Here is a 57,671-nt window from a genome sequence, read left to right on the forward strand (position 1 = left end):
GCCGGCGTCGTCGACCCGGCCCGGGAAGTTTATGATCAGCGGCCGCCCAACCCCCTGGCTCCGCCGCCTGTCGCACAACCGGCGGCCGCGGCCGCCGGGCAGGACCCGACGCCCTTCACCGGCACCGCGCCGTTCGGGCCCCCGAAGATCCTGCCCGCCGGTGGCTCGACGGTGGGGGTCGGTCAGCCGATCATCATCAACTTCCCGGGCCGGGTCGACGACGCCGGCGCGGCCATCAACGCCGTCCACGTGTCGTCCGTCCCACCGGTCCCCGGCAAGTTCTACTGGATGACGCCAACGCAGCTACGGTGGCGCCCGCTGAGCTTCTGGCCCGCACACACCGCGGTGACCGTCGACGCGGGCGGCACGGTGTCGAGCTTCCACACCGGCGACACGCTGATCGCCACGGCCGACGACGCCACGCACCAGCTGACCGTGACCCGCAACGGCACCGTGGAGAAGACCATCCCGATGTCGATGGGCATGACGTCCGGCAACCACCAAACTCCCAACGGCACGTACTACGTGCAGGAGAAGATGCCCTCGGTGGTGATGGATTCCTCGACCTACGGGGTCCCCGTCAACTCGACGTACGGCTACAAGGTGACCGTCGAACTCGCCGTCCGATTCGACAACGTCGGCGACTTCGTGCACAGCGCCCCGTGGTCGGTGGACGACCAGGGCAAGCGCGATGTCAGCCACGGCTGCATCAACATCAGCCCGGCCAACGCGAGGTGGTTCTTCGACAACTTCGGCGCCGGTGACCCGATCATCGTGAAGAACTCGAGCGGCGGCGACTACAAAAAGAACGACGGCTCCGCCGACTGGATGAACTAACGGCTTAGCTGCTCGCGGGTTGAGCGGTCCCCCTCTGGGGGAGTGCCCCCAGCTCGCGGGGCTTCCGTTTGCCCGGCGGTTATGTATAGCATCATACATATGCGAAGCCCCCGCGAGCGGATGGTTGTCTCCGCCGCGCTGTTGATCAGGGAACGCGGCGCGCACGCCACCGCGATCTCCGACGTCCTCGAACACAGCGGGGCGCCCCGCGGCTCGGCCTATCACTACTTCCCGGGCGGGCGGACCCAACTGCTCTGCGAGGCGGTCGATCTCGCCGGCGAGCATGTCGAAGCCCTCATCAGCCAGCCGGACAGCAGCAGCGAATTGTTGGACACGCTGATCGACACGTATCGACGCCAGCTGCTCGACACCGATTTCCGCGCCGGTTGCCCGATCGTCGCCGTCTCGGTCGAAGCCGGTGACGAGCAGGACCGCGACCGCATGGCGCCGGTGGTCGAGCGCGCGGCCGCGGTGTTCGACCGCTGGAACGACCTGATCGCGGCGCGCTTCATCAGCGACGGCATCGCGCCGGACCGCGCCCGCGACCTGGCGATGACCGCGACGGCCGCGCTCGAGGGCGCGATCGTGCTGGCCCGGGTGCGGCGCGACCTGACACCCCTTGATGCCGTGCACCGCCAGTTACACCGGCTGCTCGAAGTCGAGCTCTCCGAAAGGAATTCGCAATGACGACCACCGATTGGCAGCCCACCGCATGCATTCTGTGCGAATGCAACTGCGGCATCGTTGTGCAGGTCGAGGACCGCAAACTGGCGCGCATCCGCGGCGACAAGGAGCATCCCGGGTCGCAGGGCTACACCTGCAACAAGGCGCTGCGGCTGGATCATTACCAGAACAACCGCGCTCGCCTGACCTCTCCGATGCGCCGCCGCGCCGACGGAACCTTCGAGGAGATCGACTGGGACACCGCGATTGTCGAGATCGCCGAGCGTTTCAAGCACATCCGCGACACTTATGGCGGCGACAAGATCTTCTATTACGGCGGCGGCGGGCAGGGCAACCACCTGGGCGGGGCCTACAGCGGGGCGTTCCTGAAGGCGCTGGGGTCACGCTATCGGTCAAATGCGTTGGCGCAGGAGAAGACCGGTGAAGCATGGGTAGACGCGCAGCTGTACGGCGGTCACACGCGAGGCGAGTTCGAGCACGCCGAGGTGTCGGTGTTCGTCGGCAAGAACCCCTGGATGTCGCAGAGCTTTCCCCGGGCCCGGGTCGTGCTCAACGAGATCGCCAAGGACCCGAACCGGTCGATGATCGTGATCGATCCCGTGCTCACCGACACCGCGAAGATGTCCGACTTCCACCTGCGGGTGCGGCCCGGCACCGACGCGTGGTGTCTGGCGGCCCTGGCCGGCATCCTGGTCCAGGAAAACCTTTGCGACGAAGCGTTTCTCGCTGAGCACGTTCATGGGGTAGACGCCGTGCGGGACGCGCTGCGCGAAGTACCGGTCGCCGACTACGCGCAGCGCTGCGGGGTGGACGAAGAGCTGCTCCGGGCGGCCGCGCGCCGCATCGCGGCCGCGGACAGCGTCGCGGTGTTCGAGGACCTCGGCATCCAGCAGGGGCCCAACAGCACGCTGTGCTCGTATCTGAACAAGATGCTGTGGATTCTCACCGGCAATTTCGCGAAAAAGGGTGGCCAGCACCTGCATTCGTCGTTCGCACCCCTGTTCAGCACGGTCTCCGGCCGCACTCCCGTCACCGGCGCACCCATCATCGCCGGACTGATCCCGGCGAATGCGGTGCCCGAAGAGATTTTGACCGACCACCCGGACCGGTTCCGGGCGATGATCGTCGAAAGCGGAAACCCCGCCCACTCGCTGGCCGACTCGGCCGCGTGCCGCGAGGCGTTCCAGAGCCTGGAGCTGATGGTGGTCGTCGACGTCGCGATGACCGAGACCGCCAGGCTGGCCCACTACGTGCTTCCCGCGGCCTCTCAGTTCGAAAAGCCCGAGGCCACATTCTTCAATTTCGAGTTCCCGCACAACGGCTTTCAGTTGCGCCGGCCGTTGCTCGAGCCGTTGCCGGGCACCCTGCCCGAACCCGAGATCTGGGCGCGGCTGGTGCGGGCGCTCGGCGTCGTCGACGAGGCGGACCTGCGCCCCCTGCGCGAGGCCGCGCAGCGCGGCCGCGACGCCTACACCGAGGCGTTCCTCGGCGCGATGGCCACCAACCCGACCGTCGCGAAGTTACTCCCGTATGTGCTCTACGAAACGCTCGGACCGACACTGCCGGAGGGCCTGGCCGGTGCGGCCGCCTTGTGGGGGCTGGCCCAGAAGACCGCGATGACCTATCCCGACGCGGTGCGGCGCGCCGGCCATGCCGACGGCAACGCGCTGTTCGACGCCATCATGGACAGCCCGTCGGGCGTCACGTTCACCGCCCATAACTACGAGGACGACTTCGAGCTGATCGGCCACGCCGATCACAAGATCGCCCTGGAAATCCCCGAATTGCTGGCCGATTTGGCGGCATTGGCCGCGGCACCGCCGCGGCTGACCACGCCGGAGTTTCCCATCGTGCTCTCGGTGGGCGAGCGGCGCGCCTACACCGCCAACGACATCTTCCGCGACCCGTCCTGGCGCAAACGCGACGCCGACGGGGCGCTGCGGGTCAGCGTGGAGGACGCCCAGGCCCTGGGGCTGGTCGACGGCGGCCGGGCCCGGGTCAGTACGGCCGCCGGAAACGCGGAGGCGACCATCGAAATCGCCGAGACCATGCTGCCCGGGCATGCGGCTCTGCCCAATGGTTTCGGACTCGACTACATCGACGACGACGGGCACACGGTCGTTCCCGGCGTCGCGCCCAACATGCTGACCTCCACGCGGTGGCGCGACGGCTACGCCGGCACGCCGTGGCACAAGCACGTGCCCGCCAGGATCGAGGCGCTGGCGGGGGTCAGTTCCAGATCCTGACCCGGCGCTGCGGTTCCAGGAACAACGCGTCGTCCTCGGCCACATCGAAGGCGTCGTAGAACGCGTCCACGTTGCGGATGACGCCGTTGCACCGGAACTCCGGCGGGGAGTGCGGGTCCACCGCTAGGCGCCGAATCGCTTCGGCCTCACGGGATTTGGTCCGCCACACCTGCGCCCAGCCGTAGAACACCCGCTGCACGCCGGTCAGGCCGTCGATGACCGGCGCGGGCCGGCCATTCAGCGACAACTGGTACGCCAGCAGCGCGATCGACAGCCCACCAAGGTCGCCGATGTTCTCCCCGACGGTGAACGCGCCATTCACGTGGTGGGCGCCGTCGAGACCCCTCGGCGTGTACGCCTCGTATTGCTCGATCAGCGCCTTGGTGCGGGCGCCGAACTCGGCGCGGTCGTCGTCGGTCCACCAGTCGAGGAGATTGCCGTCGCCGTCGTATTTGGCGCCCTGGTCGTCGAAACCGTGGCCGATCTCGTGCCCGATCACCGCGCCGATCCCGCCGTAGTTGGCGGCATCGTCGGCCCGGGCGTCGAAGAATGGCGGCTGCAAAATCGCTGCGGGAAATACGATTTCGTTCATACCCGGGTTGTAGTAGGCGTTGACGGTCTGCGGCGTCATGAACCATTCGTCGCGGTCCACCGGCCCGCCCAGCTTCGCCAGTTCACGGTCATGGTTGACGGCGTAGCCGCGCTGGTAGTTGCCGTAGAGGTCGTCGCGGTCGATCACCAGCTTGGAGTAGTCGCGCCACTTCGTCGGGTAGCCGACCTTGGCGGTGAACTTGTCCAGCTTGGCCAGCGCGCGTTGCCGGGTCTGCGGCGTCATCCAGTCCAGCTCGCTGATGCTGATGCGGTAGGCCTCTTGCAGGTTTTTCACCAGCTCGTCGATGCGCGCCTTCGCGTCCGGTGGGAAATGCCGTTGCACGTAAAGCTTTCCGACCGCATCGCCCATCACGCCCTCGACCAGCGACACCGCCCGCTTCCAGCGGTCCCGGATCTGTTCGGCACCGGTCAGCAGGCGGCCGTAGAAGTCGAAGTCCGCGGCGACGATGGCGTCGGTCAGCCAGGCCGCGCGGGCGCGGATCAACCGCCACCGCGCCCAGCGCTTCCAGTCGTCGAGATCTTCGCCGTGCCAGAGCGCGGCGAATGCGGTGAGGTAATCGGGTTGGCGCACAACAAGTTCCGCGAACGCCTCCGGCGCGCCGCCCAGCGCGGTCACCCAGCCGGCCCAGTCGAAGCCGGGGCCTTCGGTCCGCAGCTCGGCGAAGGTGCGCAGGTTGTAGGTGAGGTCGGCGTCGCGACGCTTGACGACATCCCAGTGCGCGGCGGCAAGTTTGGTCTCCAGCGCCACGATCCGGGCCGCGGTCTCGGCGTGGTCGGCCGCGTCACCGCCGTAAACCAGCCCGAACATCCGCGCGATGTGCCCCGGGTAGGCGGCCAGCACCGCGGCGTGCTGCTGGTCGCGGTAGTAGGACTCGTCGGGCAATCCGAGGCCGGATTGGTTGACGTGCACCAGGTATCGCGTCGAGTCCTTCGCATCGGTATCCACATACAGCCCGACGCCGCCACCGACCCCGGTGCGTTGCAGGGCGCCGAGGGTGGCCGCCAACGCCGCGGCGTCGGCGGCGTCGTCGATGGTGGCCAGCTCGTCGAGTAGTGGCTCGGTTCCCCGCCGTTCGACGGCTGCCTCGTCGAGGAAGCTGGCGTAGAGGTCGCCGATGCGTTGTGCATCAGTGCCCACCGGTGCGCCGCTTCGGCTCGCTTCGACGATCAGATCGCGCACCTGCTCCTCGGCCTGGTCGAAGAGCAGACGGAAAGCGCCGTCGGTCGCGCGGTCGGCGGGTATGTCGTGTTCGGCCAGCCAGCGGCCGTTGACGTGGCCGAACAGATCGTCCTGGGGGCGGGCATTCTCGTCGACGTAGCTCAGGTCGATGCCCGAGCGGATGGCCTCTACTGTCACCCCGCCATCCTTCCATCTCTTTTCGGGTGCAACGATCGGCCCATGTCCGACGCCGAGGAGACCGAAGCACCCGACGACGACGATCCCGTCGAGGAAGCCGCGGCGGACGGGATGTTTTCTCCGTACGGCATCGCGTCGACCGTGATCGGCCTGCTGTCGGTGGCCGCGGTGGTGCTCGGCGCGCTCATCTGGAACGCACACCGTGACGAGGTGGGCGAACGCAGCTACCTGAGCCGCGTCATGCAGACGGCCGCGGACTGGACCGGCGTGCTGATCAACATGAACACGAAGAACATCGACACCAGCCTGCAGAAGCTGCACGACGGCACGGTCGGTGAACTCAACACTGACTTCGACGCGGCGATGCAGCCCTACCGGCAGGTGGTGGAAAAGCTGCAGTCGCAAAGCAGCGGCCGGATCGAAGCCGTTGCGATCGAAACGGTGCGCCACGACCTGGATCCCCAGCCCGGTGCCCCCAAGCCGGTGGTCCCCACCAAGTTGCCGCCGTTCGCCAGCCGCGCCGACTCGGTGATGCTGGCCGCCACATCGGTCAGCGAGAACGTCGGCGCCAAACCCCAGACGGTGCACTGGAATTTGCGGCTCGAGGTCTCCGACGTGGACGGCAAGCTGCTGATCTCCGGGCTGGAGTCGATCCGGTGAGAAATCTTTGGCGGCTCTTGGCTTTCGACATCGTGGCCCCGCTGGTCGCGATTGGCGCGCTGCTGATGATCGGGGTCATCCTGGGCTGGCCGCTGTGGTGGGTGTCGGCCTGCTCGGTGCTGTTGGTGCTGATCGCCGAGGGCGTCGGCGTCAACTTCTGGCTGCTGCGCCGCGATTCGGTGAGCGTCGGCACCGACGACGACGCCCCCGGGCTGCGGCTGGCCGTCGTGTTGTTGTGCGCGGCCGCGCTGACGGCGGCCGTGCTGACCGGATACACGCACTGGACCACATCGGATCGCGAGTTCAAGAAGGACTCGCGGCAGGTGGTGCAGGTCGCCACGGGGATGGCGGAGGCGATGGCGTCGTTCACCCCGAGCGCCCCGACGAGTTCCATCGACCGGGCCGCAGCGATGATGGTGCCCGAGCAGGCCGGGGCATTCAAGGAGCAATACAAAAAGACCAGCGCCGATCTGGCCCAGCACAACGTCACCGCACAGGCCTCGACGCTGGCGGCCGGAGTCGAGGCCATCGGCCCGACGGCGGCCAGTGTGGCGGTGATCCTCCGGGTCACCCAGAACACGCCCGGCCAGCCGCCCAGCCGAGCGGCGCCCGCACTGCGGGTGGCGCTGATCAAGCGCGACGGCAATTGGCTGGTGTCCGACGTGGTGCCGGTCAACGCCCGCTGATCAGTTGGCTTCGGCGGATCGGGGCGATTTCACCTTGACGAAACGGTCCGACAAACGACGGATCCGGATCATCAGCGAGGCCGACGGGGACACGCTGCCGTCGAGATAGGCGGCCAGATCCTCGGGCTCCACCCCGATGCGGGAAGCGAATTCCTGTTCCGCCAGCCCCGACCGGTCGATCAGCAGACGCACGTGGCGGGCCACCTCGGTGCGTTCATTGGCCTCGAGGTGGGCGCGGGCGCGCTCGAGCACCTCCCACAGCGCCTTGGAGATGCCATACGGGCGGGTGCCCTCGAGGACTTCCTCGACCTGCCGGGCCGTGCGCCCATACGGGTCGCGCTTGAGCGCGCCGGCGATGCGCTTCCAGGTGTCGATGTCCCCGCCCTGCAGCGCCGAGCGGATGGCCGAGGTCGGCCAGAACTCCACCGGCTGCTCGGAATCACCCCCGGGCTTGCGCTGTTCAGGGGCCGGCCGCTCAGATGGCGGCGTGGGGCGTCGGTCGGCTGCCAACGTCACCTCGCCTCCTCCAGCATCGCGACGGCCACCGACAGACAGCGCTGCCTGACCTCTTCCCAGTCCGCCTTGGCGTCTGGTTCAGACCACTGCTCATCGAAATCGGACGGATGCGGATCTGCGAGCCGACGGACCAACTGGGTGGCAATCCATTGCTGCCTCGGTGGTTGACAACAGTAATACCTGTCGATTCCGGCCAGGACCAGCGCGGCGGTTTCGGGTTCCAATGTGTCCACCATGTCAGCAAATTCGGCGTAGTCGCGGCTGCTGTTACGGCACATGATCAGGTAGCCCTTGAGGCGCAGCGCCTCCGCGCCGGTGGGGACCAGCAACCGGTCCCCGGTGGGCAGTTGCACGTTGGTGGTCTCCACCGGGCTGCGTCGCGCGTACCTCGGTTCCTCGCCCGCGTCGGCGTCGAGGTCGGTCTCCAGCGCGTCGATGGCGACCGAAAGCCGTCCCCGCCACAGGGTGACCGGATGGACCGGCCGGTCGCCCCCGGCGATCGCCCGGGCGATGCCGTTGCGTGACGCCAGGCCGCCGACCAGCTTCTTGGTGCCCAGGGGACCATTGGTATTGCCGTTGGTGCCGTTCTTCGAATTGGCCCGGGCCATCCCCTCGGCCTCGTCGCAGATGTCGACCTGGTGGGGGATCTGTCCGGGACCCCGGCCGCGCCTGTCCTGTTCGGGACCGGGTTCCGTCGCCTTGCCGTTGCGCCCGCACCCGGTGAAGGCCAGCGGATCGGCCACGCAGATCGCGTCGGGCGCCAAGTGCTTCAGTTTTGCCGACGACTTGAGGACCATCCGCAGGTCCGCACTGGGCGCGGTCAACGCCGAGATGTCGTCGGGGATGACCACGATGTCACTCAGGTCGACCTCGGGCAGCGGCCTGTCGAAGTCCACCGACGGCAGGACGCGGGACAGCCAGCGGGGCAGCCACCAGTTCCACTGGGCGAACATCGCCATCAGCGCGGGCACCAGGACCAGCCGGACGATGGTGGCGTCCACCGCGATCGCGACGGCGCACGCCACACCGATCTCGGCCACCAGCGGCATGCCGGCGAACGCGAAGCCGATGAACACCGCGATCATGATCAGGGCGGCGCTCGTGATCGTGCGCGCGCTGGTGCTCACGCCGTATGCCACCGCGTCGCGGGTATTGCCGGTGCGCAGGAAGCGTTCCCGGATGCGGGTGAGCAGGAAGATCTCGTAGTCCATCGACAACCCGAAGGTCATCGCCAGCACCAGCGGGGGGACGGTGCTGTCGATCGAGCTGATGTGGCTGAACCCGAGATCGGACAGCCAGCCCCACTGGAACACCATCACCAGGCTGCCGTAGGCGGCGGCGACGGACAGCAGCGTCATCAGCACGCCTTTGAGCGCCAAGAACACCGAGTGGATCGAGACGAGCAGCATCACGAACGCGATGAGCGCGACGAAGAGCAGCACCAGGGGCTCGGTCGCCGAGACGCGGTCATCGAAATCTTTGATCAGCGCGGTCGGACCACCGACGTCCACCCGCGCCGCCCCCTGCTCCTTGGGCAGCTGCGCGCGCATCCAGTCGACGGTGTGCCGCGCGCTCATGTCCTCGGGATCGACCGACAACACCGCGGACAGCAACGCGCTGTTGTTGTCGTCGGCGAATTGCGGTGGCGCCACCGATATGACCTTGGGCGCCTGGGCCATTCGTTGCCGGATCGCCGCGATCGCCTGGCCGTGCTCGGGCGCGGAGGCGCTGCCGTCGGGAAATGTGACCAGCACCTGAACCGGGCCCAGGGCGCCGGGTCCGAGCGCTTCGGACGCCGCGCCGACCCCGGCGCGAATCTCGTGCGAGTAGTCGAATTGGCGCAGCAGGCTGTTGCCCAGCACCATCGATGTCGCCGGCGCCGCCATGACCAGCAGGACGGTCGAGGCCGCCAGCGCCGAGATCCACGGCCGGCGCATGACCCAGCCGACCCAGCGGTTCCAGAACCGCGATTGCGTGCTCTCCGGCCGCCGCGACCAGTGCAGCAGGGCCGAGCGCTTGGCGGCCGACCGGCCGAAGGTCGCCAGCACCGCCGGCGTCAGGGTCGCCGACGTCAGCATCGCCACCGCGACGGCCATGATCGCCCCGCTGGCCATCGACTTCAGCGCCGGGGTGTTGATCAGGTAGATGCCGGTGAGTGAGGCGATCACCGTCATCCCGGACAGCACGACCGCCAGCCCGGAGGTGGCCATCGCGGCGTCGACGGCTTCGCGCGGCTGTCGGCCGGTACGCAGCTCCTCGCGGAAGCGCATCAAAATGAACAGCGAGTAGTCGACGGCAAGCGCGATGCCGAACATGGACACCGTCGACGTCACGAACACCGACATCGTGGTGTAGGCCGACAACAGGTAGACCAGGCCCATTGTGACGACGACCGTGCAGACGCCCAGGGCTAGCGGAATCGCCGCTGCCGCAAGCGAACCGAACACCGCGAGCAAGACGATCAGAATGATCGGCAGGTTCCACTGTTCGGCCTTGGCGATGTCGTGTTTGGTGTTTGCCGCCGCCGCGGCGGACAGCGCGCCCTGCCCGATGACGTAAAGCCGGACCCGGCCGTTCGCGGTCTGGCCGGACTGGTCGCCGTTGATGCCCACCTTTTGGCGTAGCTGCTTGGCGATGTCGCTGGTGCCGGAATTGCGGGAATCCAGCCGCAGCGACAGCACATAAGGCCGGTCGGGTTGCGGTGGCCGCTGGGTGGGGTTGGGCACCTCCGTCACGCCGGGGAACTCACCGGCGATCTGCCGCAGTTGCGCCACCGCGTCGTTGATGTCTTGGTAGCTGGCGTCCGGGCGGGGGGCGGCGACCAGGGCCAGGGACGACGCGCCCTGCTCGTGATACTGCTCCTCGAGCTGATCGTGGACCGCCAGCGACTGGGAGCCGGCCACCTCGAAACCGCCGCCGGTGAGATTTCCCGACTGCGTCAGCGCCAGATAGACCGCCGGCACCAACGCCAGCAACCAGCCTGTGAAGACCAACCAGCGGTGCCTGCGCAGGCTGCGGCTTAGGCGCATCATGAACTGCTGGATTTCGGTCTCCCCGGTCTTCTCGCGTAATGCGTGAGGGCGAGAATACCGCAGGAGGCTGTGGAGTATTGCCGCTTATGTGGTTCCTGAGCTGCGCAGACATCGAAGTTGCCAAGACGCTGCGAAGCCGTTGTGAATCGGTGATCAACCGGGATATCGGTCACATCCACTGGCAGCCCCGGTACCGGGGATGGCAGGATGTCGCATGCCGCGCGGGGGTCGGGGAACTTCGCGGCGAAATCGGCCTCTCAATCGCAGCGGTTTGCGACGCGTCAGAAATCGCGAGATCTCGCAAACGCAAAGGAGTTATCCATGAGGACAGCGACCGCGACCGGACGCCGCAGGATCGTCGCCGTGGTGCTCGCCACCGCCGCGCCGTGCGCCGCGGCCGCGGTTCTGGCGGGGCCGCCGGCCACCGGTGCCAACGACCCGTGCGCGGCCAGTGAAGTCGCGCGGACGATCGGTTCGGTCTCCAAGTCGATGGGCGACTACCTGGACGCGCATCCCGAGACGAACCAGGCGATGACGACGATGCTGCAGCAGCAGGCCGGCCCGCAGTCGCTGGACTCGATGAAGTCCTACCTCCAGGCCAACCCCAAGGTCGCTCTTGATATGACGTCCATCGCGCAGCCGCTGACCAACGTCTCGACGCAGTGCAAGCTGCCGATCACGCTCCCGCAGGCGCTGGGCCTGATGCAGCAGGCCCAGGGTGCGACGGGCGGGTCACCCGCCGCGACCGGACCGGTCCCGCCGGCGCCGGGCGGCGCCCTGCTGCCGGGCGTCACGGTGGGCACCCCGAGCGGGCCGGTGGGCGTCCCGCCGCGGGCGAACAACGTCGGCTAAGGGCCGCTTTCCGGATCTCGATCGGGCGGCGGCAGCGGTCCCTGCAGGGCCGTCTCCGTCGGGTCGGCGGCGAGATCGCCCTGGTGCCGCACGACGGGCAGCGGACCGGTGATCGGTTCGTCGTCGTCCGAATCGGCGACGTTCTCGGTGCGGAACATGAAGAAGAACACCACCCAGCCGACCGCGGCGATGAGCAACCAGCTGATCAACCGGTAGATCAGCATCGCCGAGATGGCACTGGGCAGCGACATGCCGCTGGAGACCAGGCCCGGGACCAGCACCGCCTCGACGACCAGCAGCCCGCCCGGCATCAGCGGGATGGTGCCGACCGCCCGGGCCGCCGCGTAGGCGACGGTCAGGCCAGCCACCGATGCGTGGTCGCCGGCCGCGTACGCGGCGAAGCCGAGGCAGGCGACGTCGGCGATCCAGTTGAACAATGACCAGCCGAACGCCACCCCCAAGTCGCGCCGACCCAGGCTCACCGATTCGAGCTGCATGAGCGTCGCGCGCCACTTCTCCAGACCGGAGTCGGCCGGCCGCCCCCGAATCGAGTTGACCCACGACAAGACCCGGCTGCCGATGCCGTCGATCAGTTCCGGCCGCGACGCCACCGCCTGGGCGAGCAGCAGCAACGCGACGAAGCCGCCGAGCGTGAACAGCAGCGAGAACGGGTTGTTCTTCGCGCCCAGCAGGAACGCGCCGCCAAGGCCGAGCAGCGCCAGCCCCACGGCCTGCAGCACGCCCGACATCACCAGCTGCCAGGACGCTACCACCGTCGAAGCGCCCCAGAGCCGCTGCTGACGGAACAGGAAGGTGGCCGACAGCACCGGCCCGCCGGGCAGCGTGGTGCTCAGCGAGTTGGCGGCGTAGAACGCGGCCTCCGACCGCAATTGTTTGACGTGCACGCCAGCGGATTTCAGCAGCGTCCGCTGGATCTGGGCGAAGCTGTGCATCGACGCGGCGGCCGCTGCCACCGCGGCCAGCAGCCACCACCAGTTGGCCTCGTAGACGCTCGCCCAGGCTTTGGCCAGCTGGTCCCATCCCAGGGCGATCTCGACGGCCAGCACGACCGCGACGGCCGACAGCACCACCCAGCGCAGCCACCAGTACTTCCCGCGCGGCGTGTCTCCCCCGCGGGCGGGTGGTACCCCCAGCCGAGGGTTGAGTTTGTGGGCGGGTGCGTCCGGCGACACGTGCATCAGGGTAACCGTGCAGGTGGCGCCGGAATTGGGGCGAAGCTCCGACCGTGTCGTCGTCGTAACCGGATCGTGCCGCCCGGGTGGTCCGTGGCCCGACCCGCGGACACGTGCGGAGGCGTTTGGCGGCGGCCCCCGGCGGATAGGCTGGCCAAATGCCGGCAAACCCCGACGACGCCGCGGTCGAACCGCTTGTCCGCAGGGCCGCGGCCTGGTCTTGGCGCTTGCTCGTCATCCTGGCCGCGGTGGTCGCCCTGCTGTGGGTCGTGAAAAGGCTCGAAATCATCGTCGTCCCGGTGTTGCTGGCGTTGATGATCAGCGCGTTGCTGGTGCCGGCGGTCGACTGGCTGGATCGGCGGGGCCTGCCGCGCGGTGGCGCGGTGGCGCTGGTCCTGCTGGGCGGCTTCGCGATCCTGGGCGGCATCCTGTCGTTCGTCATCATCCAGTTCATCTACGGGTTGCCCGACTTGACCAAGCAGGTGGAGCACAGCATCGACTCCACCCGCAGGTGGCTGATCGAAGGGCCCGCGCATCTGCGCGGCGAGCAGATCGACAACGCGGGAAACGCCGCGATCCAGGCGCTGCACAACAACCAGTCCAAGCTGACCAGCGGCGCCCTGTCCACCGCCGCCACGGTCACCGAGCTGGTCACCGCGGCGGTGTTGGTGCTGTTCACGCTGATTTTCTTCCTCTACGGCGGCCGCAACATCTGGCAGTACGTGGTCAAGATCTTCCCGACCGACGTCCGCGAGCGGGTAATGGCCGCCGGCCGCGCCGGATATGGGTCGTTGATCGGCTACGTGCGGGCCACCTTCCTGGTGGCGCTGACGGACGCGGCCGGTGTTGGCACCGGGTTGGCGATCATGGGCATCCCGCTGGCACTGCCGCTGGCGTCGATCGTCTTCCTGGGCGCGTTCATCCCGCTGATCGGTGCGTTGGTCTCGGGTCTGCTGGCCGTGGTGGTCGCGCTGCTGGCCAAGGGCATCGTCTACGCGCTGATCACCCTGGGTTTGCTGATCGCGGTCAACCAACTCGAAGCCCATTTGCTGCAGCCGCTGGTGATGGGCCGCGCGGTGTCGATTCATCCGCTGGCGGTGGTGCTGGCCATTTCGACCGGCGGTGTGCTCGCGGGGATCGTCGGCGCTCTGCTCGCGGTTCCGACGGTCGCGTTCCTCAACAACGCGATACAGGTACTGCTCGCGCCGGATCCATCCGCCGAGGCCGAGAAGCAGACCGAGGAGGGCGACGACGGGGGCATCGTCCAGGCCGAACCGGACAGCGCAGACGAACAGTCGGCCTGAGGGTCGAGGTTCTACAAACGGCCTTCGCGGCGCAGCAGATCCTGCGCGGACAGACCACCGCCGCCGCGGCGGCGCGGCCGCGAGTTGTCGCCGTTGTCGCCGGGGTCGCCCTCTCCGCGGGCGTTGAGCTTCTCGGTGGCCGGATCCGAGTCGTCGGCCTCCGGCCGCCTGACCGGAGACCCGCCGGCCGGTTCGTTGTTCGGCGGGACCCGCATCGCCTGCGTCTGACCGGCCGACGGCGACGGGGGACGTGCGGGCGGGGCGGGCTGGGCGGGTCCGCGCCGGTCGGCCGGGCGCGGGGCGCCGGGCACCGAGAGGCGTGACGTCTTGGCCTCCGTCGCCTGCGCGCTGGGAATGCGTGTGGTGTTCGCACCGGAGGGCAGCTCCGCCGGGCGGGGCCGCGACGGCTCCGGGGGCGGGGCGGGATGGGTGGGGTCGTGCGGTTGCCGCGCGGGGGCGGCAACCAGGCTGGCCGCGGCGACCGGGGGCCGCCCAGAACGCCCTTCGACGGTGGGCCGCTTGCGCTCGTCGGGCAGGTCGATCTCGCCCAGCCCGATGCGGTTCTGCAGCTGCCGGGCCCAGCGCGGAGCCCACCAGCAGTCGTCGCCGAGCAGCTTCATCACCGACGGCACCAGGAACATCCGGACCACCGTCGCGTCCAGCAGCAGCGCTGCCGCCAAGCCGAACGCCAGGTACTTCATCATCACCAGGTCGGAGAACATGAACGACCCGGCGACCACGGCGAGCACCAGCGCGGCGGCCGTGATCAGACGCCCCGTGGTCGCGGTACCGATCCGGATCGCCTCCGCGGTCGACATGCCGCGTTCCCGCGCCTCGACCATTCGGGACACCAGGAACACCTCGTAGTCGGTGGCCAGGCCGAACCCGACTGCGACGACCAGCGCGATCAGCACCACCATCAACGGCGTCGGCGTGAAGTTCAGCAACGTCGAGAAGTGCCCGTCGACGAAGATCCAGGTCAGGATGCCCAGCGTGGACCCGAGCGTCAGCGCGCTCATCACCACCGCCTTGATTGGCAACACCACCGACCCGAACGCCAGGAACATCAACAGCGTTGTGGCGCCGAGCAATAGGACGAGCATCAGCGGCGCCTTGCTGAACAGGCTGTGGATGCTGTCCTGCTCCAGCGCCGGCGTGCCGCCGACCAGAAGAGTCAGGCCCTTCGGCGGCGATATCGCCCGCAGCTCGCTGATCTTCTTGGCGGCGTCATTGCGATTGGACAGGCCGTTCTGGATCACCCGCACCGACCCGTCCTTGGGCTGCGCAGCCCCGTTCGGCCCGCTGACACAGGGGTTGCCGGCGATCGTGGGACACGGCCGCTCCTGCCAGGTTTTGTCGGTAAACCCGGTAATCGAAGAGATCCGGTTGCGGATGTCGGCAACCTGCTGATCGGTGACCTTGCTGCCGTTATCGCTCTTGATCACCATCGTCAGTTGTTCGGTCCGGTATCCGGGAAAGAGCTTGTCGAAGTGCTCCTGCGCCAGACGGACGGAATTGTTGGGCGGCAGGTACTTCTCGCTCATGCCGCCGAACGACAGGTTGCCGAGCGGGATGACCAGCAGGATCATGCCGACGGCGATCGGGATGGCGAACGCCAGCGGCCGCTTCATCACGAAGTTGACGAGCTTGCCCCAGAACCCGGCCTCGACCTCCTCGCGGGTCTTGGTCTTCTGCAGCCGGTCGGCGAGCCAGTTGAGGTAGGCGCGCGAATACTTCCAATTGCGCAGGAACGGGACCCGGAACGCCGTCCGCACGCCCAGCGCGTCGACGTGGCGGCCGAGGATCCCCAGGCAGGCCGGCAGCAACGTGATCGAGAGCAGCGCCGCAAGCCCGACCGCGGCGAAGATCGCGTAGACCAGCGAATGCACGAAGCCCTGCGGCAACACCAGCAGGCTGGCGCTCGACGCGATGATCAGCGCCGCGGAGAACGTCACGGTGCGACCGGCCGTCATGACCGTGCGGCGCACGGCGGCGTCGGTGTCGTAGCCCTCGGCGATCTCCTCGCGGAATCGGCTCACCACGAAAAGCCCGTAGTCGATGGCGATACCGAAACCGATCAGCGAGATCACCGGTTGGGCGAAGAAGTGCACCGGGCCGAAGATGGCGACGAACCGCAGGATGCCCAGCGAGCCTGCAATGCTGAGACCGCCCACCATGACCGGCAGGCCGGCGGCGACCGCGCCGCCGAACACCAGGAACAGCACCACCGTCACTATCGGTAGCCCGATGTATTCCAGAGCCTCTTGGTCGGTGGCGATGGTGCCGGTCAGGGCGTTGGCTATCGGCTCCAGGCCGGCGAGCTGAACCGTGCCGCCGTCGAGCTTCTGCAGGTCGGGCGCGATGGCCTTGTAGTTGTTGAGGATGCTGTCGTCGTCGTCGCCCTTCAGCGGGATGGAGACGAACGTGTGCTTCCTATCCTCGGTGGCCATCCCCTTGATCAGGGAGCTCGGGCTGTCGGGCGCCGCGAGCCAGCCGGCCCAACCGACGACCTGATCGGGATGGTCGTTCTTGAACTTGTTGAGCTCGCCGACGATTCTGTCCCGCCACGCCGGGTCGTCGACCGATCCTCCGTTGGGGGCGGTGAAGGTGGCCACCACGTGGCTGGTGCGGTCGCGGCCGTAGGTCTTGTCGCCGAGTACCGACGCCTTCACCGATTGGCTGCCCTCGTCGTAGAAGCCGCTCTGTGTGACATGCTTGCCCAGGCTCATCCCGAACAGGCCGCCGAGAAGGCAAAGAGCCACCGTGACTCCGATGACGATGTACCGGTAGCGGTACACGGTTCGACCCCACCAGGCGAACACGTAAGCTCCTTACTGGATCTCTACGGACCCGCGCATTGGGTTCCCAGTCTCACACACGCGTGGTCAATAGGGCGGACAGCGGCCGGAAGGGCTGCAGCCACGCTCCATGGTCAGGCAGCGAATCTAGGCCGATTCGCGGCAATGGCTCCCGGAAAACACCCGCAATGTCTTCCAGGTCGACGAAGTCCAAGGTATCCGACGCTAACGCCCAACTCGCGTGTTCACGAAATCCGATCACCTGGACGCCAACCCCGCTGCGCGCGATTTCTTCCAGCGGTTGACGGAACGCCTGGCCGTCGGCCGAAGCCACCACCAGCGCCGCAAGGCCTTCTTGGCGCCGCTGTTCGATGTGCGCGAGCATGTCGCGGTCGACATCGCTGTCCTCGTCGATCTTCGGCTTGGCAAAGACCGCGAAGCCCACGTTACGCAGCGCGTCGACCCACGGTCGAACGACGTCGGCGCTGCCCGGGGCGATGTTGGTGAAGACGGTGGCCTCCGGTTCGACCACGACGCCCGGGCGGCCGGCGCTGACCTCCGCGGTGCGGGCCAGCAGCCAGCGACCGAGCGCGTCGAAGCGTGGACGCTCGAGGGCGGTCGGGCGCCGGCCCAGGATGGACCCGAGGCCCATGTCGAGGTTGGGGGCGTCCCACACCAGCAGTACGCGCCTCGCCGGCGCTTCGAAACTGCCCAGACCACCCGACAGGACCGCAGGTGATTCGAGCGGTTCGGGTACTGCTGCGGTCTGTTCGGTCAGGCTCATGCTCATCGCCTCTATCGTCGAAGCCAGATCAACTCGGTCACAGCGCTGCCCGCTTCTCGAGCTTTCGTCTCGTATTTGGTGGTGGGCCGGACGATCGACACCGGCAGTCGGCTGCCGGGCTCGACACGGCACAGCCGGGCTTCGGCGTCGCCGGCCTGGGCGATCTGCTCGGCATACCCGGGGTGGTCCGTCGCGGCGTGCAGGACACCACCAGGGAGTAACCGGTCAGCGATCAGGCCAATCGTGCTCGGTTGCAGGAACCGGCGTTTGTGGTGGCGTGCCTTGGGCCAGGGGTCGGGAAAGAAGACGCGGACCCCGCTCAGCGACGCGGGCGCAATGAGATAGTGCAGGACGTCGACCGCGTTGCCCCGGATCAACCGGATGTTGCCGACCCGGTCGCGGTCGATCGCGGACAGCAGCTGCGCCAGCCCCCGCCGGTAGACCTCCACCGCGATCACGTCGACGCCGGGCTCGTTCTTGGCCATCGCCAGCGTGGATGTGCCGCTGCCACAGCCGATTTCGAGCACTACCGGCGCATCGCGGCCAAACCACGCGCTGGTGTCCAGCGGTTCGGTCCGCCGGGGTATCTCCGACATGCCCAGCTGCGGCCACAGGCGTTCCCAGGTCTGGCGCTGGGCGTCGGACAGGGCGGAGCGCCGGGAACGAAAACTCGACGCCGGAAGGTAGCCGTGCTGCGGGTTGTCCGAATCGTGCGGCTCCGGTGCTGGGGTCACGTGCTGGCCAACCTCTAGTCCGGTCCTCGCCTCCACCGGTGTGTCGGGACGTGTCCCCACCCGGGGTTGCGCATGCATTTGTCCATGGTGGCCCATGAACGCCCGATGTAGCCGCCCCTGGTCCAGATTGATACCCAACAGTTGCCTTCGGCTGGTAACACCAAGGTGGCTCGCATCTCGGTGGCGCAGGTGCCACCATTCGGTGGGACTCGATCCGCCACCGGGCAAAATGGGCTGGCCGGCGGATCGGCCAACGCGATCGACCGGCAGAGGGACAGGGGCACCAGATTTTCGTCGACGAGCTGACGCGATTCGCCGCCGAGCACGCTGACCCGCGCGTGATGGCGATCGCCGAACGAGCCGCCGCGCCACTGCGCGTGGCGGTCCGCGGGCGTCGGGGCGTGGGGTGCGGCACGGTCGCGCGCGCCCTGGACCGCGCCGGCCGCGCGTCGAGGATCGCGGTGGCCCCGCCGGACCGCGCCGGCGACCGCGACGTCGACGTCGTTGTCTACGTCATTGCCGAGGTGATCAAGCCGGAGGACGCCGACGCGATCGGCGCGGCCGAGCGCCCGGTGCTGGCGGTGCTGAACAAAGCCGATCTGGCCGGCTCGCTGTCGGGCCGCGGCGACAACCCGATCGCGGCCGCGCGCGGACGCTGCGCGAAACTCGCTGCGCTCGCCGGCGTCCCGGTCGAGCCGATGATCGGCCTGCTCGCCGTCGCCGCGCTCGACGACCTGGACGCCACGGTGTGGGCCGCGCTGCGGGAGTTGGCCGCGCAGCCCGGCGGCGCTGCGTCACTCGACGGGTCCTTCGACGGATTCCTGGCGGCCGACAACCCGGTGCCCGTCGCCGCTCGGCGGCACCTGCTGCACACGCTGGATCTGTTCGGCACCGCGCTGGGGATCGCGGCGGTCCGCCAGGGCAGGACGCCGGCGCAGCTGCGCGCCCTGCTGCGCCGCACCAGCCGCCTGGACGCGGTCCTGACCAAGCTGTCGGCCCTGGGCGCCGAGGCGCGCTACCGGCGGGTCCTCGACGCCGTCGCGGAGTTGGAAGCCCTGACCGTCTCCCACAGCGAAATCGGCGAGCGGATCGGCCGATTCCTTCGCCGCGACGACACGGTGATCGCCCAGATGGCCGCCGCGGTCGACCTGGCCGAGGCGGCCGGGCTGCGGGTCGGCACCGTGTCCGCCGACGCCGATCCCGCCGCGCACCTGCCGCGGGCCGCCCTCTGGCAGCGCTACAGTCGCGGACCGGTGAGCGACCTGCACCGCGCCTGCGGGGCGGACATCGCCAGGGGATCGCTGCGGGTGTGGTCGCAGACCTGCGGATCACTTCCCGATGCCGCCGGGCAGGCATGGTGAGCGGCGAGGATCGCGACGACCCGGCCGCCCGGGTGGACGCGCTGGTGGCGGGGATCGGCCCGCGGCTGGACGCGCCCGCCGTCAATCGGCTCGACGTCGTACTGGTTACCGGCCCGTGGATGTCCGGGGTGACCGGGGTGGTCGCGGCGCTGCGGGAACGGCTGCCGCAGCACAAGTTCGTCGAGTCGACGGATCTGGGACCCGGCGATGCGCCGGCCGCGGTGGTGTTCGTGGTGTCGGCGGCCGCGCCGTTGACCGAATCCGACTGTGTGCTGCTGGACGGCGCCGCCGAACACACCGACGCGGTGATCGGCGTGGTGTCCAAGATCGACGTGCACCTCAACTGGCGCGACACGCTGAAGATCGATCGGGAGACGTTAGCCGCGCACGCACCGCGCTATGGCCAGGTGCCGTGGGTGGGCGCGGCCGCGGCCCCCGACCTCGGTGAGCCGGCCGTCGACGAGCTGGTGGACACCGTGTCGGCGCAGCTCGCCGATTCCGACATCGCGCGGCGAAATAGGCTGCGGGCGTGGGAATCTCGGCTTCAGACACTGCGACAGCGCGTCGAACGCGACGCCGAGGGCGCCGGTCGGCGGGTCCGGGTCGAGGCGTTGCGCGAAGAGCGCGGCACGGCCCTGCGCCAGCGGCGCCAGTCGAAATCCGAGCGGACGATCACGCTGCGCGGCCAGATCCAGCAGGCGCGGGTCGAGTTGTCCTACTTCGCGCGCAACCGCTGCTCGGCGCTGCGCGGTGAACTGCAGGAGGACGTCGGCGGTCTGTCCCGGCGCAAGATTCCCGAGTTCGAGGCGCACACCCGCGAGCGGCTGGACGAGATAGTCACCGAGGTGAGCGAGCACACCACCACACACCTGGCGGGCATCGCGACGGAGATGGGGGTGCCGGTCGCATTGCCGGCCGTCGACAAGCTGCCGGCGGTCGACGTGGGACCCCCGCACCTGAAATCGCGGCGGCAGGAAACCTGGCTGATGATGCTGCTGGGTGCCGGGTTCGGGCTGGGCGTCGCGCTGACGCTGAGCCGGCTGGTCGCCGGTTTGGCCCACGGCCTGAACCCCCTGGCCCAAATCGCCGGGGCCGCGGCATGCGTGGCGATCGGCCTGGCCGTCACCTTCCTGGTGGTCAATCTCCGCGGCCTGCTGCACGACCGCGCCTTGCTCGACCGCTGGGCCGGCGACGCGACGTCGTCGCTGCGTTCGGCGGTCGAGGAGTTTGTCGCCACCCGGGTGCTGGTCGCCGAGTCGGTGCTGAGCACGGCGCTCCTCGCCCGCGAGGAGGCGGAGAACGCGCGGGTGTCCGAGCAGGTCAGCGCCATCGACAGCGAACTGCGCGAGCACGCGATCGCCGCGGCGCGGGCCGCGGCGGTGCGCGATCGGGAGATGCCGACGATCGCCGCGGCGCTCGAGGCCGTCCGTGCAGAGCTGGGAGAACCGGGTATACCCCAATCCGAGCAGGAACCCGAGAACGAATCCGAGAACGAACCGGAGAACGTGGCCGAACCCGCCGGCGAGGACGAAATCGACGAAGCGGCGTCGACGGACACGGACGGCGACGATTCGTGACGGCCGGTTTCTGAATCGTTGTTGTGAGGAGGCTTATACCCGCCCGAACCATCCCCAGCAAGGTGATCACGATAACCTGTAGTTAACGCATCACCATGTCAACAGTTGTGTGGGCGAACGCATACGCACGACGAACGCCAGGAACGCAGACGAAGAATTCAGGAGAGTTCGATGACCTCAGCGACCATTCCGGGTCTGGACAACCCGCCCACCGAGCACCAGGGGCTGCTGTCGTGGGTGGAGGAGGTCGCCGAGCTCACCCAGCCGGACCGCGTGGTGTTCGCTGACGGCTCCGACGAAGAGTGGCAGCGGCTGACCGACCAGCTCGTCGAGGCGGGCACGTTCAAGCGCCTGAACCCCGAGAAGTACCCCAATTCCTTCCTGGCGCTGTCCGATCCGTCCGACGTCGCGCGCGTGGAGTCGCGGACCTTCATCTGCTCCGAGCGGGAGAGCGACGCGGGGCCCACCAACAACTGGATGGACCCGGCGGAGATGCGCTCCACCCTGAAGGACCTGTACCGGGGCTGCATGCGCGGCCGCACGATGTACGTGGTGCCGTTCTGCATGGGCCCGCTCGGGGCCGACGACCCCAAGCTGGGCGTGGAGATCACCGACTCCGAATACGTCGTCGTCTCGATGAAGGTGATGACCCGGATGGGCAAGGCCGCCCTGGAGAAGATGGGCAACGACGGATTCTTCGTCAAGGCGCTGCACTCCGTCGGGGCCCCGCTGGAGCCGGGCCAAAAGGACGTGCCGTGGCCCTGCAACGACACCAAATACATCACCCACTTCCCGGAGACCCGCGAGATCATGAGCTACGGCTCCGGCTACGGCGGCAACGCCCTGCTGGGCAAGAAGTGCTACTCGCTGCGCATCGCGTCGGCAATGGCCCACGACGAGGGCTGGCTCGCCGAGCACATGCTGATCCTCAAGCTGATCTCCCCGGAGAACAAGGCCTACTACTTCGCCGCGGCGTTCCCGTCGGCCTGCGGTAAGACCAACCTGGCCATGCTGCAGCCGACCATCCCGGGCTGGCGGGCCGAAACGCTCGGCGACGACATCGCCTGGCTGCGGTTCGGCAAGGACGGCCGGCTGTACGCGGTCAACCCCGAGTTCGGTTTCTTCGGGGTCGCACCGGGCACCAACTGGAAGTCCAACCCCAACGCCATGCGCACCATCGCCGCGGGCAACACCGTCTTCACCAACGTCGCGCTGACCGACGACGACGAGGTGTGGTGGGAAGGCCTGGAGGGCGAGCCGGATCACCTGATCGACTGGAAGGGTCAGGACTGGATCATTCGCGAGACGGAAACCAAAGCGGCCCACCCGAATTCGCGTTACTGCACGCCGATGTCGCAGTGTCCGATCCTGGCGCCGGAGTGGGACGACCCGCAGGGTGTGCCGATCTCGGGCATCCTGTTCGGCGCCCGCCGCAAGACCACGGTGCCACTGGTGACCCAGGCCCGCGACTGGCAGCACGGCGTGTTCATGGGAGCCACCATGGGCAGCGAGCAGACCGCCGCCGCCGAGGGCAAGGTCGGCACCGTGCGCCGCGACCCGATGGCCATGCTGCCGTTCCTCGGCTACCACGTCGGTGACTACTTCCAACACTGGCTGGATCTCGGCAAGAACTCCGACGAGTCCAAGCTGCCGAAGGTGTTCTTCGTCAACTGGTTCCGCCGCGGCGAGGGCGGCAAGTTCCTGTGGCCGGGCTTCGGGGAGAACAGCCGCGTGCTGAAATGGATCGTCGACCGCATCGAGCACAAGGCCGGCGGCCAGGACACCCCGATCGGCATCGTCCCCACCGCCGAGGACCTCGACTTGGACGGCCTCGACGTCACCGGCGAGGACGTGGGTCGGGCTTTGACCGTCGACGCCGACGAGTGGCGCAAGGAATTGCCGCTGATCGAGGAGTGGTTCGAGTTCGTCGGCGACAGGCTGCCCACCGGCGTCAAGGACGAGTTCGAGGCGCTCAAGCAGCGGCTGTCCGAATCGTCGTAGCACCCCGGCGCTAGCCGCCAATTGCCTGCCGTCGCAAGGACTTCGGCAGGTAGACCGCGCCCGGTCCCGCGCCCGCCGCGGTGTCACCGGGATTGGAGATGGCGCAGCGCTTCAGCGACAGACAACCGCAGCCGATGCACGAGTCCAAGTTGTCGCGAAGCGCCATCAGGCCCGCGATTTGATCGTCGAGGCGCGTGCGCCACGTTTTCGACAGCGCGGCCCAGTCGGCGCGCGTCGGGGTGCGGGCGTCCGGGAGTTTCGCCAGGGCGTCGGCGACCTCCTCCAGCCTTAGCCCGACGTTTCGGGCGGCCCGGATGAACGCCAGGCGCCGCAACATGTGCCGCTCGAACCGGCGCTGGCCGCCGGACGTCCGGGACGCCGTGATCAGGCCCTGGCTTTCGTAGAACCGGATGGCCGACGCGGCGAAGCCACTTCGCGTCGCGATCTCGCTGACGGTGAACAAATCCCGCTTATCCATACGACCTCCCTACCGGACTTGACTTAAAGTTTACTTTAACTATCAGTATGGGGCGTATGACTCAATCCGACACCCGTCCCGTCGCAATCGTCACCGGCGCCTCGCGCGGATTCGGCAAGGCGCTGACCGCCGCCCTGCTCGACCGAGGCTGGACCGTCGTGGGCGATGCCCGCCGCGACGCCGACCTGGAAACCACTGCGGCAGAGCTGAATTCGACACGACTGATCGCGTTACCCGGAGACGTCACGCAAGCGTCGCATCGTGACGCGTTGGTCGCGGCCGCGATCGACGCCGGGCCGCTTCGGCTGCTGGTCAACAACGCGAGCCGGTTGGGTCCCAGCCCCCAACCGCTGCTCGCCGACTATCCGGCGTCCGAGTTTTCGGCCGTGTACCAGACGAACCTGTTCGCCCCGCTGGCGCTGATCCAGGCGGCGCTGCCGGCTCTCACCGAGAACGGCGGGGTGGTCGTCAACCTGACCTCCGACGCCGCCGTCGAACCGTATCCCGGCTGGGGCGGCTACGGCTCGTCCAAGGCCGCCCTCGATCAGCTGTCGGCCGTGCTGGCCGCCGAGATCCCGGCCGTGCCGGTGTATGCGTTCGACCCCGGCGACATGCGCACCGAGATGCACCAGGCCGCGTTCCCGGGCGAGGACATCTCCGATCGCGCCGAGCCGGAATCCGTCGTGCCCGCGGTGTTGCGGCTCCTGGACACCCGCCCGAAGTCCGGTCGGTATCGGTCCGCGGACCTGGCGCTCTCCGGAGCGCGGCAATGACTCTCCCGAGCCTCCCGACAATCCCGACCATCCCGCCTGTCCCGCAGCCGCACACGCGCTTCCACCGGCGCCCGGGCTCCGATGCCACCGAGCCGCCCGAGGCGCGCGGCCTGGCCCGGGACGCGGTCAAGCTGCTGGTCGCCCGGCCCACCGGGATCGACCACGCGCACTTCCGCGACCTCGGTGAGTACCTGCGGCCTGGCGACCTATTGGTGGTGAACGATTCCGCCACCATGCCCGCCGCGGTCGACGGCCGCCGCGCCGGTCAGCCGATCGCGGTGCACTTCTCCACCGTGCGCACCGAGAAAGTGTGGGTGGTGGAGCTGCGGCCCGCGGCGAACGCGACCGGACACCTCACCGACGTCCGGCCCGGCGAACGCATCGACCTGCCCGGCGGCGCCGCGCTCGTCATCGAGTCGTCCTATCCGCGGCCCGGCGTCGGCGGCGCACGCTTGTGGACCGCGCGGGTGATCATCGAGGGCAACGTCGGGGCGTACCTCGGCCGGCACGGCCGGGCGATCCGCTACGCGTATGTATCGCGGCAGTGGCCACTGCGCTACTACCAAACCGTGTTCGCCCGTCGCCCCGGCAGCGCCGAAATGCCCAGCGCGGCACGTCCTTTCAGCACCGAATTGGTGACAGCTCTGGTGGCGGGCGGGGTCGCGATCGCGCCGATCACGCTGCACGCCGGGGTGTCCTCGGCGGAGGCGGGCGAGCCGCCCACACCCGAGCTTTTCCAGGTGCCACCCGCGACCGCGCGGTTGGTGAACTCGACGCGCTCGGCCGGCGGCAGGGTGATCGCGGCCGGAACCACGGTGACCCGCGCTCTGGAATCGGCCGCGGACCGCGGCGGCACGGTGCGGCCGGTGGCGGGCTGGACGGACCTGGTGCTCGGCCCATCCCGCCCGAGCCGCGTGGTCGACGGCTTGATCACCGGATGGCACGACGCCGGCGCCTCCCACCTGGTGCTGCTGGAGGCCGTCGCCGGCCCGGAGTTGGTGGCCGGCGCCTACCGCGAGGCCGTCGACCGCGCCTATTTGTGGCATGAATTCGGCGACAGCGCCCTGCTGCTGCCCACTTGACACCTGTCAACACGCGCGGCGGTACAGTCCTCGCATGCAGATTCGCCCCCACATCGGCGCCGACAAACCCGCCGTGATCCTGCACCCGTCGGGCACAGTCGTCACGTTCGACGACCTGGAAGCCCGCGCCAACCGGCTGGCCCACCGGTTCCGCGAGGCCGGCCTGCGCGAGGGTGACACCGTCGCGATCCTGATGGAGAACAACGAACACATCCACGCGGTCATGTGGGCGGCGCGGCGCAGCGGCCTGTACTACGTGCCGATCAACACGCACCTGACCCCGGCCGAGGCGGCCTACATCATCGACAACAGCAGCGCCCGGGCGATCATCGGATCGGGTGCACTGCGTGAAACCTGCGAGGGCCTGGCGCAACATTCCCCCGCATGCGGGCGGTACTCCCAGCCCGGCGGGCTACCGGCCCTGCTGATGATGGCCGACGGCGATCTCGACGGCTGGGAGCGCTACCCGGAATGCGTTGCGGGCCAACCCGACACACCGATCGACGACGAACTCGAGGGCGACCTGCTGCAGTACTCCTCGGGCACCACCGGGCGGCCCAAGGGAATCAAACGCGAGTTGCCGCACGTCCCGCCGGCGGAGGCGGCGGGCATGATGGCGGCGCTGGTGGAATTCTGGATGACGCCCGACTCGATCTATCTGAGCCCGGCCCCGCTGTATCACACGGCGCCGTCGGTGTGGTCGATGACCGCGCAGGCCGGCGGCATCACGACCGTGGTTCTGGAGAAGTTCGATCCCGAGGGCACGCTGGACGCCATCCAGCGCTACCGCGTGACCCACGGCCAGTTCGTGCCGGCCATGTTCACCCGGATGCTCAAACTGCCTCAGGCGGTTCGTGATTCGTACGACGTGTCCAGCCTGCAGCGGGTGATGCACGCCGCGGCGCCGTGTCCGGTGGAGATCAAGAAGCAGATGATCGACTGGTGGGGGCCGATCGTTGACGAGTATTACGCGTCCTCGGAGGCGATCGGGTCGACGTTGATCAGCGCCGAGGAGTGGCTGGCCCATCCCGGTTCGGTCGGCCGGCCCATGAACTGCCAGATCCACATCCTCGGCGAGGACGGCACCGAGCTGCCCGCGGGGCAGCCCGGTGAGATCTACTTCGAGGGCGGCTTCTCCTTCGAATACCTCAACGATCCGACGAAAACCGCTGCCTCACATGACAAGCACGGTTGGGCCACCGTCGGCGACGTCGGCTACCTCGACGACGAGGGCTACTTGTTCCTGACCGACAGGCGCCACCACATGATCATCTCCGGCGGGGTGAACATCTATCCACAGGAGACCGAGAACCTTCTGGTCACCCACCCCAAGGTGCTCGACGCGGCGGTGTTCGGCATTCCCGACGACGAGATGGGCCAGCGCGTGGTGGCCGCCGTGCAGACCGTCGACCCTGCTGACGCCACCGACGAATTCGCCGCCGAGCTGCTCGGCTGGCTGCGAGACCGCCTGGCGCACTACAAATGCCCGCGATCCATCGCGTTCGAGACGCAGCTGCCGCGCACCGACACCGGAAAGCTCTACAAGAACGGGCTGATCGAGAAGTATTCGGTGTGACTCTCCGGGTGGTCGACCTGTCGGGCGCGACGGACGCCGGCGTCGACGTGCCGCCGGGGGTGACCGTCGCCGTCGGCTCGGCCGCTGACATCGCGAAGTCCGAAACATGGCTCGACGCAGCGACTTTCACCCTGACGGAGGACCCCTGCACCGATCGCCGGGTGGTCACCGTCGATTCGGTGCCCGAGATGCTGGCCGAGCTGACGCGGCGCTGCCAACGCTGGCCGCATGCCAGCAGCGTCTGCGACGACGTGCTGCGCGCGGTCAGCCCCGACGGCCCGACACTGGCCGCGGTCGTGACCGAGTCGTTGGCCTACTCCACGCTGCAGGCCGGCCCGGAGTTCGCGCGCTGGCTAGACGAACGCGGCCCCGCCCGCATGCCCGACATCGAAGAACCGGTGCAGGCGCGCCGCCACGGCGACACCCTGCGCATCGCGTTCAACCGGCCGCAACGCCACAACGCGTTTTCCACCGACGCGCGCGCGGCGCTGCTCGAGGCGCTGACGGTGGCGCAATTAGACCCGTCGGTGACCGGGATCGTGTTGAGCGGCAACGGCCCATCGTTTTGCAGCGGCGGAGACCTCGCCGAATTCGGCACCTTCGCGGACCCGGCCAGTGCGCACCTGGCGCGCACCCGGTACAGCCCGGCGCTTGCGCTCGACGCGCTGACCGCCCGGCTCGGCCGGTCCTGCCGTGCCGAGGTGCACGGCCGGGTGATGGGCAGCGGACTGGAGATGGCGGCGTTCTGCGGATGGATTGAGGCGCGCGACGATTCGGTCTTCGGGCTACCCGAATTGACCCTGGGCCTGATCCCCGGCGCCGGCGGCACCGTCAGCGTTACGCGCCGAATCGGCCGCTGGCGCACGGCGTATCTCGTGCTGTCCGGACGGACCGTCGGCGCCGATACGGCGCTGGAGTGGGGCCTGGTGGACGCCATTCACGTTGGCGCCCAAGGCCTCTCCCAGTAGAAACTCAGTAACCCGAAAACGTCGTCGTAGTGGTCGACGGCAGGTTGGAAATGGCGAAGGCAAAGATGAAGAAGTACACGATCGCGGACATCAGCCCGATGACCCCGCCCGCGATCGCGGCGATGATCGCCCACTTCTTGGCGCTCTCCGAAGCGGACTGGGCCTCGGCGTACCGCCCCTGCGTCCACAGCCCAGAGACCTTGGTGGAGTAGACGATCGAGACGATTCCCAGCGGAAGACAACACAGGACCGTGGTCAGGATCGCCCAGACGAGGTAGTTGTCCGGTTCGCGCTGGGCCGGCCAGCCCGGGTGCTGGCCCGGCCAACCCGGTTGCTGACCTTGCCAACCCGGTTGCTGTCCCTGCCATTCCGGCGGTTGGCCCTGCCAACCCGGTTGCTGCTGGCCCTGCCATTCTGGGGAACCCTCGTACGGCCCTGGGGGATAACTCATGACGACTCCCTTTCCGTGTGGTTCCCTCCGGTCCAGGCTTTGCTGGCACGTGAAGTCAGGCAAATATACAGCACACATCGGCGTCGGACCGGGAGATTTCGGCTCCCTCCCTTCAGATCCCGCCCCGGGCGACGAGCTGCTCGGCGATCACGTTGCGCTGGATCTCGTTGGTGCCTTCGCCGACGATCATCAGGGGCGCGTCGCGGAAGTATCGTTCGACGTCGTATTCGGTGGAGTAGCCGTAGCCGCCGTGGATGCGCACGGCGTTGAGCGCGATCTCCATCGCGACCTCGGAGGCGAACAGCTTGGCCATCCCGGCTTCCATGTCGCAGCGCTCGCCGCTGTCGTAGCGCTCCGCGGCATACCGGGTGAGCTGACGGGCTGCGGCCAGCTTGGTCGCCATGTCGGCGAGGTAGTTGCCGACGGCCTGGTGCTTCCAGATCGGCCGGCCGAAGCTCTCCCGCTGCTGCGCGTACGCCAGCGCGTCCTCGAGCGCCGCCGTCGCCACCCCCAAGGCCCGCGCAGCTACCTGGATGCGGCCCGTCTCGAGCCCCTTCATCATTTGCGAAAAGCCCTCGCCCGGGCGGCCGCCCAAAATCGCGGTCGCCGGCAATCGGTAGTTGTCGAACGACAGCTCACAGGACTCGACGCCCTTGTAGCCGAGCTTGGGCAGGTCCCGCGACACCGACAGGCCCGCGCCGTGCTCGACGAGCGCGATCGAGATGCCCTTGTGCCGGGGCTGGGCGTTCGGGTCCGTCTTGCACAACAGGGCGATCAGCCCGGAGCGGCGCGCGTTGGAAATCCAGGTCTTGGAACCGTTGATCACCAGGTCGTCGGATCCGTCGGGCAGCGCGGTGGTAGACATGTTCTGCAGGTCGGAGCCGCCGCCGGGCTCGGTCAGCGCCATCGTGGCCCGCAGCTCGCCGCTGGCCATCGGCGGCAGATACGTCCGCTTTTGCTGCTCGGTGCCGAACAGGGTCAGCAGCTTGGCCACCACGGTGTGTCCGCCCATCGCGCCGGCCAGGCTCATCCAGCCGCGCGCCAGCTCCTGGGTGACCCGCACATAGCAGGGCATCGACACCGGCGACCCACCGTATTCCTCGGGAACGGCCAGGCCGTAGATGCCGATCCGCTTCATCTGCTCGATCCACGCATCGGGGTAGGTGTTGGCGTGCTCGACCTCCCGGACGGTCGGTTTCACGTCGCGGTCGATGAACGCCCGCACGGTGGCAACCAGCAGGTCTTCTTCGTCTTGGGAGTCGTCGCTGTGCTCTCTGCTCACCCATGCCATATTGGCCCCGTGACTTATGCCGACATACGCGAGGGTGGACCCTACTTCGACGACCTTTCGGTGGGCCAGGTGTTCGACTGGGCGCCGTCGGCGACGCTGTCGCCGGGTCTGGCCGCGGCGCATCAGGCGATCGTGGGAGACCGGCTGCGCCTGGCGCTGGACGCCGACCTGTGTGCGGCGGTCACGGGCCTGCCCGGCGCGCTGGCGCATCCCGCCCTGGTCTGCGACGTGGCGATCGGGCAGTCGACGCTGGTAACCCAGCGAGTCAAGGCCAACCTGTTCTATCGCGGTCTCACGTTTCACCACTTTCCCGCCCTCGGTGACACGATCTACACGCGCACCGAAGTCGTTGGGCTGCGGCCGAATTCGCTCAAGCCCGGACGGGCGCCCACGGGGTTGGCCGCGCTGCGGATGATCACGATCGACCAGGCCGATCAGCTGGTCCTCGACTTCTACCGCTGCGCCATGCTGCCCGCGAGCCCGGACTTTCGTCCCGACGATCGTCCCGCCGACGATCTGTCGGCCATCGGCGCCGACGCGGCCCCGCCCGCCGCCGATCCGACCGCGCACTGGGACGCCGAGGCTTTCCGGGCCAAGGTGCCCGGCCCGCATTTCGACCCCGGGATCGCGGGCGCGGTGTTGCACAGCACCGGCGACGTTGTCAGCGGCGCACCGGAATTGGCCAGGCTGACCTTGAATATCGCTGCCACACACCATGATTCGCGGGTCGGCGGGCGCCGGCTGGTGTACGGCGGGCACACCATCGGGCTGGCGCTCGCGCAGGCCAGCCGGCTGCTGCCCAATCTGGTGACGGTGCTGGGCTGGGAGTCCTGCGACCACACCGGCCCAGTGCACGAGGGCGACACCCTCTACAGCGAACTACACGTCGAGTCCGCGCAGCCGACCGAGCACGGCGGCGTGCTGAAACTTCGCTCGCTGGTCTACTCGGTGAGCGACACGGCGGGCCAGCCCGACCGGCCGGTGCTGGACTGGCGCTTCAGCGCCCTGCAGTTCTGACCCGCGGCGCGGCACGCCACGCGCACAATGGTGTCGTGAGCAGCGAGGCGGCCGACTGGGGAAACAGCGGGTTGGCCTATCTGACCGGGCCGCCCGACGGGCCGCCGGACTTCTCCCGCGCCCACGTGCTGACCCGCGCCGAGGGGGTCGCCGCGGACATCGCCCACCGAGCGGGCATTCGCGTTGCCGCCGCCCCGCTGCTGACCGGGCGGGCCGCGCTGCTCGGATTGACCCGCGGCGGGGCGGTGTCGTGCGGTGGCGCCACCCGATTGCTGGCCGCGCGGGACGGCTGGTGCGCGATCACGCTGTCGCGCCCCGACGATGTCGCCGCGGTGCCCGCGCTCGTCCACGCCGACGACGTGCCCGCCGACCCCTGGCCCACGCTGCGGCGTTGGGCCGCAACGCAACCGGTGGCGGCGATCATCGAGCGGGCGGTTCTGCTCGACCTTCCCGCGGCCGCCCTGGGCGAGGTCGCGGCCACGTCGCCGCGGATCGAACGGATGGGATTCCGGGCGGAGGCACACCGGATCGCCGGCCTGTTGGTGGCCGACCTGTCGTCGATGTGGGCGGGCCCGTTGTGCGGGCAGCTGCTGGCCCGAGCCGGGGCGACCGTCGTCAAAGTCGAGAGCCCGCGCCGCCCGGACGGCACCCGCAGCGGCAACCGCGCGTTCTTCGACTGGATGAACGGCGGAAAGCTGTCGTATTGCGTCGATTTCGACAACGCCGGCGAACTGCGCGACCTGCTCGCGGTCGCCGACGTCGTGATCGAGGGCTCCCGGCCCGCGGCGCTGGCCAGGCGCCGGCTCGGCCCGGGCGACGTTGCGCCGCGAGCGGGCCGAATCTGGTTGCAGATCACCGGGTACGACGAGCATTCACCGCGGCCGGCGTTCGGCGACGATGCCGCGGTGGCGGGCGGCCTGGTCGGCACCGGCCACGGCGAACCGGTGTTCTGCGGGGACGCCATCGCCGATCCGCTGACGGGGCTGGAGGCGGCCTGCGCGGTCACCGAATCGCTGGTCCGCGGCGGCGGCGAGTCGATCCACGTGTCGCTGGCCGCGGTCGCCGCGACCTACGCGGCGCTGCCCACCCAGCCGTCGGCCTCGGGGCACCCCGCCCCGCCGCCGACCGTGCCGGCCGCGGCCGCGCCGGCGGCCGAACTCGGCGACCACAACGAGGCGGTGCGGCGCCTGGTAGCCGAAAGGCGTTGCCTGTCATGCTGATTCGGCGGGCCACCCTGCTGGACGGGACGACCACCAGCATCCGGGTCTCCGAACGGATCGAGGAGATGGGCGACGGGCTGACCGCCCAACCGGGGGAGGGTCTGCTCGATGCCGGCGGCGGGACGGTACTGCCCGGGTTGCACGACCACCACGTGCACGTCCGCTCGGCCGCGTCCGCCCTGGACTCGTTTCTCGTCGGCCCGCCCGGCGTCACCACCAAAACCCAACTGATGCAACTGCTGTCGAATGCCACGCCGGGTCCCGACGGGTGGATTCGCGCCGTCGGCTATCACGAGTCCGTCGCCGGCGAGCTGGACCGGGCCGCCCTCGACGCGGTGGTGCCGCGCGTCCCGGTACGCGTCCAGCATCGCAGCGGCGCGCTGTGGATCCTCAACTCGGCCGCGCTTGGCCGCGTCGGCCTGGCCGAACACCCCGACGGCCGGCTGCGCAGCGCCGACCGGGGCTGGTCGGATGCGCTGGCGCGCCGGGAAACCGACCTCGCGGAGCTCAGCCGCCGAATCACCGCGACCGGCGTCACGGGTGTCACCGACGCCACTCCCGACCTCGGCGCCGACGACATGGTCTCGCTGGTGGTGGCGCAGCGCCGCGGCGAATTTCGGCCGCGGCTGCACTTCCTGTCGCCGGGCAAGAAGATCCTGCACGACGACCGCCTCGACCTCGACGCCCTGACGGACTGGATCGCCGAGCACCACGCGGCCGACCGGCCAATCGCGCTGCACTGCGTGACCGCCGCCCAACTCGTGGTCGCCATCGCCGCCCTGCGCGCCGCCGGCAGCCACCCGCGCGACCGCATCGAGCACGCGGCGGTTGTGCCGGACGACACCCTGGCCGACCTGGCCGAACTCTCCGCGTCGGGGGGCCTGACGGTGGTTACGCAGCCCAACTTCGTCGCCGAGCGCGGCGATCAGTACCTCGCCGACGTCCCAGCCGCCGAGCACGGTCAGTTGTGGCGGGTCGCGTCGTTGCTGAAAGCTCAAGTGCGCGTGGCGCTGTCGACCGACATGCCCTTCGGTCACGGCGATCCGTGGACCGCGATGCGCGCCGCGGTGTACCGCACCACACCCAGCGGCGCCGTCCTGGGCGCCGACGAATGTGTCTCGGCGCGAGAGGCTTTGACCATGTTCCTGGGCGCCGCCGAGCGACCGGACCGGGCCCGCGCCGTCGAACCCGGGCAGCCGGGCGACCTGTGCGTGCTGAACGAGCCGCCGGCGACGGCGCTGGCCGAGCTGGACGCCGGCATGGTGGCCGCCACGATCATCGGTGGCGAGCTGGTGTATTTCGCGATGTGACGGGCGATCAGCCGGCGGGGGCGAGCGCGGCGCGCAAACTGTCGCACTGAGTGTCGAAAAAACGTTGCGACACTTGGGCTTTCGGCACGAACAGGTCGAACCCGTGGAATACGCCGGGGACCACCTCGACCTCGCACGGCACCCCGGCGGCGCGCAGCCGTTCGGCGTAGGCGAGATCCTCGTCGTGGAACAGGTCGTGGGTGCCCACCCCGATCCACGCGGGTGGCAGGCCACTCAGGTCGTCGCGCCGCGCCGGCACGGCTACCGAGGGGTCGGCATCGCCGAGGTAGGCCGTCCAGCCGAAGTGGTTGCTGCGCGGGTTCCACAGCCGGTAGTGCGGCTGGTCCGCGGTGGTGGAACTGCGATCGTCGAGCATGGGGTAGACGAGTAGCTGGAACGCGGGTGCGACATCGCCGCGGTCGCGCGCCAGCAGGGCCAGGGCCGCCGCCAGCCCGCCGCCGGCGCTGGCACCGCCGATCGCGATCCGTCCCGGGTCCACACCGGGCTGCCCGGCCAGCCAGGTCAAAGCGGTATAGCAGTCCTCGAGCGGTGCGGGATAGGGATGTTCGGGGGCCAGCCGGTAATCCACCGATGCGACCGTGATCCCCAACCTGGAGCTGAACCGGCGGCACAACCGGTCGTCCTGCTGCGCGCTGCCGATCACATATCCGCCACCGTGGATCCACAGCAGCGGGGGGGGCGGCTGCGTGACGCCCGCCGGGCGGAACAGCCGGCCGCCCGCGCCGGATCCGAGGGCGACGACCTCGACGTCACCCGGTGAGCTCGGCTTACGCAGCCGCACGCGTACCCGATCCAAGGTGCGTACCACCGGCAGGGTCCGCCGGCCGACGAGCTGGTGGGGGGTGAGGCGGGCGATGCGGCGCAGATCGGGGTGAACGTCGGTGTTCGGCACCGATCCAGTATCACCGACGCGGAACGCACCTTCCCCGCCGGCACCGTGAGCCCGCGGTAGTCGTCCGGACAATCCGCGGAAATCCCCCTGCAACACACGCGCCGTAGCTTCGGTCATAGGCCGATCGGGAGGCGGTATGGGATGTCTACCCAGCGGGGCCGGCGGAGGACGCACCGGCTGCGCACCTGAGCGGTGATCGCCGATGGCGCCGGCGCCGACGAAAACGCATTGCCCCTATTGCTCGTTGCAATGCGGGATGACCCTGGACGTGTCGGGGGGAGATGTGGCGCTTGCGCCACAAGAGGACTTCCCGACCAATCGCGGCGGGCTTTGTGCGAAAGGCTGGGCGGCGGCTGACCTCCTGGCGCATCCGGAACGGCTGACCGCGCCGCTCGTTCGCGACGACCGCGATGCCCCGCTGCGACCGGCGAGCTGGAACGAGGCGCTGGAGCGAGTCGTCGCGGTGTTCCAGAAAACGCAGGCCGACCACGGTCGTGACGCGATAGGATGCTTCGGTGGCGGCGGCCTGACGAATGAAAAGGCTTATCAATTCGGCAAATTCGCGCGCGTCGCGTTGCGCACCTCCGCGATCGACTACAACGGCCGGTTCTGCATGTCATCGGCGGCTGCGGCGTCCAACCGCTCGTTCGGCATCGACCGGGGGTTACCGTTTCCGCTCGCCGACGTCGCGCGGGCCGATGTCATTCTGCTGGTCGGCGGCAACCCCGCCGAGACGATGCCGCCGGCGATGCAGTACTTCGACGAAGGACGGGCCCGCGGTGCCCGGCACATCGTCGTGGATCCGCGGCGCACGGCGACCGCCGACCACGCCGACCTTCACCTGCAGCCAGTCCCCGGAACCGACCTCGCCCTGGCCAACGGGATGCTCAACGTCATTGTCCGAGAAGGGCTTTTGGATCAGAAGTATCTAGCCGAACGAACCACGGGATTCGAGGCGGTGCGCCGCGCGGTTCGGTTGTACTGGCCCGACCGCGTGGAACGGATAACCGGCGTGCCCGAGAACGAGATCGTCGCCGCGGCGCGGATGCTGGCGAGCGCGCAACGGGCGATGATCCTGACCGCCCGCGGCGCCGAACAACACACTTCGGGCACCGACACCGTGCAGGCCTTCATCAACCTGGCCCTGGCATTGGGACTGCCGGGCCGTCCGTACAGCGGTTTCGCGACGATCACCGGTCAGGGCAACGGTCAGGGGGGCCGCGAACACGGTCAGAAATGCGACCAGCTGCCCGGCTACCGCAAACTCGACGACCCTGTCGCCCGAGCCCATGTCGCGCAGGTGTGGGGCGTCAACCCGGCCGAATTGCCGTCGTCCGGACTGTCGGCATACGAGATGCTCAGCGGCATCGGCTCACCCGGCGGTGTGCGCGCGCTGTGGGTGATGGCATCCAACGTCGCGGTCTCGGCGCCCAATGCGCTCCATGTCGCCGACAAGCTCAAGGAGCTGGAATTCCTCGTCGTCTCCGACTTTTTTCTGTCCGAGACGGCCTCGATGGCCGACGTGGTGTTGCCCACCACGCAATGGGCCGAAGAGACAGGAACCATGACCAACCTGGAGGGCCGGGTGGTCCTGCGTCGCGGCGCGGTGCGGGCGCCCGACGAGGTCCGCACCGACCTCGACGTGATGGCCGACCTGGCCAAGCGGCTAGGGGTACACGGGTTTTCGGCCGATGCCGAGGAGGTGTTCGACGAGCTGACCCGGGCAAGCGCGGGCGGTAAGGCCGACTACCGCGGCATCAGCTACCGGCGGATCGAGGCCGAACACGGGGTGTTCTGGCCCTGCCCGTCCGCCCGGTACGAGGCCACCCAACGAATGTTCGCGGAGGATTTCCCGACACAAGACCGGCGGGCCCACTTCCATCCTGTCGAGCAACCCGCGGCCGCCGAACTGCCGGACGACGAATTCCCCTACTACCTGACGACCGGCCGCACCTTGCGGCAGTACCAGTCCGGGACCCAAACGCGCAGGGTCGCAGCGCTTTCCGAGGCGGATCCGGAGCCGGTGGCCGAGATACACCCGACGCTGGGCCAACGGCTCGGCGTCCGCGGCGGCGACAAGGTCCGGCTGCGCACCCGCCGCGGCGAGGTCGTGATGACCGTGCGCCTGGCCCGCGGGATGCGCCCGGACACCGTGTTCGCACCGTTCCACTGGGGCGGTGCGGCGAGCATCAATCGGCTGACGAATCCGGTCCTTGACCCGCATTCGCGGATGCCGTCTTTCAAGGTCTGCGCGGTCGCGGTGACCCGCGCGGAAACCACCGATTGCCCGGAGGGAGAGGTAACGCATGAGTGATGGCAGCAACCCCCGATTCCTGCAGGGGGCGTTCACGTTCGACGGCAAGGGATACGATTCGCCGTCCCTGCTCGATGCGTCCCTGCGCTACGTCGTGCCGGCCGGGGCGATCACCCAGCCGGTATACTTTCGCGGCGGCAACAGCACCGACGAGCTGGTGACCATTGTCGTGATGCGTGACGGCACCCCCATGCGGTACTTCCCCGTGGGTGCCAAAGACGCTGTGCACGTACCGCTTCGGGTCGTCGAAGACCTGATCGCCGACACCGTCATCGAGGTGTTCGTCGCGGCCCCCGACGGACTGAGCGGTACGGTCTTCATCGATATCGGCTTGGTCGAAGTCTGAGTCGCCATGACTACATTGGTCCAACCCGAAACGAATGGCCACAGCGCGGCCGCGCTGGCCAGGCTGGTGGTGGTCGGCAACGGCATGGCGGGCGCTCGCGCGATCGAAGAGGTCCTCGCGCGCGGTGGCAACGAGCGGTTTGCCATCACTGTCTTCGGTGACGAACCGTACGGGAATTACAACCGAATTCTGTTGTCCAACGTGCTCGCCGGGTCCGACGACGCGGGCGAAATCTACCTCAATCCGCTGGACTGGTACGCGCAGAACAACATCGAACTGCGCGCCGGGGTGCGGGTGGTGCGGATCGACCCCTTCGCACACCTGGTGTACGCCGACGACGGCAGTACGGTCCGCTACGACAAGCTGATTCTGGCCACGGGTAGCCGGTCATTCTTCCCCCCGGTCGACGGCATCTGGCAGGACGACAAGACGTTGGCCCGCGGCGTTTTCGGGTTCCGCAGCCTCGACGATTGCGCGGCCATGATCGAATTCGCCAAGGGGCGAAGCAAAGCCGTCGTCATCGGTGGTGGACTGTTGGGACTGGAAGCCGCACGGGGACTGCAGAATCGGGGGCTGCACGTCGGTGTCGTACAGGGCGGCCCCACCTTGATGAACGCACAACTCGACGACCAGGGCAGCGCCATCCTGCGCCGCCTGGTGGAGGAGCTGGGCATCGAGGTGCACACCGGCAAGAGGACGACCAGGATGCTCACCCTGGACGGCCTGCCGTCGGCGATCGAATTTGCCGACGGCACCCAGTTGCCCTGCGACATGGTGGTGTTGGCCGCGGGCATCCGGCCCAATGTCGGGCTGGCGCAGCGGGCCGGGCTCACCGTGGAACGCGCCATCGTCGTCGACGACCAGATGCGATCGGTCGACGACGACGACATCTACGTCGTCGGCGAGTGCGCCCAGCACCGCGGGCAGGTTTACGGGCTTGTCGCGCCACTGTGGGAACAGGCGAGCGTGCTCGCCGATCATCTGACCAGCGCCAATCCCCATGCGGCGTATCACGGCTCACGCACGGCGACGAAGCTGAAGGTCGCCGGTGTCGATGTGGCGGCGATGGGCCTGAAGGGCCCTGAGCGCGACGACGACGAATTCGTGCAGTATTGCGAACCCAAGCACGGCGTGTACAAAACCGTGGTGGTGCGCGACGACAAGCTGATCGGCGCCACCCTGGTCGGCGACGTCAGCAAGGTGGCCTTCTTGATGCAGGCCTTCGACCGCGGTCTTCCGCTTCCGCCCGAACGGGTCTCGCTGATGTTCGACATCGGCACACCCGACGTTGCCACCGGTGCCGCGGAATTGGCGGATGACGCACAGGTGTGCAACTGCAACGGGGTGAGCAAGGCCGCCATCGTCTCCTGCGTCAGGGATGGCCAGACGTCGCTCGCGGGCGTGATGTCGGCGACGCGGGCGGGCAAGGGCTGCGGCTCGTGCAAGGGCCTCGTGGCCCAGGTCGTCGAGTGGGCGGCCTCCGAGGCCGGCGCCGCGATTTCCGAAGACGCCGCGGCCAATTGGTACGTGCCTGGCGTCCCCTATGAAAAGCCCGAGCTGATGCGGCTGATCCGCGAGCTGGAATTGCACTCGGTGTCGTCGGTGTTCGCCGCGCTGGCGCCCGAAGGCCGCGACGACGCCGCCTCGAAGATGGCGCTGGCCTCGCTGTTGCACATGATGTGGGGCGACGAGTTCATCGACGAGCGCGACAGCCGCTACATCAACGACCGGGTGCACGCCAACATCCAGCGGGACGGCACCTTCTCGGTGGTGCCGCAACTCAAGGGCGGGGTGACGAGCTCCGACCAGCTACGCAAGATCGCCGACGTCGCCGACAAATACCAGATTCCGATGATCAAACTCACCGGCGGCCAGCGAATCGATTTGCTTGGCGTGCGCAAGGAAGACCTTCCGGCGGTGTGGGCCGATCTCGGGATGCCGTCCGGCTACGCGTACGGCAAGAGCTTCCGAACCGTGAAAACCTGTGTGGGGAGCGACTTCTGCCGCTACGGGTTGGGCGACTCGACCGCGCTCGGCATTGCGATCGAAGATCGGTTCCAGGGCCTGCCCAGTCCCGCGAAGATGAAGCTGGCGGTGACTGGGTGCCCGCGCAACTGCGCCGAGGCGCTGTGCAAGGACGTCGGCGTCGTCGCGATCGAGGGCGGGCAATGGCAGATCTACGTGGGCGGCGCCGCCGGCTCACACGTCCGCAAGGGCGATCTGCTGACAACCGTGGACACTCCGGACGAGGTCATCGGGCTGACGGGGCGGTTCCTGCAGTACTACCGGGAAAACGCCAATTGGCTGGAACGCACCTACGACTTCGTGCCGCGGCTGGGCATCGAACGGATCCGTGCGGTCGTGGTGCAGGACAGCGAGCGCATCGGCGCCGACCTCGATGCGCGCATGCAGAAGTCGGTGGAGTCGTACCGCGATCCGTGGAGCGAGAGCCGAAATCCCGCTGCATCGACGAACTTTCGAACTTCGCTGCCGCTGATCCCGCTGCCCCAGGTGCCGGTCAGATGAAATCCATCGCGCTGGGCTCCATCGACGACATCCCCGTGGGCGAGGGCCGCGCCTACGCGATCGACGGGCGCCAAATCGCGGTCTTCCGCCGGCGCGACGGCTCGCTGCGCGCGCTCGACGCGGTATGTCCGCACCGCGGGGGCCCCCTGGCCGACGGCCTGATCGACACCCGGGTGGTTGTCTGTCCGCTGCACGGCTTCACCTACGACCTGGAAACCGGATGCGAGGTCGCCAACGAAGGCGTGCCGGTGACCGCCTATCCCGTGCACGCCGACAGCGCTGGGACGATCCGGCTGCACCTGGGCGGCGAGGCGCATCGACCGCGCCGCAACGGCGCGGCTTCTCACCCGGCTTAGGGTCGCCCGGGCGGCATACGCCGTCGCCCACGACTACTTTTCTGAGCTACCCCACCCATCCGCGCCCGCGTCGGCACCGAATCACTCGTGGATTAGCCGAGCCGAGATCCGGGTATCGATCCGGGTGATCGAAATGCTGGCGTGTCCCGCGGACATCAGCATGTCGGCGATTCGGGTTTGCAACGCCCCGGGGTCGGGGCGCGTCCGGGCGGCGCGGTCGGGCGCGATGCGAGAGGCGTGAAATGCTGGGCCATCTCTACGATCGGGCGCTCGACGGCGAGCGATGTTGGATTCGGCACGACGACGGCGAGGTGCGTCCGCTACCGGCGCACCGCTGGCTGGGGGCCCGTGCACCCGATGCTGCCTGCGTCGATGAGGTGTTCGACGAAGAAGTCACGCAGATGTGCATCGGGCCGACCATCGAGCTCGGGTGCGGGCCCGGCCGGCTGGTCGCGCGCCTCATCCGCCGGGGCGTCCCCGCGCTCGGCATCGACCGGTCGGCGACCGCGATCCGCCTTGCCGGTCGCGGCGGTGCGGCCGCGCTGCTGGGCGATGTGTTCGAGCCGCTGCCCTGGATGGGCCGATGGCAGACGGTCCTGCTGGTCGACGGCAACGTCGGCCTCGGCGGCGACCCGCGCCGAATACTGTGCCGCGCGGCCGAGCTGTTGGGCCGCGGCGGCCGATGCGTGGCCGAGTTCGACCGCGAAGCCGTCGGCATCCGGTCGCGCTGGGTGCGGCTGGAGTCGGCGCACGATGTCGGGCCGTGGTTTCGGTGGGCGTCGGTCGGGGTGGACAGCGCCGCCGCGCTGGCCGCGCAGGTGGGTTTGACGTTGACCGGCGTCCGCATGGTCGGCGGCCGGGTGGTTGCGAGCCTGGCGGCGATGTGAACGGGCCAGGCCGTCTGCCGAGGTTCCGAAGCCCGCTGCGCGGCCCGTGGTTGACGTCGGTGTTCGGGCTGGTGCTGTTGGTGACCCTGCCGATCGTCATCCTCACCGGGCTGCTCTCCTACATCGCCTACGGGCCGCGGCTCGGCCAGGCGATCCCCGCCGACGTCGGCTGGCTGCGCCTGCCCATGTTCGACTGGCCGACGCGCCCATCGTGGTTGTACCGGCTGACCCAGGGACTGCACGTCGGGCTCGGCCTGGTGCTCATCCCGGTGGTGCTGGCCAAGCTTTGGTCGGTGATCCCGAGGCTGTTCGATTTTCCGCCGTTCCGATCGATAGCCCAAGCGCTGGAACGGATTTCGTTGCTGATGCTGGTCGGCGGGATACTCTTTGAGATCGTCACCGGAGTGCTCAACATCCAGTACGACTACATCTTCGGGTTCAGCTTCTACGACGCCCACTACTTCGGGGCGTGGGTGTTCATCGCAGGCTTCGCCATGCACATCACGCTGAAGATCCCCCGCATGGTGTCGGGGTTGCGGTCGCTGCCGCTGCGGGAGGTGTTGCGCACCAACCGAAGTGACACCCGCCCACAACCGCCCGATCCCGACGGGCTGGTGGCCGCCGATCCGGCCGAACCGACGATGAGCCGCCGCGGCGCGCTGGCGCTGGTCGGCTCCGGCGTGGCGCTGATCGCCATGCTGACGGCGGGCCAAACCCTCGGCGGCGCCGCCCGCGGCGTTGCCCTGTTGGTGCCGCGGGGCCGCGGCCGCGATTTCCCGGTCAACAAGACCGCCGTCGCCGCGGGCATCAGCCCGGAGAGCGTCGGCGCGGGCTGGCGATTGATGCTGCGGGCCGGCGCCTCGGTGGTGATGCTGGACCGTGCCACGCTGGCCGGCATGCCACAAACCAGCGCGCGGCTGCCGATCGCCTGCGTCGAAGGGTGGTCGACCGTGCAGACCTGGAGCGGCGTGCGGCTGGCCGATCTGGCCCGGGTCGCCGGCGCACCCGCACCGCGCTCGGCGCTGGTGGTATCGCTGCAGCGGGGCGGTGCGTTCGGCGCGGCGACGTTGCAGGCCAACCAGATTCGCGATCCCGAAGCGCTGCTGGCGCTGCGGGTGAACGGCGCCGACCTGACGTTGGACCACGGCTACCCGGCGCGGATCATCGTCCCCGCCCTGCCCGGCGTGCACAACACCAAGTGGGTGGCGTCCATCGAATTCTTGCAGGATTGAGATGTCGCGATTCACAACACGTTTCAGCGCGATCTATGGTTCCCATCCGCTGCATCTGCTGACGATGGTGTCCGGTTTCGCGCTGCTGGGTTACATCCTGATCACCTTCAACCCGGCGACGCTGTGGAACGCCGGCACCTGGTGGCAGTCGATAGCCGTGTGGTTCGCCGCCGCCGTCGTCGCTCACGACTTGGTGCTGTATCCGCTGTACGCACTGGCCGACCGGGTCATCACGGCGCGCTCCAGCCGGCGGCGGGGACACCCGAAAGTACTGGCCCGCAACTACATTCGGGTGCCAGCGCTGGGAGCGGGCCTGACACTGCTCGTTTTCCTGCCGGGCATCATCGAACAGGGCGGGCCCACCTACCAGGCAGCGACCGGGGAGACCCAGCAGCCGTTCCTGGGCCGATGGCTGCTGCTCACCGCGGCCATGTTCGCCGTCAGCGCGGCCGGCTACGCCGCGCGGCTTGGCGCGGCGCGGCGCCGGCCCAGCGTACAGAAAACACCCGAATCACCGTCAACAGCGCAGACGTCGGCGTCAGCAACCCCGTCAGACGGCGATTTCGGGCCCACATGACACGGCTGACGGATTCTTGGTTTCCGGTGAGCCGGCAGGGGTACAGTGCCCTACATGACGGCGCGGGTCCCGAGCATGACATGTATGAAATGGTTGCTACGAGCCCGGCCCGGCGACTACATGCTGGCGTTAAGCGTCGCCGGAGCTTCGCTACCGGTCATCGGTAAGCACCTCGAGCCCCTGGGCGGCATGACCGCCATGGGCGTGTGGGGTGCCCGCCACGCACCGAACGCGATATCCGCCATGAAAAGGGATTGGCTGACACCGGGCATCAACGACGAGCGCCGGCGGGATCGGGCGAGCACGCACCAGGTCTCGATCGCTGCCTTGCGAGGGGTGGTGTCAGCCGCGGAGCTGGAAACCGAGTGGCCCGCGGCGGAGCGGACGCCCCCGATCTGGGAGGCCCTGCGCCAACGCCGCTATCTCTACCGCCGTGCGGTCCACTACGGCGACCACCCCGCGCAGGTGCTCGATGTGTGGCGCCGCAAGGACCTGCCGGCGCAACCCGCGCCGGTGCTGATCTTCGTCCCGGGCGGCGCCTGGGTCCACGGCCGCAGCGTCCTGCAGGGGTCCGCCCTGATGTCGCGATTGGCCGAGCAGGGGTGGGTGTGCCTCGCGATCGACTACCGCGTCGCCCCGCTGCACCGCTGGCCGCGCCACATCACCGACGTCAAGACCGCCATCGCGTGGGCGCGCGCCAACGTCGACAAGTTCGGCGGTGACCGCAATTTCGTTGCGGTGGCCGGTTGTTCGGCCGGCGGGCACCTGTCCGCGCTGGCCGGACTCACCCCCGACGATCCCCAACTTCAGGCGAGGTTGCCCGAGGGCTCCGACAGCTCGGTGGACGCGGTGGTCGGGATCTATGGCCGCTACGACTGGGAGGACCGTTCGACTCCCGAGCGGGACCACTTCGTCGATTTCCTGGAGCGGGTGGTGGTCAAGAAGACGATCGCGCGTCATCCCGAGGTGTTCCGCGACGCGTCGCCGATCGCGCGGGTGCATCGAAACGCTCCGCCGTTCTTGGTGATTCACGGCAGCAAGGACAGCGTCATCCCCGTCGAGCAGGCGCGCGCCTTCGTCGAGCGGCTGCGGACCGTCTCGCATTCGATGGTCGGTTACCTGGAGTTGCCCGGGGCGGGCCACGGCTTCGACCTCATCGACGGTGAGCGGGCGGGCGTGGCGGCCCACGCGACATCGCTGTTCCTCAATCAGGTCTACCGCGCCAAGACAATCGGTGCCAAAGAGGTTATCTGAGCTCCTCCCGCTGAGTAGGGTCCCCTCTATGAGCAAGGGGCAGCGGTGAAACGGCTGAGCGGCTGGGACGCCGTACTTCTGTACAGCGAGACGCCCAACGTGCACATGCACACCATCAAAGCCGCGGTGATCGAGCTGGACCCGGCGAGTCGCAGCCTCGACCTGGAGTCGTTTCGCCGCGTCATCGGCGCCCGGCTGCACAAGCTCGAGCCGTTTTGCTATCAGCTCGTCGAGATCCCGTGGAAGTTTCACCATCCGATGTGGCGCGAGCACTGCGAGGTCGACCTGGAATACCACATCCGGCCCTGGCAACTGCCGGCTCCCGGCGGGCGCCGCGAGTTGGACGAGGCGATCGGGCGGATCGCCAGCACCCCGCTCGACCGCGACCGCCCGCTGTGGGAGATGTACTTCGTCGAGGGCCTGGCCAACAACCGGGTAGCCGTCGTCGGCAAGATCCACCACGCGCTCGCCGACGGTGTCGCCTCGGCCAACCTGCTGGCGCGCGGCATGGACCTGCTGCCCACACCGGAGGGCGGTCCGCCGCAAAACGACCCGGCCCCCACCAAACGCCAGCTGCTGTCGTCGGCGTTCGTCGACCATCTCCGGCAGGCCGGCAAGCTGCCGGCGACATTTCGCTACACCGCGCAGGGCATCGGCCGGGTGCGACGCAGCTCGCGCAAGCTCTCGCCGGAACTGAGCCGACCCTTCGAGCCGCCGCCGACGTTCATGAACCACATGATCACCCCGGAGCGCAGGTTCGCGACCGCGACGCTGGCGCTGGCCGACGTCAAGGAGACCGGCAAGCGGCTCGGCGCGACCATCAACGACATGGTGCTGGCCATGTCGACCGGTGCGCTGCGCACGTTGCTGTTGCGCTACGACGGCAAGGCCGAGCCCCTGCTGGCCTCCGTTCCGGTGAGCTTCGACTTCTCGCCGGAGCGGATCTCCGGAAATCGCTTCAGCGGAATGCTGGTCGCACTCCCGACCGATGCCGACGATCCGCTGGAGCGGGTGCGGTGCAGCCACGAGAACGCGATCTCGGCCAAGGAGGGCCACCAGCTCATGGGCCCGGAGCTGGTCAGCCGTTGGGCGGCGTACATGCCGCCGGTGGGGACGGAAGCCTTCTTCCGGTGGGCGTCCGGCCGGGACGGACAAAACAAGGTGCTCAACCTGAACATCTCGAACGTTCCCGGCCCGCGCGAGCGCGGCCGGGTGGGCGGCGCCCTGGTCACCGAGATCTATTCGGTGGGGCCGTTGACCGCCGGCAGCGGTCTCAACATCACCGTGTGGAGCTACGTCGATCAGATCAACATCTCGGTGCTCACCGACGGTGCCACCGTCAAGGACCCGCACGAGGTGACCGAGGCCATGATCGCGGACTTCATCGAAATACGCCGGGCCGCAGGGCTTTCCGAAGAGCTGACGGTCATCGAGGCCGCGATGGCGCCGGCCTGACGGGCGGTAGTCGAAGCTCCGGGCGCGGCGGCCGTTACCATCGGTCGGACACCAGCGATTCAAAGGAGACTCGCAGCACCGTGAGCGACGAAGCCCCCAATAACGAACCCGAAGTTCTCGTCGAGCAACGGGATCGAATCCTGATCATCACAATCAACCGGCCGAAGGCCAAGAACGCCGTCAACGCCGCCGTCAGCCGCGGGTTGGCCGACGCCATGGATCGGCTCGACGGCGATAACGGCCTGTCGGTGGGGATCCTGACCGGGGCGGGTGGCTCGTTCAGCGCCGGCATGGATCTCAAGGCGTTCGCCCGCGGCGAGAACGTCGTCGTCGAGGGCCGCGGCATGGGCTTCACCGAACGCCCCCCGGCCAAGCCGCTCATCGCCGCGGTGGAAGGGTTCGCGTTGGCCGGCGGCACCGAGCTGGCGCTGGCCACCGATCTGATCGTCGCGTCCAGGGACTCGGCGTTCGGCATCCCCGAGGTCAAGCGCGGCCTGGTCGCCGGCGGCGGGGGACTGCTGCGGTTGCCCGAACGCATTCCCTACGCGATCGCGATGGAGCTGGCGCTGACCGGCGATAACCTCTCGGCCGAGCGCGCTCACGAGCTGGGCCTGGTCAACGTCCTGGCCGAGCCGGGCAAGGCGCTGGACGCGGCAATCGAGTTGGCGGAGAAGATCACCGCGAACGGACCGCTCGCGGTGGCCGCCACCAAGCGGATCATCACCGAATCCCGGGGCTGGAGCCGAGACACCATGTTCACCGAGCAGATCAAGATTCTGGCCCCGGTGTTCTCGTCGAACGACGCCAAGGAAGGCGCGATTGCGTTCGCGGAGAAGCGCCCGCCGCGCTGGACCGGAACGTAGGTCCTACGGGTCCGGGTCGGCCAGGTAGCGCTGCACGGTCGGCCCCAGCCAGCCGACCACATCGTCGATCGCGGCCGACGCGATCGGCTCGATCCGCAGCTGGTAGCGCGCGAACGCCAGGCCCGCCAGGTGGCTGGCCACCAGCTCGACGCGCAGCTCGGCGTCGGCCACCCCGAACTCCGCCGCGACCCGCTTCGCGATCGGCCCGGCGAGGCTGTCGTGCAACACCTTTCGCGCCTGGGGGTGGATCGCCGCCGAACGCCACAGCGTCAGGAACGGCTCGAAGACGGCACCCTCCTCCCAGTGCTCGAGGAAGCGGCGCACCAGCCTCGGGCCGATCCGCTCGGTCCCCTCGTCGAGGAGCGCGGCGAGCTGATGTAGCGGGTGCTCGGGTCCGGTCAGCGTGGACGCGGTGAAGAGACCTTCCTTGTTGCCGAAGAAGTAGTAGACCATCGCGACGTCCACGCCGGCGTCGGCGGCGATGGCGCGGACGGTGGCCCCCTCGTATCCCTCGCGCATGAAGCGTTCGCGCGCGGCGTCGAGGATTCGCTGTCGGTTCTGTTGACCGGTCCGCCACCGGCCGGCCCGCCGCGGTTCGACCATGACGTCACAATACTTCAACAACCGTTGATGAATACCGCGCGCCGGCGTAGGTTGTTCTTCAACGGAGGTTGAAGTAAAGGAGGTCCGCCATGGTGACAACCGCGGGTCGACGCCTTTGGTGGCGACACCTGATGTCCGTCCTGCTCTTCCCGGTCACCGTGACGCTCGTCGTCCCGGCCCTGATCGTGATCCCGGCCGGGGTGCGAACCGCGCACCTCGGCACCGCGCTGACGGTGGTGCTGGTGACCGTCGGCTGCCTGCTGATCGCCGCCGGTCTGGCGCTGATGGTGTGGACGAACGTGCTGTTCGACCGCGTCGGCGAGGGCACGCTCGGGCTGGGCAAGGTGATGGGCGAGCCGGTCCACCTGGTGGTGCGCGGGCCCTACCGGCACGTGCGCAACCCGATGATCACCGGCGTGCTCTGCATCCTGCTCGGGGAGGCGGCCATCACCGCATCCGGCGGGCTGCTGACCTGGTTCGCGATCTTCTTCGCTTTCCAGGCCACCGCCATCTGGTTCTGGGAAGAGCCCCATCTCACCGAGCGCTACGGCAGTGAATACGTCGATTACCGGCGCAACGTCCCGCGCTGGATCCCCCGGATCACGGCCTGGACCCCGGGCACATAGAACTGGCGGTTTAGCAAATCGCGAGTGCGGGCACCTCTAGGCATGCCCCCACACCAGGTCCTTCGTTTCCTTGCTCCCGCGTTAGTCGCGGCGGCGGGCGCTACTGCGCCCGTCCTGGCGTCTGCAATCCCCTTCGCCGCCGCCGATCCGTGTCCGGATGCTCAGGTGGTCTTTGCCCGCGGCACCGACGATCCTCCCGGTGTCGGCCCCACCGGCCAGGCCTTCCTCGACTCCCTGCGCCCGCGCGTCGGCACAAGGTCGTTCAACGTATATCCGGTCGACTACCCCGCGACGTATGACTTTACGAACGCGGCCAAGGTCGGAATCAGGGACGCGAGTTCGCATATCGTTTCGATGGCGCACGACTGCCCCAACACCAAGATGGTGCTCGGCGGTTACTCCTCAGGCGCGGCCGTGATGGGCTTCGTCACCTCGGCCGACGTGCCCGCTGGAATCGATCCGGCGAGCGTGCCCAAACCCTTGGACCCCGAGGTGGCCAACCACGTCTCCTCGGTCGTGCTCTACGCACTGCCGAGCGACAAGACGATGCACCTTTTCGGCGCGCCGCCGGTTGTCATCGGCCCGCTTTATCAGGCCAAGACCATCGTGGTGTGCGCTCCCGGGGACCCGATCTGTTCCGACGGGGGGAGTTTCGACGTGCATAAGTCGTATTCGAGCAATGTCCCGGTGATCGACCAGGGCGCGGCCTTCGCGGCCGATCATCTTGCCGCGGCGGGTCCCGGCGGCCCGGCGGCTCCCGGCGGCCCACCGGTTCCCGCCGTCCCGGCGCCTGCGGGTCCCGGCTCGCCCGCGGCCGTTCTCGCGGCTCCGTCCGGTGCAGGCTCCGGCGGTTAACCGCGTTGGCGCCCTGACCGCATCCCGTCCACCCATCCGGCGTCGGTTACACTATGGCCTCAGTTTGTAAAGGGGGTGGGGATCCCCAGAAGGATCGAGGATGAGCATTTCGTTGCTGCTTGAGATGGCCGCGTCGAGCAACCCCGATCGCATTGCCGTCGTCTCCGAGGACGTGCGCCTGACCACGCAGCAGCTCAGCGATCTCGCCGACGGCGGCGCGGGAGTCCTCGCGGAATCCGGCGCCAGGCACGTCGTCTACGTCGGGACCGGCGGCGCGATGCTGCCGCTGCTCATCTTCGCCGCGGCGCGGGCCGGCCTGCCCTTCACCCCACTCAACTACCGGCTTTCGGCCGACGGCATCCAAACGTTGATCGATCGGCTGCCCGATCCGGTGGTGATCGTCGACGAGCGCTACCGGGAGATGCTCGGCGACGCCTCGCGGCGGGTGATGCTCACCGACGACTTCCTGACGGCCGCGCGCGAGGCGGCTGACTTCGAAGCGGCGTTTGCCGACCCCGATTCCGTCGCGATCGTGCTCTTCACGTCGGGCACCACGTCGGCGCCCAAGGCCGTCGAACTCTCGCACAACAACCTGACCAGCTACGTCACCGGCACGGTCGAATTCGAGTCCGCCGCGCCGGACGACGCCGCGCTGATCTGTGTGCCGCCGTATCACATCGCCGGCATCAGCGCCGCCCTGTCAAACCTCTACGCCGGCCGCAAGATGGTCTACCTGCCCAACTTCGACGCCGACGAATGGGTGCGGCTGATCAAGGCCGAAAACGTGACCACCGCGACGGTGGTGCCCACGATGCTGGACCGAATAGTCACGGTGCTGGAAACCGGCGGCCACGACCTGCCGTCGCTGCGCAACCTGGCCTACGGCGGCTCGAAGGTCGGCCTGCCGCTGGTCCGCCGTGCACTCGAACTGTTGCCGCGGGTGGGCTTCGTCAACGCGTACGGCCTGACGGAGACGAGTTCGACGATCGCGGTGCTGACCCCCGACGACCACCGCGAGGCCCAGGCCGCCTCGGCGGCCGGCGTCGCCAAGCGGCTGGGGTCGGTCGGGCGCGCGGTGCCGGGCATCGAGCTGCAGATCCGCGACGAGGACGGCAGGGTGCTGGGGCCGGGCGAGACCGGCGAACTGTTCGTGCGCGGCGAGCAGGTCTCCGGCCGCTACACCGGGATCGGCTCGGTGCTCGACGAGAACGGCTGGTTCCCGACGCGCGACATCGCCACCCTCGACGAGGACGGCTACCTGTTCATCGGCGGCCGCAGCGACGACACCATCATCCGCGGCGGCGAGAACATCGCGCCCGCGGAGCTGGAGGAGGTGCTGATCGAGCACCCGCACGTTCGCGACGTCGCGGTGGTCGGCGTCGAGGACCCGCAGTGGGGCCAGGCCATCACCGCGGTGGTGGTGCCGGCGCCCGGCAGCGTCCCGGACCCCGACGATCTGCGGGAGTACGTCCGCAAAACGTTGCGCGGGTCGCGCACCCCCGACCGGGTAGTCTTTCGCGACGAGTTGCCAACCACACCCACGGGCAAGGTGCTTCGCCGAGAGATCGTCGAAGAGCTGCGTGCCGCACCGGCCGAGCAGTGAGCAGAGGAAAAATCATGATCAAGAACGGAACCCGCCTGGCCAGTCAGGTGTGTGACACCCAGGTCATCGTCGTCAGAAGTGCCGACAGCCTTGACGACCTGCGTTGCGGGGGTGTGCCGATGGTAGAGATCGGGGCGGAGCGGTCGGGCGAACTCGACCCGGCGTTCTCCGACGGCACCGTGATGGGCAAGCGCTACGTCGATGAAACCGGCGCGGAGGTGCTGGTGACCAAGCCGGGCGCGGGCAGCCTGAGCGTCGGGCAGACCGCCCTTCAGCTCAAAGAGGTCAAGCCGCTACCGGCCAGCGACTGAGAGTCGGCTACGCGCCGGGAATTCCGTTGCGGCTGACGAATTCCCTTGCCTTGATCAGGAATTCGAGCTGCTCGGCAACCTGGCTCAGCGGTTTCACGCTGCGCGTCGAGCGGGACAGCACGATCGCACCCTCCAGGGCGGCGATCGACATCACCGCCAGCGACGCGGCGTCGTCGTCATTGAAGCCGTCGTTGGCGAACGCGTGGGTCATGGCGGTGCACCAGCGGTCCAGGATGGCGCCGGCCTCGGCCGAAAGCTTCGGTTCGTCGTCGTCCGAGCCGATGGCCGCCGCCACCACCGGGCAGCCTGCGGTGAAGTCGCCGTCGGTCAGCAGGCGCTCCCAGTACTCGATGAACTCGCGCAGCAGGGCCTTGGCGCCCCAGCCCGCGGCGTCGTCGATCATGGCGGTGATGGCATCTCCGGAGTACCGCAGCGCCTCCGCCAGAATCTGGTTGCGGCCTTCGGGGAAGTGGTAGTAGACCGAGCCGCGCGGCGCGCCGCTGCGGGCCAGCACTTCGTCGATCGTCACCCCGGCGGCTCCGCGCTCGCGCATCACCTCAGCGGCGCTGATCAGCATCTTCTTCTTGGTGTCGCACCGCTTGGTCGTAACGGTGCCCCGCATGGGGTCGGTGACAGTCGGCACTGCCGTACCTCCTCCGGCCGGCGTCATGCAGCGTGCGAGTGCCGCGGTACCGGCCAGTGCAGGTTGCGGGGGCTGAACCGGAACGAGCGGCGCTTGAGGTCAGGCATCTCGCGGGTGTACTGATAGCCAGCGACGTTGAGCTCGATAATCCACATGATTTTCTCCCGGCCTAGGTGCGGCCCATGATTATGCTGAGAATCATATAAGACATCGGTCGAGTAAGCAAGTTTTATTCCCTATATAAACCCGACAGCACGGCTAATGGCGTAGGCGAGCCGTGAGTGGCCTACTGTGACGGGAAGGTAACCGTAGCGTTTCTATGCTGTATTGCATAATTTCTCCGCCTGCGCTTCACTGTGACGATGGCGCTACCAAATCTCGACACCGTGTCCCTCGAGCGCGACGGGCACGTCCTGCTGATCGGCCTGAACCGGCCGCATAAACGCAACGCCTTCGACCGGGCGATGCTTGCCGACCTGGCCCGCGCCTACGCGGTGCTGGAATCCGACCCGTCGGTGTGGGCGGGCGTGCTGTTCGCACACGGCGACCACTTCACCGCGGGCCTAGACCTCGTCGACGTCGGCCCGGGCATCGCGGCGGGGCAGAGTCCGGTGCCCGACGACGGCCGGGACCCCTGGCGGCTGGACGGCGCGTGGACCACCCCACTGGTCGCGGTCGCGCAGGGCTGGTGCATGACGCTGGGCATCGAATTGCTGCTCGCGGCCGACATCCGCGTCGCGGCCGCCGGAACGCGATTCACCCAGCTCGAGGTGCGGCGCGGCATCTACCCCTTCGGCGGCGCGACCATCCGGCTGCCCCGCGAGGCGGGGTGGGGCAATGCCATGCGCTGGCTGCTCACCGGCGACGAGTTCGACGCCGCCGAGGCCCACCGCATCGGGTTGGTCCAGGAAGTGGCCGACGATCCGGCGGCGGCGTTGGCCCGGGCGCGCGAGATCGCGCACACCGTCGCCGACCGCGCCGCGCCGCTGGGGGTGCGCGCCACGCTCGCCTCGGCGCACCTGGCCCGCCGCGAAGGGGAGGCGGCGGCCGTCGGTCGGCTACGGTCCGCCGTCGCCGAGCTGTTCGCCAGCGAGGACGCCGCCGAGGGCGTGCAATCGTTCGTCGAAAGGCGGCAGGCCCGGTTCGTCGGCCGCTAGGGCCGCAGCGCCGAACGTGCGGCTGGCCGCACGCTCGCGGCAAGTGCCTAGCTGTCGAGGGTGTAGCCCATCGGCATCAGCACGCTCTTCTGCTGCGTGAAGTGCTCGACACCTTCCGGCCCGTTCTCCCGGCCGATGCCCGAGTTCTTGTACCCGCCGAACGGGCAACACGGGTCGAACGCGTACCAGTTGATCGCGTAGGTGCCGGTGCGAATCTTCTCCGAAATCTCAATGCCCTTGGGGATGTCGGACGTCCACACGCTGCCCGCCAGGCCGTACACCGAGTCGTTGGCGATCTTGATCGCGTCCTCCTCGGTGTCGTAGGGAACGATGGACAGCACCGGCCCGAAGATCTCCTCCTGGGCGATCGTCATCTTGTTGTCGACGTCGGCGAAGACCGTGGGCTGCACGAAGAAACCCTTGTCCAGTCCCTCGGGCCGGCCGCCGCCGCACACCAGCCGCGCGCCCTCCTCGATGCCCTTGGCGATGTAGCCCTCGACGCGGGCGCGCTGCTTCTCCGAGATCAGCGACCCGATCTGGGCGGCCGGGTCGGACGGCGTGCCGACCGGCAACGCTTGCACGAAAGTGCTTACCGCATCGACGATTTCGTCGTAGCGCGACCGTGGTGCCAGGATGCGGGTCTGCGCGACGCAGGCCTGCCCGGTGTTCATGATTCCGGAGAACACCAGCATTGGGATTGCCGCGGCCAGGTCGACGTCCTCAAGGACGATGGCCGCCGACTTGCCGCCGAGCTCCAGGGTGCACGGTTTGAGCGCCTCGGCGGCGCGGCGGCCGATTTCCTTGCCGACCCCCGAACTGCCGGTGAAGGTGAACAGGTCGATATCGGGATTGGACGTCAGTGCTTGCCCGGTCTCGATGCCGCCGGGCACCACGGACAGCACCCCCTCGGGCAGGCCGGCTTCGGCGAACACCTCCGCCAAAGCATTTGTGCTCAAAGGGGTTTCGGCTGCGGGCTTGAGCACCACCGTGCAGCCGGCCAGCAGCGCCGGGCCCAGCTTGTTGACGGCGAGGAACAGCGGGACATTCCATGCCACGATCGCGCCCACAACGCCGATGGGCTCCCGGTGGACGATGCTCTGCCCGTAGCCTCCGGTGCGGATCTCTTTCCACTTGACCTGATCGACGGCGGGTCCGGCGAAGAAGTTCAAGGCGCCGATCGAGCTCATCCAGTGCATCGTCTCGACGGTGGTCGGCGGTTGGCCGGTCTCGTCGCCGAGCAGCTTGGTGAATTGGTCCTTACGCTCCTCCATCAGCTTGAGCGCGCCCGCGATGACGGCCGCGCGCTCCTTCGGTGGCGTGGTGGGCCACGGGCCGTTGTCGAATGCCGCGCGGGCCGCGGCCACCGCGGCGTCGACATCGGCCGCCGCCGCCAGCGGCACCTTCCCGACGTATTCGCCGGTGGCCGGGCAGTGCACCTCGATGACTTGGTCGGTCGACGGCTCGGTCCACTTGCCGCCGATGAAAAGCTTGTCGTACTCGGTCTTGATGTCGGTCATTCCGCCGCTCCTCCTCATCGCTCCGTCCCCCGCAAGCGGGAGGTGCCCCCACCGCATCGCGCGGCGGGCATGGGCGCCACCCTACCCAAGCCGACGCAAAACGAGAACATGTTCCATTATCGAGGTACGAGCACCAGCACGAGATTGCTCACCAGGAACTCGCGCAGCACCGGCACCCGCGTCATCCACCAGGCCCATCGGGGGTGGTAGCGGGGGAATGCGGCGACCGCGGCGCCGGTACTGGCCGCCCACGTCAGCCCGTCGGCGGCGGACACCGCGAACAACGACGACCCGTAGTCGTTTTTGGCCGGACGGCCGTGTTTGCGCGCATAGCGGGCGGCGGCGCGCTGCCCGCCCAGGTAGTGGCTCAGGCCCATCTCGTGCCCACCGAACGGGCCGAGCCAGACGGTGTAGGACAGCACCGCCAGCCCGCCCGGCTTGGTCACCCGCAGCATCTCGGCGCCGAGCTGCCATGGTCGCGGCACGTGCTCGGCGACATTGGACGACAGGCAGATGTCCACCGAGTCGTCGGCGAACGGCAGCGCCAGGCCCGACGCCCGGACGAAGGTGTCCGCCGGGTGCCCGCCGAAAGCCGGTCCCGCCGCGTGCATCTCGCGTTCGTCGGGTTCCACGCCGATGTAGCGAACACCGGCGTCGCCGAATGCGGCCGCGAAATATCCCGGCCCGCCGCCGACGTCGAGCAGCGTGCGCCCCACCGGAGGTTCGCCGCGGACGCCCAGCCACAGGTCGCCCACCATTGCCGCGGTGTCGGCCGCGAGCGCGCCATAGAAGCGCGCCGGATCGGACTGCTCGTAGCGGAATTCCGACAGCAGCCGCACCGAGCGGGCCAGGGTTGCGCGCCGCGCGAAAACGTCGGTGACGGCCACCGCCATACCCTACGCAGCGTCGTCGCCAGGCTAGGCTGACCGGTAATGTCTGCCCTCCGCTCCGTGCTGCTGCTGTGTTGGCGCGACACCGGCCACCCGCAGGGCGGCGGCAGCGAGGCCTACCTGCAGCGCATCGGCGCGCAGCTGGCCGCCCAGGGAACAGCCGTCACACTCCGCACCGCCCGCTATCCGGGTGCGCCGCGGCACGAGGTTGTCGACGGCGTGCGGATCAGCCGCGCGGGTGGCCGCTACTCGGTGTATGTGTGGGCGCTACTGGCCATGGCGCTGGCCCGGCTCGGGCTCGGTCCGCTCCGCCGGGTGCGGCCCGACGTGGTCGTCGATACCCAGAACGGCTTGCCGTTCCTGGCCCGGCTGCTCTACGGCCGCAGGGTGGTGGTGTTGGTGCACCACTGCCATCGCGAGCAGTGGCCGGTGGCCGGGCCGCTGCTCGGCCGGCTCGGCTGGTTCGTCGAGTCGACGTTGTCGCCCAGGGTGAACCGCAGCAACCAGTACGTGACGGTGTCGCTGCCGTCGGCCCGCGATCTGGTCGCCCTGGGGGTCGACAACGAGCGCATCGCGGTGGTGCGCAACGGTCTCGACGAGGCCCCGCCGCTGTCGTTGTCCGGGCCCCGCGCGGACGCGCCGCGCGTCGTGGTGCTGTCGCGGCTGGTGCCGCACAAGCAGATCGAGGACGCGCTGGACGTCGTCGCGGCCCTGCGACCGCGGGTCCCGGGCCTGCATCTCGACATCCTCGGCGACGGCTGGTGGCGGGAGCGGCTGGTCGACCACGCGCACGCGCTCGGCCTTTCCGGCGCGGTGACCTTCCACGGCCACGTCGACGACGTGACCAAACACCATGTGCTGCAACGCTCCTGGGTGCACGTGCTGCCGTCGCGCAAGGAGGGCTGGGGCCTGGCGGTGGTCGAGGCGGCCCAGCACCGGGTGCCCACCATCGGCTACCGATCCTCCGGCGGGCTGTCCGACTCAATCGTCGACGGCGTGACCGGGGTGTTGGTGGACACTCGGGCCGAGCTGGTGGACCGGCTCGAGCGGCTGCTCTGCGATCCCGTGCTGCGTGACCAGCTTGGCGCCAAGGCGCAAACGCGCAGCGGCGAATTCTCCTGGACGCAAAGCGCCGATGCGATGCGCACCGTGCTCGAAGCGGTGCGCGCCGGCGAGTTCGTCAGCGGCGTCGTCTGACCGGGCGGACCCCGGCGCCGGCGGCGCCGACGATCAGCAACGCCAGCCACCCCAGATGCGCGATCACCGTCGCCCGGCGGCGCCCGGCGGACACACCGGCGGTGTCGCCGCCGATCCGATACAGGGCGAGTTCGTCGTTGCGGAAATCCGGTGTCAGCGCGCCGAGGGTGCGGGCGGACGCACCCATGTCACCGGCGCTGTCCGATTCGACGATCAACCACCCGACGCCGGCCGCGGCCAACGCGGCGCGATCCGGCCCCGCCAGCAGCAACTCCTGCACCGCCCGGGCGCGGTTGCCCTCCCCGGGAACCGTCACCCCGGAGATGGCCAGGTCCCCGGTCATCAGCACGTCGGCGCGCACCCAGCGGGGCAGCGGATCGAGCACCGGCGCCGGGCCGGACCAGGGGAAGCGGCGCATGGTGCCGGCGGGCAGTACGGCGACGGTCCGTGGGTCGGCGTTGATCGCCGACGCGACCGCGGCCCAGCCGGACGGGTAGCGCACCGGCTCGACCCTTCCCCACACGCCCCAAACCAGGTCGGGCAGCGCCAGGATCAGCGCGAGGCAACAGACCAGCGCCGTCTGCGCCGGCCGCAGCCACCGGCGCAGCGTCAGCACCGAGCCCGCACCCGCCAACGCGTATCCGGGCAGCGCAAGGGCGACCCACTTCTGCCCGTCGCGCAACACCCCGAACCCCGGCGCGGCCTCAACCACCGCGCGCAGCGCGTGCAGGCCGGGACCGGTCGCCAGCGCGGCCGGCACCAGCACCGACACCGCCGCCAGCACCAGCAGCGGCGCGACCGCCCGCCGGCGCGCCACCGCCGGCAGCCCGGCCACCACGATCCCCAGCAACACCAGGGCCGAGGACACCGCGAAAAGCGTTGTCCGCGAAGCGGGTACGGCTTCGCCATTCCAGATCCCGCCCAGGCTGGCCAGGCTGAAGAGTGTGCCGAGACCGGGCTCGGCACGTGGCGCGAACGCGCTGACCCCGAGCGCATTCTGCGCGCCCAACGACGGGCCCAGCGCGGCCGCGGTCAGCCACGGCAGCGCGGCCACCACCGCAACACCCAAAGTCGCTGCGGCGCAGACCCACCGCGGCCAGCCGGGACCGGGCGCGGCCACGCAGACCAGCCCGACCGTCGCGGCCAACATCAATCCGGTGGGCGTCAGCCCGGCCAACGCGACCCAGAAAATCAAACCGAAGGCGGCACCCCCCGCGAAGCGAAGCCGCAGCATCGCCGTCGCAACCCAGGGCAGGCAGCCGTAGCCGACCAGCAGGCTCCAGTGGCCTTGCAAAAGCCGTTCGGCGACATAGGGATTCCAGATCGCCAGCGTGATCGCGACGAACTGGCCGGCCGCGCCCGCGTCGGGCAGTGCGGTCTCAACGAGCCGGGCCGCACCCCATCCCGCGACCCACAGGCCCGCGACGAGCAACGCCTTCACCACCACGCCGCCGTCGACCACGTGCGAGGCCAGCGCCACCGCAAAATCTTGCGGCGTCGCCCGCGGCGCCGCCGTCAAACCCAGCGCGCCGTCGGACAGGTAGGACCGCGGCGTCGATACCGCGTCGCGCAGCAGCAGGTATCCGGGCTTCAGCAGGGGCCCGGCCACCAGGAGCGCCACGGCGAGCGCGTACCCCGGCCGGCTCCAACGCACGTCGGGAAGTTAGGCCCGTTCGGGCGGACCGCCCGGCGGTTCCGGCGGCCCGGCATCGGGTGGCTCTTCCGATGCCGGAGGGTCCGATCCCGGCTCCGCCGCGTCCGGGCGCGCGGCGGGACGCTGGGTGGGCAGCTTCTCGGTCTCGGCCTCGGCGCCGGGCACCGGTTCCTCCAGCCCGGTGCGGCCGAAGAAGTCCTGATCGGCGCGGTCCAGGCCGGGGTCGGTCAGCGCGCTTTCGGTTCGGAGGCTGAACGAGGCCAGCAATCCGCCGCCGATCAGCGAGATCAAACCGACCGCGGTGAAGGTGATGGGCAGCACCCGCGACCACAGGGCCAGCCGGTCGCGTTCGTCGCGGGCCGCATTGACCTGGGCTTCGACGGTGTCTTCGGTCGAGGTGACGCGGTAGTCGGCCAGCGTCACCTCGGGCTTCAGCGGATCACGCGCGAAGTAGTGGTTGGCGTGCTCGGTCTGCTTGACGATGGTGCCCGA

Annotated in this window: 51 protein-coding genes (1 of these 51 running past the window's edge); 33 read left to right on the top strand and 18 right to left on the bottom strand. The window is 68.9% G+C overall.

Annotation, left to right across the window (positions count from 1 at the left end; genetic code table 11):
- From A5744_RS02785 to A5744_RS02795, 3 genes are all read left to right on the top strand, one after another.
- Positions 1 to 837 (top strand): L,D-transpeptidase (locus A5744_RS02785; RefSeq protein WP_170874408.1); only part of this gene is annotated, 837 nt, incomplete at its 5' end.
- A 99-nt stretch (positions 838 to 936) separates the two neighbouring features.
- Complete coding sequence (locus tag A5744_RS02790) at positions 937 to 1,524, top strand: TetR/AcrR family transcriptional regulator (RefSeq protein ID WP_076058161.1); 588 nt, start codon at positions 937 to 939, stop codon at positions 1,522 to 1,524.
- A complete protein-coding gene (locus tag A5744_RS02795; RefSeq protein WP_076058163.1) occupies positions 1,521 to 3,767 on the top strand; it encodes a molybdopterin-dependent oxidoreductase in 2,247 nt (748 codons plus the stop codon). The genes A5744_RS02790 and A5744_RS02795 overlap by 4 nt, the downstream gene beginning before the upstream one ends.
- Here the strand turns inward: A5744_RS02795 and A5744_RS02800 are convergent.
- Positions 3,751 to 5,736 (bottom strand): M13 family metallopeptidase, encoded by a 1,986-nt coding sequence (locus A5744_RS02800; protein WP_076058165.1) that lies wholly within the window; start codon positions 5,734 to 5,736, stop codon positions 3,751 to 3,753. The two genes, A5744_RS02795 and A5744_RS02800, sit on opposite strands and share 17 nt — an antisense overlap.
- Positions 5,737 to 5,778: 42 nt before the next feature.
- On the opposite strand from A5744_RS02800, the gene A5744_RS02805 reads away from it, so the two are divergent.
- Positions 5,779 to 6,396: a hypothetical protein gene (locus A5744_RS02805; RefSeq protein ID WP_076058166.1), complete on the top strand. Its 618-nt coding sequence runs from the start codon at positions 5,779 to 5,781 to the stop codon at positions 6,394 to 6,396.
- Positions 6,393 to 7,082, top strand: coding sequence for a hypothetical protein (locus A5744_RS02810; RefSeq protein ID WP_076058168.1), 690 nt, complete (start codon positions 6,393 to 6,395; stop codon positions 7,080 to 7,082). The genes A5744_RS02805 and A5744_RS02810 overlap by 4 nt, the downstream gene beginning before the upstream one ends.
- On the opposite strand, the gene A5744_RS02815 is transcribed toward A5744_RS02810, so the two are convergent.
- Both A5744_RS02815 and A5744_RS02820 read right to left on the bottom strand, forming a co-directional pair.
- Entirely contained in the window at positions 7,083 to 7,598 is a 516-nt protein-coding gene (locus A5744_RS02815) for a transcriptional regulator (RefSeq protein WP_076058170.1), read from the bottom strand. It lies immediately after the preceding gene.
- A complete protein-coding gene (locus A5744_RS02820) occupies positions 7,595 to 10,630 on the bottom strand; it encodes an MMPL family transporter (RefSeq protein ID WP_076058171.1) in 3,036 nt (1,011 codons plus the stop codon). The genes A5744_RS02815 and A5744_RS02820 overlap by 4 nt, the downstream gene beginning before the upstream one ends.
- Positions 10,631 to 10,951: 321 nt before the next feature.
- Between A5744_RS02820 and A5744_RS02825 the strand changes: the two genes are divergently transcribed.
- Entirely contained in the window at positions 10,952 to 11,482 is a 531-nt protein-coding gene (locus A5744_RS02825; protein ID WP_076058173.1) for a hemophore, read from the top strand.
- On the opposite strand, the gene A5744_RS02830 is transcribed toward A5744_RS02825, so the two are convergent.
- Entirely contained in the window at positions 11,479 to 12,675 is a 1,197-nt protein-coding gene (locus tag A5744_RS02830) for a YbhN family protein (protein WP_076058363.1), read from the bottom strand. The two genes, A5744_RS02825 and A5744_RS02830, sit on opposite strands and share 4 nt — an antisense overlap.
- Before the next feature lie 158 nt (positions 12,676 to 12,833).
- On the opposite strand from A5744_RS02830, the gene A5744_RS02835 reads away from it, so the two are divergent.
- Positions 12,834 to 13,979 (top strand): AI-2E family transporter, encoded by a 1,146-nt coding sequence (locus A5744_RS02835; protein ID WP_076058175.1) that lies wholly within the window; start codon positions 12,834 to 12,836, stop codon positions 13,977 to 13,979.
- A gap of 11 nt (positions 13,980 to 13,990) precedes the next feature.
- Here A5744_RS02835 and A5744_RS02840 read toward each other — a convergent pair whose 3' ends face one another.
- The 3 genes from A5744_RS02840 to trmB are packed head-to-tail and all read right to left on the bottom strand — an operon-like array spanning position 13,991 to position 18,391.
- Complete coding sequence (locus A5744_RS02840) at positions 13,991 to 16,801, bottom strand: MMPL family transporter (RefSeq protein ID WP_076058176.1); 2,811 nt, start codon at positions 16,799 to 16,801, stop codon at positions 13,991 to 13,993.
- Positions 16,802 to 16,850: 49 nt separating this feature from the next.
- Positions 16,851 to 17,561, bottom strand: coding sequence for an NYN domain-containing protein (locus A5744_RS02845; RefSeq protein WP_076058179.1), 711 nt, complete (start codon positions 17,559 to 17,561; stop codon positions 16,851 to 16,853).
- 11 nt (positions 17,562 to 17,572) lie between these two features.
- Complete coding sequence (gene trmB / locus A5744_RS02850; protein WP_076058180.1) at positions 17,573 to 18,391, bottom strand: tRNA (guanosine(46)-N7)-methyltransferase TrmB; 819 nt, start codon at positions 18,389 to 18,391, stop codon at positions 17,573 to 17,575.
- A 149-nt stretch (positions 18,392 to 18,540) separates the two neighbouring features.
- Here trmB and A5744_RS02855 point away from each other — a divergent pair, with 149 nt between their 5' ends.
- The 3 genes from A5744_RS02855 (at position 18,541) to A5744_RS02865 (ending at position 23,234) form a co-directional block, all read left to right on the top strand.
- Positions 18,541 to 19,656, top strand: coding sequence for a hypothetical protein (locus tag A5744_RS02855; RefSeq protein WP_076058182.1), 1,116 nt, complete (start codon positions 18,541 to 18,543; stop codon positions 19,654 to 19,656).
- The gene (locus A5744_RS02860) at positions 19,653 to 21,233 is read left to right on the top strand and encodes a hypothetical protein (protein WP_076058365.1); all 1,581 of its coding nucleotides are present in this window, start codon (positions 19,653 to 19,655) and stop codon (positions 21,231 to 21,233) included. The genes A5744_RS02855 and A5744_RS02860 overlap by 4 nt, the downstream gene beginning before the upstream one ends.
- 171 nt (positions 21,234 to 21,404) lie before the next feature.
- The gene (locus tag A5744_RS02865) at positions 21,405 to 23,234 is read left to right on the top strand and encodes a phosphoenolpyruvate carboxykinase (GTP) (protein ID WP_076058184.1); all 1,830 of its coding nucleotides are present in this window, start codon (positions 21,405 to 21,407) and stop codon (positions 23,232 to 23,234) included.
- Positions 23,235 to 23,244: 10 nt separating this feature from the next.
- Here A5744_RS02865 and soxR read toward each other — a convergent pair whose 3' ends face one another.
- A complete protein-coding gene (gene soxR / locus A5744_RS02870) occupies positions 23,245 to 23,712 on the bottom strand; it encodes a redox-sensitive transcriptional activator SoxR (protein WP_076058188.1) in 468 nt (155 codons plus the stop codon).
- 56 nt (positions 23,713 to 23,768) lie between these two features.
- Here soxR and A5744_RS02875 point away from each other — a divergent pair, with 56 nt between their 5' ends.
- From A5744_RS02875 to A5744_RS02890, 4 genes are read left to right on the top strand one after another with little or no spacing between them, the layout of a single operon-like run.
- The gene (locus A5744_RS02875; RefSeq protein WP_076058190.1) at positions 23,769 to 24,485 is read left to right on the top strand and encodes an SDR family NAD(P)-dependent oxidoreductase; all 717 of its coding nucleotides are present in this window, start codon (positions 23,769 to 23,771) and stop codon (positions 24,483 to 24,485) included.
- The gene (locus A5744_RS02880; RefSeq protein ID WP_083679180.1) at positions 24,482 to 25,567 is read left to right on the top strand and encodes an S-adenosylmethionine:tRNA ribosyltransferase-isomerase; all 1,086 of its coding nucleotides are present in this window, start codon (positions 24,482 to 24,484) and stop codon (positions 25,565 to 25,567) included. The genes A5744_RS02875 and A5744_RS02880 overlap by 4 nt, the downstream gene beginning before the upstream one ends.
- 34 nt (positions 25,568 to 25,601) lie before the next feature.
- Entirely contained in the window at positions 25,602 to 27,143 is a 1,542-nt protein-coding gene (gene fadD4, locus A5744_RS02885; protein WP_076058191.1) for a fatty-acid--CoA ligase FadD4, read from the top strand.
- Entirely contained in the window at positions 27,140 to 28,111 is a 972-nt protein-coding gene (locus A5744_RS02890) for an enoyl-CoA hydratase/isomerase family protein (protein ID WP_240562944.1), read from the top strand. The genes fadD4 and A5744_RS02890 overlap by 4 nt, the downstream gene beginning before the upstream one ends.
- Before the next feature lie 4 nt (positions 28,112 to 28,115).
- Here A5744_RS02890 and A5744_RS02895 read toward each other — a convergent pair whose 3' ends face one another.
- Together A5744_RS02895 and A5744_RS02900 are read right to left on the bottom strand one after the other, a co-directional pair.
- A complete protein-coding gene (locus tag A5744_RS02895) occupies positions 28,116 to 28,562 on the bottom strand; it encodes a CD225/dispanin family protein (RefSeq protein ID WP_076058194.1) in 447 nt (148 codons plus the stop codon).
- Positions 28,563 to 28,674: 112 nt separating this feature from the next.
- Positions 28,675 to 29,844 (bottom strand): acyl-CoA dehydrogenase family protein, encoded by a 1,170-nt coding sequence (locus tag A5744_RS02900; RefSeq protein WP_240562945.1) that lies wholly within the window; start codon positions 29,842 to 29,844, stop codon positions 28,675 to 28,677.
- A gap of 18 nt (positions 29,845 to 29,862) precedes the next feature.
- Between A5744_RS02900 and A5744_RS02905 the strand changes: the two genes are divergently transcribed.
- From A5744_RS02905 to A5744_RS02915, 3 genes are read left to right on the top strand one after another with little or no spacing between them, the layout of a single operon-like run.
- Positions 29,863 to 30,870, top strand: a complete 1,008-nt coding sequence (locus A5744_RS02905; RefSeq protein WP_076058198.1) for a MaoC family dehydratase — start codon at positions 29,863 to 29,865, stop codon at positions 30,868 to 30,870.
- Positions 30,871 to 30,905: 35 nt separating this feature from the next.
- Positions 30,906 to 32,090 carry a CoA transferase gene (locus A5744_RS02910; RefSeq protein ID WP_076058199.1) on the top strand — a complete coding sequence of 395 codons (1,185 nt, stop codon included), beginning with the start codon at positions 30,906 to 30,908 and terminating at the stop codon, positions 32,088 to 32,090.
- Positions 32,084 to 33,400 (top strand): amidohydrolase family protein, encoded by a 1,317-nt coding sequence (locus tag A5744_RS02915; RefSeq protein WP_076058201.1) that lies wholly within the window; start codon positions 32,084 to 32,086, stop codon positions 33,398 to 33,400. The genes A5744_RS02910 and A5744_RS02915 overlap by 7 nt, the downstream gene beginning before the upstream one ends.
- 7 nt (positions 33,401 to 33,407) lie before the next feature.
- On the opposite strand, the gene A5744_RS02920 is transcribed toward A5744_RS02915, so the two are convergent.
- Positions 33,408 to 34,313: an alpha/beta hydrolase gene (locus tag A5744_RS02920; protein ID WP_076058203.1), complete on the bottom strand. Its 906-nt coding sequence runs from the start codon at positions 34,311 to 34,313 to the stop codon at positions 33,408 to 33,410.
- A 202-nt stretch (positions 34,314 to 34,515) separates the two neighbouring features.
- Here A5744_RS02920 and A5744_RS02925 point away from each other — a divergent pair, with 202 nt between their 5' ends.
- The 10 genes from A5744_RS02925 to A5744_RS02970 all read left to right on the top strand — a co-directional run bounded on the left by A5744_RS02925 (position 34,516) and on the right by A5744_RS02970 (position 46,123).
- On the top strand, positions 34,516 to 36,627 hold the full coding sequence (locus tag A5744_RS02925; RefSeq protein WP_076058204.1) for a molybdopterin oxidoreductase family protein: 2,112 nt from the start codon (positions 34,516 to 34,518) through the stop codon (positions 36,625 to 36,627).
- Positions 36,620 to 36,973 (top strand): molybdopterin oxidoreductase, encoded by a 354-nt coding sequence (locus A5744_RS24555; protein WP_076058206.1) that lies wholly within the window; start codon positions 36,620 to 36,622, stop codon positions 36,971 to 36,973. Before A5744_RS02925 ends, A5744_RS24555 begins: the two co-directional genes overlap by 8 nt.
- A 6-nt stretch (positions 36,974 to 36,979) precedes the next feature.
- Positions 36,980 to 39,499, top strand: coding sequence for a nitrite reductase large subunit NirB (gene nirB / locus A5744_RS02935; protein WP_076058208.1), 2,520 nt, complete (start codon positions 36,980 to 36,982; stop codon positions 39,497 to 39,499).
- Complete coding sequence (locus A5744_RS02940) at positions 39,496 to 39,855, top strand: Rieske 2Fe-2S domain-containing protein (protein ID WP_076058209.1); 360 nt, start codon at positions 39,496 to 39,498, stop codon at positions 39,853 to 39,855. The genes nirB and A5744_RS02940 overlap by 4 nt, the downstream gene beginning before the upstream one ends.
- 242 nt (positions 39,856 to 40,097) lie before the next feature.
- Positions 40,098 to 40,742, top strand: a complete 645-nt coding sequence (locus A5744_RS24265) for a class I SAM-dependent methyltransferase (RefSeq protein ID WP_076058211.1) — start codon at positions 40,098 to 40,100, stop codon at positions 40,740 to 40,742.
- On the top strand, positions 40,739 to 41,974 hold the full coding sequence (locus A5744_RS02950) for a molybdopterin-dependent oxidoreductase (RefSeq protein ID WP_076058213.1): 1,236 nt from the start codon (positions 40,739 to 40,741) through the stop codon (positions 41,972 to 41,974). Before A5744_RS24265 ends, A5744_RS02950 begins: the two co-directional genes overlap by 4 nt.
- Position 41,975: 1 nt before the next feature.
- Positions 41,976 to 42,551, top strand: a complete 576-nt coding sequence (locus A5744_RS02955) for a hypothetical protein (RefSeq protein WP_076058215.1) — start codon at positions 41,976 to 41,978, stop codon at positions 42,549 to 42,551.
- Between the two features lie 54 nt (positions 42,552 to 42,605).
- Entirely contained in the window at positions 42,606 to 43,805 is a 1,200-nt protein-coding gene (locus A5744_RS02960; RefSeq protein ID WP_170874409.1) for an alpha/beta hydrolase, read from the top strand.
- Positions 43,806 to 43,850: 45 nt separating this feature from the next.
- The gene (locus tag A5744_RS02965) at positions 43,851 to 45,260 is read left to right on the top strand and encodes a wax ester/triacylglycerol synthase family O-acyltransferase (protein ID WP_076058218.1); all 1,410 of its coding nucleotides are present in this window, start codon (positions 43,851 to 43,853) and stop codon (positions 45,258 to 45,260) included.
- A gap of 80 nt (positions 45,261 to 45,340) precedes the next feature.
- Positions 45,341 to 46,123 carry a crotonase/enoyl-CoA hydratase family protein gene (locus tag A5744_RS02970; RefSeq protein WP_076058220.1) on the top strand — a complete coding sequence of 261 codons (783 nt, stop codon included), beginning with the start codon at positions 45,341 to 45,343 and terminating at the stop codon, positions 46,121 to 46,123.
- Positions 46,124 to 46,126: 3 nt separating this feature from the next.
- Here A5744_RS02970 and A5744_RS02975 read toward each other — a convergent pair whose 3' ends face one another.
- Positions 46,127 to 46,726, bottom strand: a complete 600-nt coding sequence (locus A5744_RS02975) for a TetR family transcriptional regulator (protein ID WP_076058222.1) — start codon at positions 46,724 to 46,726, stop codon at positions 46,127 to 46,129.
- A gap of 89 nt (positions 46,727 to 46,815) precedes the next feature.
- Between A5744_RS02975 and A5744_RS02980 the strand changes: the two genes are divergently transcribed.
- The 4 genes from A5744_RS02980 to A5744_RS02995 all read left to right on the top strand — a co-directional run bounded on the left by A5744_RS02980 (position 46,816) and on the right by A5744_RS02995 (position 50,121).
- Positions 46,816 to 47,352 (top strand): isoprenylcysteine carboxylmethyltransferase family protein, encoded by a 537-nt coding sequence (locus tag A5744_RS02980; RefSeq protein ID WP_076058224.1) that lies wholly within the window; start codon positions 46,816 to 46,818, stop codon positions 47,350 to 47,352.
- 42 nt (positions 47,353 to 47,394) lie between these two features.
- The gene (locus tag A5744_RS02985; RefSeq protein WP_076058226.1) at positions 47,395 to 48,207 is read left to right on the top strand and encodes a cutinase family protein; all 813 of its coding nucleotides are present in this window, start codon (positions 47,395 to 47,397) and stop codon (positions 48,205 to 48,207) included.
- A gap of 100 nt (positions 48,208 to 48,307) precedes the next feature.
- Positions 48,308 to 49,810: a fatty acid--CoA ligase family protein gene (locus A5744_RS02990; protein WP_076058228.1), complete on the top strand. Its 1,503-nt coding sequence runs from the start codon at positions 48,308 to 48,310 to the stop codon at positions 49,808 to 49,810.
- 14 nt (positions 49,811 to 49,824) lie between these two features.
- Positions 49,825 to 50,121: a hypothetical protein gene (locus A5744_RS02995; protein WP_076058230.1), complete on the top strand. Its 297-nt coding sequence runs from the start codon at positions 49,825 to 49,827 to the stop codon at positions 50,119 to 50,121.
- A 7-nt stretch (positions 50,122 to 50,128) separates the two neighbouring features.
- On the opposite strand, the gene A5744_RS03000 is transcribed toward A5744_RS02995, so the two are convergent.
- Both A5744_RS03000 and A5744_RS25170 read right to left on the bottom strand, forming a co-directional pair.
- Positions 50,129 to 50,743: a TetR/AcrR family transcriptional regulator gene (locus tag A5744_RS03000; RefSeq protein ID WP_240562949.1), complete on the bottom strand. Its 615-nt coding sequence runs from the start codon at positions 50,741 to 50,743 to the stop codon at positions 50,129 to 50,131.
- A 44-nt stretch (positions 50,744 to 50,787) separates the two neighbouring features.
- On the bottom strand, positions 50,788 to 50,919 hold the full coding sequence (locus A5744_RS25170; RefSeq protein ID WP_255376708.1) for a hypothetical protein: 132 nt from the start codon (positions 50,917 to 50,919) through the stop codon (positions 50,788 to 50,790).
- A 207-nt stretch (positions 50,920 to 51,126) separates the two neighbouring features.
- Here A5744_RS25170 and A5744_RS03005 point away from each other — a divergent pair, with 207 nt between their 5' ends.
- Positions 51,127 to 51,921 (top strand): crotonase/enoyl-CoA hydratase family protein, encoded by a 795-nt coding sequence (locus tag A5744_RS03005; RefSeq protein WP_170874410.1) that lies wholly within the window; start codon positions 51,127 to 51,129, stop codon positions 51,919 to 51,921.
- Between the two features lie 47 nt (positions 51,922 to 51,968).
- Here A5744_RS03005 and A5744_RS03010 read toward each other — a convergent pair whose 3' ends face one another.
- Together A5744_RS03010 and A5744_RS03015 are read right to left on the bottom strand one after the other, a co-directional pair.
- Positions 51,969 to 53,438 (bottom strand): aldehyde dehydrogenase, encoded by a 1,470-nt coding sequence (locus tag A5744_RS03010; RefSeq protein WP_076058233.1) that lies wholly within the window; start codon positions 53,436 to 53,438, stop codon positions 51,969 to 51,971.
- Between the two features lie 116 nt (positions 53,439 to 53,554).
- Positions 53,555 to 54,325, bottom strand: coding sequence for a class I SAM-dependent methyltransferase (locus tag A5744_RS03015; protein ID WP_076058370.1), 771 nt, complete (start codon positions 54,323 to 54,325; stop codon positions 53,555 to 53,557).
- Positions 54,326 to 54,370: 45 nt separating this feature from the next.
- On the opposite strand from A5744_RS03015, the gene A5744_RS03020 reads away from it, so the two are divergent.
- Positions 54,371 to 55,525: a glycosyltransferase family 4 protein gene (locus A5744_RS03020; protein WP_076058235.1), complete on the top strand. Its 1,155-nt coding sequence runs from the start codon at positions 54,371 to 54,373 to the stop codon at positions 55,523 to 55,525.
- Here A5744_RS03020 and A5744_RS03025 read toward each other — a convergent pair.
- Positions 55,509 to 57,179, bottom strand: a complete 1,671-nt coding sequence (locus A5744_RS03025; protein ID WP_076058237.1) for a hypothetical protein — start codon at positions 57,177 to 57,179, stop codon at positions 55,509 to 55,511. The genes A5744_RS03020 and A5744_RS03025 overlap by 17 nt on opposite strands.
- Before the next feature lie 9 nt (positions 57,180 to 57,188).
- Positions 57,189 to 57,671: the 3' end of a DUF3068 domain-containing protein gene (locus tag A5744_RS03030; protein ID WP_076058239.1), read on the bottom strand. 798 nt of this gene lie beyond the right edge of the window; 483 of the gene's 1,281 nt are visible here — the last part of the coding sequence; its start codon lies beyond the right edge, outside the window; the stop codon is at positions 57,189 to 57,191.

This window comes from Mycobacterium sp. IS-1264 (assembly GCF_001954195.1).
Taxonomy (GTDB): domain Bacteria; phylum Actinomycetota; class Actinomycetes; order Mycobacteriales; family Mycobacteriaceae; genus Mycobacterium.

Excerpts from the sequence above, each read along its gene's own strand:
- A5744_RS02790 (WP_076058161.1), top strand. The coding sequence starts at position 937 with ATGCGAAGCCCCCGCGAGCGGATGGTTGTCTCCGCCGCGCTGTTGATC.
- A5744_RS02795 (WP_076058163.1), top strand. The coding sequence starts at position 1,521 with ATGACGACCACCGATTGGCAGCCCACCGCATGCATTCTGTGCGAATGC.
- A5744_RS02805 (WP_076058166.1), top strand. The coding sequence starts at position 5,779 with ATGTCCGACGCCGAGGAGACCGAAGCACCCGACGACGACGATCCCGTC.
- A5744_RS02820 (WP_076058171.1), bottom strand. The coding sequence starts at position 10,630 with ATGATGCGCCTAAGCCGCAGCCTGCGCAGGCACCGCTGGTTGGTCTTC.
- A5744_RS02825 (WP_076058173.1), top strand. The coding sequence starts at position 10,952 with ATGAGGACAGCGACCGCGACCGGACGCCGCAGGATCGTCGCCGTGGTG.
- A5744_RS02835 (WP_076058175.1), top strand. The coding sequence starts at position 12,834 with ATGCCGGCAAACCCCGACGACGCCGCGGTCGAACCGCTTGTCCGCAGG.
- A5744_RS02845 (WP_076058179.1), bottom strand. The coding sequence starts at position 17,561 with ATGAGCCTGACCGAACAGACCGCAGCAGTACCCGAACCGCTCGAATCA.
- trmB (WP_076058180.1), bottom strand. The coding sequence starts at position 18,391 with ATGGGCCACCATGGACAAATGCATGCGCAACCCCGGGTGGGGACACGT.
- A5744_RS02865 (WP_076058184.1), top strand. The coding sequence starts at position 21,405 with ATGACCTCAGCGACCATTCCGGGTCTGGACAACCCGCCCACCGAGCAC.
- soxR (WP_076058188.1), bottom strand. The coding sequence starts at position 23,712 with ATGGATAAGCGGGATTTGTTCACCGTCAGCGAGATCGCGACGCGAAGT.
- A5744_RS02875 (WP_076058190.1), top strand. The coding sequence starts at position 23,769 with ATGACTCAATCCGACACCCGTCCCGTCGCAATCGTCACCGGCGCCTCG.
- A5744_RS02880 (WP_083679180.1), top strand. The coding sequence starts at position 24,482 with ATGACTCTCCCGAGCCTCCCGACAATCCCGACCATCCCGCCTGTCCCG.
- fadD4 (WP_076058191.1), top strand. The coding sequence starts at position 25,602 with ATGCAGATTCGCCCCCACATCGGCGCCGACAAACCCGCCGTGATCCTG.
- A5744_RS02895 (WP_076058194.1), bottom strand. The coding sequence starts at position 28,562 with ATGAGTTATCCCCCAGGGCCGTACGAGGGTTCCCCAGAATGGCAGGGC.
- A5744_RS02915 (WP_076058201.1), top strand. The coding sequence starts at position 32,084 with ATGCTGATTCGGCGGGCCACCCTGCTGGACGGGACGACCACCAGCATC.
- A5744_RS02925 (WP_076058204.1), top strand. The coding sequence starts at position 34,516 with ATGGCGCCGGCGCCGACGAAAACGCATTGCCCCTATTGCTCGTTGCAA.
- A5744_RS24555 (WP_076058206.1), top strand. The coding sequence starts at position 36,620 with ATGAGTGATGGCAGCAACCCCCGATTCCTGCAGGGGGCGTTCACGTTC.
- nirB (WP_076058208.1), top strand. The coding sequence starts at position 36,980 with ATGACTACATTGGTCCAACCCGAAACGAATGGCCACAGCGCGGCCGCG.
- A5744_RS02940 (WP_076058209.1), top strand. The coding sequence starts at position 39,496 with ATGAAATCCATCGCGCTGGGCTCCATCGACGACATCCCCGTGGGCGAG.
- A5744_RS24265 (WP_076058211.1), top strand. The coding sequence starts at position 40,098 with ATGCTGGGCCATCTCTACGATCGGGCGCTCGACGGCGAGCGATGTTGG.
- A5744_RS02955 (WP_076058215.1), top strand. The coding sequence starts at position 41,976 with ATGTCGCGATTCACAACACGTTTCAGCGCGATCTATGGTTCCCATCCG.
- A5744_RS02960 (WP_170874409.1), top strand. The coding sequence starts at position 42,606 with ATGACGGCGCGGGTCCCGAGCATGACATGTATGAAATGGTTGCTACGA.
- A5744_RS02975 (WP_076058222.1), bottom strand. The coding sequence starts at position 46,726 with ATGGTCGAACCGCGGCGGGCCGGCCGGTGGCGGACCGGTCAACAGAAC.
- A5744_RS02980 (WP_076058224.1), top strand. The coding sequence starts at position 46,816 with ATGGTGACAACCGCGGGTCGACGCCTTTGGTGGCGACACCTGATGTCC.
- A5744_RS02985 (WP_076058226.1), top strand. The coding sequence starts at position 47,395 with ATGCCCCCACACCAGGTCCTTCGTTTCCTTGCTCCCGCGTTAGTCGCG.
- A5744_RS02990 (WP_076058228.1), top strand. The coding sequence starts at position 48,308 with ATGAGCATTTCGTTGCTGCTTGAGATGGCCGCGTCGAGCAACCCCGAT.
- A5744_RS02995 (WP_076058230.1), top strand. The coding sequence starts at position 49,825 with ATGATCAAGAACGGAACCCGCCTGGCCAGTCAGGTGTGTGACACCCAG.
- A5744_RS03000 (WP_240562949.1), bottom strand. The coding sequence starts at position 50,743 with ATGCGGGGCACCGTTACGACCAAGCGGTGCGACACCAAGAAGAAGATG.
- A5744_RS25170 (WP_255376708.1), bottom strand. The coding sequence starts at position 50,919 with ATGTGGATTATCGAGCTCAACGTCGCTGGCTATCAGTACACCCGCGAG.
- A5744_RS03005 (WP_170874410.1), top strand. The coding sequence starts at position 51,127 with ATGGCGCTACCAAATCTCGACACCGTGTCCCTCGAGCGCGACGGGCAC.
- A5744_RS03010 (WP_076058233.1), bottom strand. The coding sequence starts at position 53,438 with ATGACCGACATCAAGACCGAGTACGACAAGCTTTTCATCGGCGGCAAG.
- A5744_RS03020 (WP_076058235.1), top strand. The coding sequence starts at position 54,371 with ATGTCTGCCCTCCGCTCCGTGCTGCTGCTGTGTTGGCGCGACACCGGC.